The organism is Franzmannia pantelleriensis, assembly GCF_900102875.1.
GTDB classification, from domain to species: Bacteria; Pseudomonadota; Gammaproteobacteria; order Pseudomonadales; family Halomonadaceae; genus Franzmannia; species Franzmannia pantelleriensis.
Genome location: NZ_FNGH01000001.1, coordinates 325,802 through 382,110 on the forward strand (window position 1 = coordinate 325,802; position 56,309 = coordinate 382,110).

Sequence of the window (56,309 nt, forward strand, 5' to 3'; positions counted from 1 at the left end):
TATTGACCACATTGTGGTGCTCGCTGCGCAGGTAGCGCCACGGATAGAAAGGGTACTGAAAGCTGGTACAGATGAGGACGTCGCGATCGTCCTTGAAGATGTCGATGGTGCCGTTGCACTGGTGCACGTCGAAGTCGAGAATCGCAATGCGCCGTGCGCCGTATTGCTCGCGCGCATGGGCCGCGCCCACGGCGACGTTGTTGTAGAAGCAGAAGCCCATGGCATCGCTGGCTTCGGCGTGGTGTCCGGGGGGGCGAACCGCACAGAAGACATTATCGGCCTGATGCCGAAATACCTGATCGATGCCTCGCACGACGGCGCCCGCGGCGACCCGCGCGGCATCCAGGCTGTGCGGATTCATCAGGGTGTCGCCGTCGTCAATGGTCACCAGGCCGTCATCTGGCACGCACTTGTCGAGGGCATGCAGATGGCGCGCCGGGTGTACCCTCAGCAGCTGCTCGTCGGTGGCCGGTTTGGCTTCCGACTGCATGGTCTGCTGCAGTACGCCGGCCAAGGCCAGTCGGGCGCGAATCGCTTCGAGACGCAGCGGGCTTTCGGGATGCTGCGGTCCCATGTGGTGGTCCAGGCAGCGGGGGTGGGTGATGTAGGCGGTGATCATCGCAAGCTCCGCGGGAGATGCTGCGACCATAATCGGCTTGAGGCCTTGCACGACAGTGTCAATAAGTCGTACACAGGGGGATAAGAGAGCATAGGGCTTCGGGAGAGCGTTTTGGGTACACGATTTCTGCGGCACTTCTTCGAGCCGCGTAGCCTGGCGATCATTGGTGCATCGGAAAAGCCTCACTCGATGGGGGGCCTGGTGGTGCGCAATCTGCTCGAGGCAGGCTTTCCCGGTGAGCTGTGGGCGGTCAACCCCAAGGGCTATGCCAGCGTGCATGGGGTGCCCTGCGTCAAACGCGTCGGTGATCTGCCGGCATCCCCCGACCTGGCGGTGATCTGCTCGCCGGTGGATAGCGTGCCCAAGCTGATCGAACGGCTCGGTGAGATAGGCGTCAAGGCGGTAATGGTGCTCTCCGGCGGGGCCTACCTCGATGACCGCAGCGGTGACGGTGGCTCGATTCGCGAACGCATGATCAAGGCGGCGCGCCTGAGTGGCATTCGCGTGCTTGGGCCCGAATGCCTAGGATTGATCGTGCCCGGGCGCAAGCTCAACGCTACCTATGCCAGTCAGCCGGTCAAGTCGGGTCGAGTCGCCTACCTCGGGCAGTCGGGGATGCTCGGCAATGCCATGATCGACTGGGCGGCGGGTCGCGGCATCGGCTTCTCGCACCTGGTGACCCTGGGCGACAGCGTCGATGTGATGCTGCCCGACCTGATCGACTACATCAATCAGCATGCCCCGACCCAGGCGATTCTGCTGCACCTGGAGCGCATTCACGACGCCCAGCACTTCATGACCGCACTGCGCGAAGCATCGCGCAACCGCCTGGTGCTGGCGATCAAGAGCGGCCGGACGCCGGAGTCGGATATCTCTGGGCTGGCGCCAACGCCGGGAATCGCCAACCGCGACGTGATCTTCGATGCGGCCCTGGCCCGCGCCGGGGTGGTGCGTGTCGACGACTCCGACGAGCTGTTCGATGCGCTGGAGACGCTGTCGCGAATGAAGCCGCTGCGCGGCGATCGCCTGGCGATCGTCTCCAATGGCCTGGGGCCGGCGATGCTGGCCATCGACAAGCTGATCAGCGCCGGTGGCCGACTGGCCAGCTTCAGCGATGATACGCGCCGTGCCCTGACTCGCGGCGACTTCGACATGAGTTTACCAGGGCGCAATCCGGTGGATCTGGGTGGCAACGCCACGCCCGAGCGCATGGTCGATGCCCTCGAAGTGGTAGCGGCCGACCCCGATGTCGATGCGGTGCTGGTGGTGCATGCTCCGACCCGGATGGCGCCATCCAAGCTAACCGCCGAGGCTATTGTCGCCAACCGCAAGCGCTTCAAGCGTAACCTGCTGACCAGCTGGATGGGGCTCGAGGAGGCGCTATCGGCACGTCACGAGTGCAACCTGGCGGGCATTCCCACCTACATATCGCCGGAGAAGGCGGTCAAGGCGTTCATGCACATGGTCGACTACCAGCGCGTCCAGGCGCTGCTGCAGGAGACCCCGCCGAGTCTGCCGTTTGCGACTACCGCCGAGATTCGTCAGCGCTGCCACGCGCTGATCGAACGCGCCCGTGAGGACGGTCGCGAGAGCCTGATGCACTCCGAGACCGCTCAGGTGCTGGCGGCCTACGGAATACCCGCCGCCCCTAGTCGTTACCTGCATGATGCCGAGGAAGCCGCGGCGGCGAGTTTCGATGAGCCGATGGCGCTCAAGGTGATCCACGACCATAACGTGGTGCCATACCGCTACCGGCGTCATCCTCATAAGCTCTCTGCCGGTATGCTGCAGGACCTGACCACCCCCGAGCAGGTCGCCGAGGGCGTGGTGCAGCTCAGCGACAAGGTCGCCGAGAAGTTTCCCGGCGTGACCATACGCGAGTTCTGCTTGCAGCCGATGCAGCGTGGCAAGCACTCGATGCAGCTATGTGCCGGCATCACCCGCGATCCGATTTTTGGTCCAGTGATCGTGTTCGGTATCGGTGGGTACAAGGTCAACGTACTGGCCGACCGCCACGTGGCGCTGCCGCCGCTCAACATGACCCTGGCCGATGACCTGGTCGCACAGACACATGCCAGCAAGCTGATTCGCGAGCACTCTCGTGACCCGCAGCGCGATATCCAGCGGCTCTGCCAGCTGTTGGTCAAGCTCTCGCAGATGGCATCGGACCTGCCGGCGCTGAAGGGACTGGAGCTCAACCCGCTACTGCTCAACCGCGACGGGGTAGTGGCGGTGGACTTCGCCATGGACCTGGGCACACCGGCACGCCATGCGATCATGCCGTACCCCGAAGAGTTGCGTGAGTGGGTGACGCTGGACAATGCGATGGCGGTGGAAGTGCGGCCGATCCGCGCCGAAGATGCGCCGCTTATCACCGCTTTCCATACCCAGCTTTCCGAGGAGAGCATTCGCTTCCGCTATTTCCATCACAAGGCCGATCTGACCAAGCGCGACCTGTCGATGCTGGCGCATATCAACTACGACCGGCAGATGGCGTTCATTGCCGAGCATCATCGCGACGACGGCAGCAAGGAAATGCTGGGGGTGGTGAGGGTGTGGAACGACCCGGACAACATTCGCACCGAGTTTTCGGTCATCATCCGCGATGACATGCACGGCCACGGCCTCGGCAGCCTGCTGATGAACAAGATGATCCGCTACTGCAAGGGGGTGGGCACCCTGGAGATGGTCGGTACGGTGATGGTCGACAACCACCCCATGCGCGCACTGATGAAGCATCTCGGCTTCCGACTGCGCTATGACATGGAGGAGCAGGTGATGCATGCCAGCCTGCGCCTCAACGAGCCGGTCAGCGACTGGCAGAAGCTGCGCCTCGATAGTGCCATGGAGTAACGACGACGCCCCGTAAGGGGCGTCGCAAGGCTCAGGGGGCGAGCCGGTACTTGTGCCAGTCGCCGTCGCGCTGTTCGTAGCGGATGCGGTCGTGCAAGCGGCTGGGTTGGCCCTGCCAGAACTCGAGCATCTCCGGGATCAGTCGGTAGCCGCCCCAGTGGGCCGGGCGCGCGATCTCCTGCTCGGCATACAGCTGCTCATAGCGTGACTGGCGCTCCTCGAGCCAGTGACGATCGGGGATCTCCACGCTTTGAGTGGCGATCCAGGCGCCTAGCTGGCTGCCGCGAGGGCGGCTGGCAAAGTAACGATCGGACTCGTCGGCGCTGACTTGCTCCACGCGGCCTTCGACGCGCACCTGGCGCGACAGCGATGGCCACCAGAACACCAGTGCTGCCTGAGGTACATTGGCCAGCTCGCTGCCCTTGTGGCTGTGGTAGTTGGTGTAGAACACCATGCCTTGTTCGTCATAGCCCTTGAGCAGCACGACTCGGGCATGCGGCAGGCCCTGCGTATCGGCGGTGGCCAGGGTCATGGCATTGCCATCATCCCCCTCTGATTCGAGCGCCAGCCGGAACCATTCGTCGAACAGTGCAAAGGGTGCCTCCGGGGTGCCGGCCTCATCGAGGCGGCCGCCCTCGTAGTCACGCCTGATGTCGGCGATGTCTCGTGTCATGTCGATCTCCTGAAAGCGTGTCACCATCTTCGCCGCTCTCGGCGCTGGGCTCAACCGAGAATATTGACCGCGCGCAAGGCCATTGGTGCATGCTATGCCAAGTCCTCACGCGCTGCCGGTAACCTGGGTTATGTTGCCCTCGCGGGACGCTGGGCGCGGCATGGCGGGTGTTGGATCAGCCTTGTTGACGCAGCTGGCGGCTGCGAAAGCGGGCATAGCAGGTGCAGGCAGCAAACAGCATCATCGCCGTCAGCGCCTCGAGGATGCCGAACAGCCCCTGTCCAGGCAGCGTTGCCACCATCACGCCCTGCATGAAGTAGAGCAGGCTGACGAAGGCCAGCCAGGCGTGGCCGCGGGGGCGGCGGGCGATGATCGACGGCAGGAATAGCACCAGCGGCAGGCCGCGCACCAGAATGGGGATCCAGCCACCTTCTTCGACACTGTGGATGACCGTACCGCTGTAGATCAGCAGTATGAGTAGCAAAAGGTAGCTACCCAGCACGCCACGCCGCGAGCGCTCGGTTAGCACATCGATGCCGTGTTGGGCTTCCCAGCGTTCCAGCATCTGTCTCATCTATCGACTCCCTTCAGCGCGGTAAGGGCGAGCGCCAACCGCGCCACGCGTTGGCCCTGAGCCTGGCACAGGGTGCGCTCATCGTCGTCGAGCGCACGACCGCTGCGACTGCCCGCGACGTGACTGGCACCGTAGGGGGTGCCACCGCTTTGGGTAGTGAACAGGGTGGTTTCGCTGTAAGGCAGGCCGGCGTAGACCATGCCGTGGTGCAGCAGAGGCATCAGCATGGTGATCAGGGTGGTCTCCTGACCGCCGTGCAGGCTCGAGGTCGAGGTAAAGGCGGTGGCGGGTTTGTCGATCAGTGCCCCGTTCATCCATAGCTCACTGGTGCCATCCAGGAAGTACTTGAGAGGCGCGGCCATATTGCCGAAGCGGGTGGGGCTGCCCAGGGCGAGACCGGCACAGTCGCGCAGATCGTCGGCGCTGGCATAGATCGCGCCCTCGGCGGGTATCTCTGGGTCGACCGCTTCACAGGTCGTCGAGACCGGCGGTACGCAGCGCAACCGGGCAGCGATGCCCGGCACGCGCTCCACGCCGGCAGCGAGCTGTTCGGCCATCTGTCGGGTGGCGCCGTGCCGTGAATAGTAGAGGACCAATACGTAGGGCAGAGAGGAGGGCATCCTGACTCCAGGCAAATGGGTAGTGTTAAGCGGGATCGAATAACGCCAGCATGGCCTCGGGAGGGCGGCCGATGACGGCCTGCTGGCCGTCGTCGGCGATCGGTCGTTGCAGGAGGCGTGGTTCGGCTACGATGGCGTCAAGCACGCGTTGATGATCGGCGATGTCGATATCAAGGGCTTTCCAGGCTGACTCATTGGTGCGCACCAGGCTGGCGAAGGGCGTCGAGAGGCGTGCCACCAGCGCTTGTAGTTCGCTGCGGTCCAGCGGGACATCGAGGTAGCGACGCACTTTCAGATCAACGTCTTGTGCCTCCAACAGTGCCAAGCCTTGGCGGGACTTGGAGCAGCGCGGATTGTGATAGTAGGTGATGGTGGCCATCACGACTCCTTGGTGAAATCGAGCAAACCCCGACATTGTAGAGTGCCGATCTAGCCGGCCACAAGTTGGGAGGAGGCCTGTGCGACTCTTCTTATACCGTTATCGTTTCGCTAAACAAACCCAATCGATATCTTATTAAAGTCGCAGGTATACCCAAGCAATCTGGCCATTCGTCAGTCGCTGAGCAACCCGTTCATAGCGAATCCCCAGGCGTTCATAGCGGTCGAGACGCGCCAGCTCGTGGTGGTCCACCGTCAGCAGCAAGCCCTCCACCACTTCGTCTTCAGCCGGTTCGAGGTCGAGCCCAGTGCGGCGGAATCCCTGCAGTCGTGCCGGTTCCGGCGAGCCCGTGCGACCATAGACCCACCAGCGCACCAATGGATAACGCAGCGTGCCATAGACGAAGACCTGGTGCTCGCCCTGGACGATCGGTGGCAAATGCTCGGGTCGGTCATAGGTGAGCGGGCTGAGCATGGTCAGCCACAGGTAGCCCACCAACAGCAGAGGGCTCAGGGCAAGACCTGTCATCACCGCATAGCGTTTGCGCATGCGACTCCCTATACGTTCGACGAGATGCAATGACAAATAATACGGGGGATGACGTCAGCGTGCAGTGCACTTTGCTATGATCGATCCAGGTTCGATGTGAGGAGAGCGCCCGTGCAACAGGATGACCTCAGTTTCAGACAGCTCATGGGTGACGTACGACCGCTGGTGCGAGGCCGCGACAAGGCCGATGTTCGCCCCGCTCGCCGGGCGCCCAGCGATGCCCAGCTGGCGCGGCGTGAAAGTGCCGCCAATGCTACGGGCGATGATAACTTCCTGTCCGATGATTTCGTCGAACTGGTCGGCGCCCACGATCCGGTGGAGTATCGTCACGATGGCATCCAGATTGGTGTACTCGACCGCTTGCGTCAGGGGGGCTATCCCGCCGAGGCGCGCTTGCATCTACTCAAGCGCCCCCTGGCCGAGTGCCGCCGCGAGCTCTTCCAGTTCATCCGCGAGGCACACCACGCCGAACTGCGCAGCCTGATGGTGATTCACGGCCGCGGTCGCGAGATCGATAGCCCGCCCAACGTGCTGCGCTCCTACGTCGTGAAGTGGTTGCAGCAGTTCGACGAGGTACAGGCGTTCGCCTCGGCACCTGCCTCTCATGGCGGGCTAGGGGCGACCTACGTGATGCTGCGCAAATCCGAACGCGCACGTGCCAACAACCGGGAGCGTCAGCAGAAGCGTCGCGGCTGACATATGGCACGACGCAGGAGGCCCGGCGGTATGCCGGGCCTCCTGCTGGCGTGCGAGAGGGGGCAAGCGGAGTTAGCCGCCGTTGGCCTCGCGCAGACGCCGCTCGAACAGCGCCTCCTGGCTGTCCACGCCGGGCTGGTAGCTGACGCTGAAGGCCCCCAGCGCACGCAGCGCATCGTCGAGGTGCTGATCCTCGCGCAGGGCGAGGGCGTCGAAGCCACAGCGACTCATGTAGAAGAGCTGGTCGACCAGCACGTCGCCAATGGCGCGCACCTCGCCCTGATAGCCGTAGCGCTCTCTCAACAGCCGGGCCAGGGAGTAGCCGCGGCCGTCGGTGAAGGCGGGGAAGTCGATGGCTACCAGCGGCGCCTTGGCCAGCGTTGCGGCCAGCTCATCATCGATGACGGTGTCGCTAGGCAGCCAGGGCGCCAGCTGCGGATCCGCGTCGCTAGCCTGCCAGAGTGCCAGCGGCACGATCACCGGGCGTCGCTCGGGGAGCTTGTCATCGATACGCGACAGTGCCCACTCATCCTGTTCCGGCTGTCCCAGCTTGATCAGCGTCTGGGCATGTTCGAGTTGAGTATCAGGCATAGACGCGCTCCTTGAACGGCTTGAGGCCGATGCGGCGATAGGTGTCGAGGAAGCGCTCGTCGTCGTGGCGCTGCTCGACGTAGACCTTGAGCACCTTGTCAATCACTCCAGGAACGTCCTCTCGATAGAAGGAAGGCCCGAGGATCTTGCCCAGCGAGGCATCGTCGGTGGCATTGCCGCCCACCGAAATCTGGTAATACTCCTCACCCTTCTTGTCGACCCCGAGAATCCCGATATGCCCGACATGGTGGTGGCCGCAGGCGTTCATGCAGCCCGAGATATTGAGGTCGATGGGCCCCAGGTCATAGAGAAAGTCGAGATCCTCGAAGCGCTCCTGCAGCGCCTGAGCAATGGGAATCGATACCGCATTGGCCAGGCCGCAGTAGTCGCCGCCGGGGCAGCAGATAATGTCGTTGAGCGTCCCCACGGTGGGATTGGCCATGCCCAGCGACTCGAGCTCTTGCCACAGCGCTTCGAGCTGGTCTACCGGCACGTCGGACAGTACCAGGTTCTGCTCATGGGTGACCCGCAGCTCACCAAAACTGTAGCGCTCGGCGAGGTCGGCTACGGCGTCCATCTGGTCGGCGGTGACGTCGCCAGGTGCGTGCTCGCGGCGCTTCAGCGAAAGCGTCACGGCCTTGTAGCCGGGCACCTTGTGATCAGTGACGTTATTGGTCACGAAGCGGGCGAAGGCGCGGTTTTCGGCTCGTAGCGCTTCGAAGGCCGCGGTGGCCTGCTCGCTCACGTCCCCCCGCTCAGGCTCGACGAAATGCTCGCGGGCGGCGTCTACGGCTTCCTGAGTGAGGGTCTGCGGGCCATCCTTGAGGTGCGCCCACTCGGCGTCGACGCGACGCCGAAACTCCTCGATACCCAGCGCCTTGACCAGGATCTTGATGCGCGCCTTGAACTTGTTGTCGCGGCGACCGAACTGGTTGTAGACGCGTACGCAGGCTTCCAGATAGGTCAGCAGGTGCTGCCAGGGCAGGTCCTCGCGCACCACGTCACCGATCATCGGCGTGCGGCCCAGACCGCCGCCGGCGAGCACCTTGACCTTCAGGCTGCCGTCACTGTCGTGCCACAGCCGCAGGCCGATGTCGTGAACCTGAATGGCGGCGCGATCTTCCGCCGCGCCGCTGACGGCGATCTTGAACTTGCGTGGCAGGAAGGCGAACTCGGGGTGCAGCGTCGACCACTGGCGAATCAGCTCGCACCAGGGCCGCGGATCCTCGACCTCGTCCTTGGCGATACCCGCGAATTGATCGCTGGTGGTATTGCGGATGCAGTTGCCGCTGGTCTGGATGGCGTGCATCTGCACCTTGGCCAGGTCGGCGAGAATCTCGGGCACATCCTCGAGCGCTGGCCAGTTGAGCTGCAGGTTCTGGCGCGTGGTGAAATGGCCATAACCGCGGTCATAGCGTCTGGTGATCTCGCCCAGGGCACGTAGCTGAGTGCTCGACAACATGCCGTAAGGAATCGCAATGCGCAGCATCGGCGCATGCTTCTGGATATACAGACCGTTTTGCAGGCGCAGCGGGCGGAACTCTTCTTCCGGCAGGCGCCCGGCCAGATGGCGGGCCATCTGGTCGCGGAATTGGGCGACGCGCTCGTCGACGAGCGTCTGATCGTAAGTGTCGTACCGATACATTCAGGGATGTCCTGCTAGTCGGGGCGAATGGGTGTGGCCGATGGGAGGACGATACTCCCCTAGCGTTATTCTTTGAAAGAATAAATGATCATAGATTTTAATTAAAGAGTTATGAAGCGCGCAAGCGCCTCTTGCGCCGGCACTGGCCGGCAGAAGTAGTAACCTTGCAGGTGGTCGGCGCCATTGTCGAGGCAGCAGCGTGCCTGTTCATTCAACTCGATCCCCTCCACGGTAACGCTCAACCCCAGCGCATGGCCCATTTCGATCATTGCCGCGACCAGCGCCGCCTGGCGAGGCTCGGTATGGAGCTCGCTGACGAAGCAGCGGTCGATCTTGACGATATCGAAGGGCAGGTGCTGGAGATAGCTCATCGACGAAAAGCCGGTGCCGAAATCATCGATAGCAAGCCTGCAGCCCAGGCTGCGTAGCGCGTTGAACGTTTCCAGTACGACCTCATCACGCTCGAGCATCAGGTTCTCGGTAACTTCGAGGATGATGCGATGGGGCGCCAGCGCGTGGCGGGCGAGGCCTTCGGCGAGGCGCTCGACCAGACCACCGGCGTGGATCTCGCGCGCCGAGACGTTGAATGACAGCGTCAGGGTGTCGAGCCCCTGGCGAGTTGCCGCGGCGAGCCAGGCCAGGCCCTGCTCCATGACCCAGGCACCCAGCGGCAGAATAAGCCCCGAGGCCTCGGCCACCGGAATGAAGGTGTCGGGGGAGAGCACGCCATGCTCGGGGTGCTCGATGCGCACCAGCGTCTCGACACCGCTGAGCGTGACCCGACCACCGGGGATGGAGTCGGCGGTGACGATGGGTTGCAGCATCAGGCGCAGGCCATCTTCATTGAGCGCGCGATGCAGGTCACGCTCCAGCGCGATCATCTGGTGGGCCGGCAGATGCGTGGTGGAAGGCTGATAGAGGCGATACTCGCCGGGACTACGACCCTTGCCGCGGTGCAGCGCCAGCTCTACTACCTTGAGCAGTCCTTCAGCGGTCGCGGCGTGTTGGGGGAACAGTGCGCCCCCCAGGTTCATCGAGACGAACACCTGTTGATCGAAGACCTCGAATGGCTCCAGCATGCTGCGCTGCAAGTCACGGGCCTGGCGAGCCAGCCCGGTACTATCGATATCGGCAAAGGCGGCCACGAACTCGTCACTGCCGAGCCGCGCCAGCGGCAGACTCAGCTGTGGTATCAACTGCTGTTCGAGGCGCGTGGCGATATCACAGAGTAGCTGGCTGCCAGCATCCTGGCCGAAGCTCTCGTTGATCCAGCGAAAGTGGTTGATATCCATGTGCAGCAGTCCCAGCGGGCGCTGTGGGTGCGTCTCCAGCCAGTGACTGAGATGAGCATAGAAACCATGCCGATTGAGCAGGCCCGTCAAGGCATCGCGCTGCGACTGGGCGGCGATCTCCTGATGCGCGTGATCGAGCTGAACCGCCAGGCTGTTATAGGCGTGCAGCGCCGCCCCGACCTCTCCCGGTGCCCCGCTGACCACCGGCACGAAGGGCTGACCGCTGCGCATGGCACGCAAGGTGTCGAGAATGGCGTTGAGGGGCGCCACCACATGCAGTCGATTGAAGCGCATGGTCCAGGCGAGTACCGCGACGACCACCAGCGCGACGGCCAGCAGCGTGAAGAATATTGACCAACCAATCTGTTCGCTGAGCCGTTGACGCGTGAAGGTCAGCTCGAGGTGACCGAGGTGGCGGCGCAGTAGGGCGTTCTCGAAGATGATGGCAGCGCGACGCTGCTTCAGGCCAAACAGGTCATGACCATTGTGCCGCGACAGTATCAGCGTGTCGGTATCATCGTAGACGCTGACGCTGGACACGTCGGCGTCGGCCAACAGCGTGTCGACCAGTTCATCGACGGCATGGTTGTCGAAGTTCCACAGCGGGGCAGCCAGTAGGCTGGCACCGATACGCAGCAGCTCGGTCTCTTTGCGCTCGAGCTCGCCTTCGAAGCGCTTGTGCAGATGCCAGGCACTCGCCAGGCTTACCGCCAGTGCCACCAGCAACGCCAGCGGTACCAGGCGCAGCATGAAGAGCTGGTTGAGGCTCAGCCTTGAGCTCATTGCGGCGCCTCCATCAGCATCTCGAGGGCGCGGAGGGGCGAGAAGTCGTAGCCTGCGTTGGCGTAGCGAAAGCGAGAGAAGTCGATACGTGACCAGTCAGGCGACGCGAGTTGCTCGCCATAGAGCGCCACGTCACGGGCATCGAGGGCTGCCATCGGAAAGCGGATGCTGGCATCTGCCACCTCGATGGTTGCATCGGCCAGGTCGCGCAGCATGACCATGGCCCAGGCGCCGGCTAGAAAGTGCCCGCCGTCGGTGAGCAGCAGCTCACCGCGGGCGACTCGTTGGATGCCTTCCGGCGACCAGTTGAGTCCCACCACCAGCACATCGTCACCCGGGGCGAAGCCGGCATGCTGAAGTGCCTCGATGGCGCCGATGGCGATCGGGTCGTTGGCCGCCCAGATCAGCGCGGGCGTTTCGTTACGCCGCACCAGCCAGCGCAGATAACCTGCGGTCAGCGCACGCGCCTCTTCCTGATTCCAGTGAGCGGTGAGTAAGCGGTCGAGGCGCACCCGCGGGTCCTCGATCAGCACATCGAGCATGCCGCCATTACGGTTGATCGAGGCAGGGGTGAGGGTGTCGCCGAGCAGTGCCAGGGTCGGCAGTGGGCGCGGCCGCTCGGGAGCCGCTGCCAGCAGTGCACGGGCCATGCGTGCCCCGGCAGCGAAATTGTCGGGTTCGATCACACCGACCCAGTGTCGATAATGCTCGCCGGGGATACCGGTGTGCTGGCGCTGCTCGGCACTCGGACCATTGAGCAGGAACAGCACGTCGACGCCGCGCTGCTCGACCTGCTCGAGCAGCTCGACGGCATGCTGCTCTTCATTCACCAGGACCAGATAGTCGGGTGGGCGCTTTCTCTCGAGGACCCGGGCGGCCAGCGACTGCATCAAATGCCGGTCGCGCTCGGCAAACAGGATCTCGAGCTCGATGTCGAGATCGTCTGCGGCGGCCTGCATGGTGCTGCTGACCATGTCCCAGAAGCGCTCGCCCTGATAACCGGGATTGATGAAGGTGACGTTAAGGGATGCAGCGAACACCGCCGGTGACATCAGACACAGCAGGCAGGTGGCCAACACACGCATGCACGTTTCTCCTTGTCATAGTGGTAGCGATCAAATCGCCAGCTGCTGCCAGCGCCGCCGCTGCCAGAGCATCACGAAACAGAGCGAGTTGAGGCTGCGATAGCCCAGCTGCACCCACCAGATCCCTGCCAATCCCTGGTCGAACTCCACGCCAACCAGCCAGGCCAGCGGTAGAAACAGTAACCATTGCATCGACAGCGTGAGGGTCATGACCGTGCGGTTGGCCCCGGCACCCAGCAGTGCTTGAGCAAGCACCAGCGCGGCGGCATCGAGCACGATCATCAGTGCCGTCAAGCGAAGCGGCAGGCGGCCCATCTCGATCAGCGCCTCGCTGTGCAGGAACAGGCCGAGAACCCGCTCCGGCATCAATAGCATGGGCAGGGCCAATAGCGCCAGACAGGCCCAGGCGACCTTGACCACGTCCCAGCCCCAGCGATGGGCATCGCGGTAGGCGTCGCGCCCCATTGCCTGACCCACCAGACTCATCGCCGCCATGCCGAGCCCGACGCCCGGCAAGATCAAGAATAGCGAGAGATTCACCAGTATATGGCCAACGGCAACGCTCGAGGTATCCAGCTGGCCAAGAATCCAGAACAGAACGGCATAGCCGGCGGCGAACCACAGCTGCTGAAAGGAGTGCGGCGTTGCCAGGCGCAGGGTCGTGGTGAAGGTCAACCGCTGCGGCCAGCGCGACAGGAAACCACTCGCCGTGGCGTGACGCAGGCTCCATGTCAGCCAGATCAGGACGCCGACGAACAGCGACAGGCTGGTACCGGCACCGGCACCGGCAGGGCCCATGGTAGGCAGCCCCCAGTAGCCGAAGATCAGGCCAACGCTGGCGATGACGTTGATCAGGTGCATAACCAGGATGATGCGCAGGTAAATGACGGTCTGCTGGATGCCGTTCCAGTAGCCGCGAAAGCAGAAGATCATTGCTACCGGTACCAGCGAGATAACCCGCCAGCGGAAATACTCCACCGCGACGGCATTGACTTCCGGAGTCTGGTTGATCAGCGCCAGTAGCCGTGGCGCTTGCCACAGGCACAGCAAGGTCAGGGGAACGGCCACCAGCATGGCGATGACCAGGCCGGCATTGAGTGCCACGGCACGCCGCGACCAGACTCCTTCACCGTGGCGACGGGCGGTTTGCGCCTGCACCCCGGACGACAATCCGAACAGCACGGCGGTGACCAGAAACATCGTATAGCCGCCGATCCCGACCCCCGCCAGGGCGACCTCGCCGAGCCGGCCGACCAGGATGGCATCGATCAGATTGAGCAGGCTCTGGGAGAGCATCCCGGCGATGATCGGCAGCGCTAGCTTGAGGATGGTATGGCGTCGGGAGGGCTCGGGGAGCATGCCGGGTTCCAGCGAATGAATGGCAGGGCCCGCCGGCGACGGGCCCTGAGCGATCTGCGTTTCAGTCAGCGTCGTAGGAGAGTACCGGTGACAGCCAGCGCTCGAGCTCGGCGAGAGGCATCTCTTTGCGCTCGGCCAGCACCTCGACCTGGTCACGGGTGATCTTGCCGGTGGCGAAGTACTTCGACTGGGGATGTGCGAAGTACCAGCCCGATACCGCGGCGGCGGGCCACATGGCGAAGCTCTCGGTCAGGGTCAGCCCGGTATGGCGCTCGGCGTCGAGCAGGCGGAACAGCGTGGCCTTCTCGGTATGGTCGGGACAGGCCGGATAACCCGGCGCAGGGCGAATGCCCTGGTACTGCTCGGCGATCAACGCCTCGTTGTCGAGCTGCTCTTGCGGCACATAGCCCCAGAACTCCTTACGCACCCGCTCGTGCATGCGCTCGGCGAAGGCCTCGGCGAGGCGATCGGTGAGGGCCTGGACCATGATCGCGTTGTAGTCGTCGCCAGCGGCTTCGTAGGCCTTGCTGAGCTCGTCCACACCGTGGCCGGTGGTAACCGCGAAACCACCGATCCAGTCGGGCTTGCCGCTCTCTTTCGGGGCGATGAAATCGGCCAGGCTGTAGCAGATGCCGTCACGGTTCTTGGTCATCTGTTGGCGAATATGGTGTAGCCGCTCGATAACCTCACTGCGCGATTCGTCGGCGTAGACCTCGATGACATCGTCGTCGACGCTATTGGCCGGCCACAGGCCGATCACGCCACGCGCCTGGACGCGTTTTTCATCGACCAGCTTGGCCAGCATCGCCTGGGCGTCGGCAAACAGGTTGCGCGCGGCTTCTCCGACCACCTTGTCATCGAGAATCTTGGGGTACTTGCCGGCCAGCTGCCAGCTCATGAAGAACGGCGTCCAGTCGATGCGCTCGATCAGTTCTTCGAGATCGTAGTCATCGAAGACCTGAAGCCCGGTGACATGCGGTGCGGGTGGCGTGAAGCTGGTCCAGTCGGTGCGGAAGCGGCGCTTGCGTGCCTCGGCGTAGGAGAGGTCGGCGGCCTTGGGACGGCGCTTGGCATTTCGCTCGCGGACTTTCTCGTACTCCTCGCGAATATCCGCGACATAAGCCGGCTTGAGGCTGGGCGTCAGCAGGCGTCCGGCGACGCCCACCGCACGCGATGCGTCGGTGACGTAGATCACCGGGTGCTCGTACTGGGGTTCGATCTTGACCGCAGTGTGGGCCTTGGAGGTGGTAGCGCCACCGATCAGCAGCGGCAGCGAAAAGCCCTGGCGCTGCATCTCCTTGGCGACGTGAACCATCTCGTCCAGCGACGGCGTGATCAGCCCCGACAGGCCGATGATATCGGCGTTCACTTCCCGGGCGGTCTGCAGGATCTTCTCGGCAGGCACCATCACACCGAGGTCGATGACCTCATAGTTGTTGCACTGCAGGACCACGCCGACGATGTTCTTGCCGATGTCGTGGACATCGCCCTTGACCGTGGCCATGACGATCTTGCCCTTGGCCTGGGTGTCTTCGCTTTTTTCGGCCTCGATATAGGGAATCAAGTAGGCCACGGCCTGTTTCATGACACGTGCCGACTTGACGACCTGGGGCAGAAACATCTTGCCGTCGCCGAACAGGTCGCCGACCACGTTCATGCCGTCCATCAGAGGCCCTTCGATGACCTCGATGGGCCGTTCGGCCTCGGCACGGGCCTGCTCGGTGTCGTCTTCGATATGCGCGGTGATGCCCTTGACCAGGGCGTGCTCGATGCGCTTGTTGACCGGCCAGCTGCGCCACTCTAGGTCTTCCTTCTTGACCGCGCCAGAACCGTCGCCCTTGTACTTGTCGGCGATGTCGAGGAGACGCTCGGTGCCGTCGCTGCGGCGATTGAGCACCACATCTTCCACCGCCTCGCGCAACTCGGTAGGCAGGTCATCGTAGACTGCCAGCTGGCCGGCATTGACGATGCCCATGGTCAAGCCGGCGCGGATGGCATGGTAGAGGAACACCGAGTGGATTGCCTCGCGCACCGGGTTGTTGCCGCGGAACGAGAAGGAGACGTTGGAGACACCGCCGGAGACCAGCGCATGGGGGAGATGCTCACGAATCCACTGGGTGGCTTCGATGAAGTCCACCGCGTAGTTGTTGTGCTCCTCGATGCCGGTGGCGATGGCGAAGATGTTGGGGTCGAAGATGATGTCTTCCGGCGGAAAGCCGATCTCGTCGACCAGCAGCCGGTAGGCGCGCTCGCAGATCTCGGCCTTGCGGGCGAAGGTGTCGGCCTGGCCGTCTTCGTCGAACGCCATGACCACGATCGCCGCGCCGTAGCGACGACAGGCGGTGGCCTGCTCACGGAAGGCGTCTTCTCCCTCCTTCATCGAGATCGAGTTGACCACCGCCTTGCCCTGCACGCACTGGAGGCCGGCTTCGATGATCTCCCACTTGGAGGAGTCGATCATGATCGGCACGCGGGCGATATCCGGTTCGCCGGCGATCAGGTTGAGGAAGCGCACCATCGCTTCCTGAGACTCCAGCATGCCCTCGTCCATGTTGATATCGATGACCTGGGCGCCGTTCTCGACCTGCTCCAGGGCCACCTCGAGGGCAGTGGTGTAGTCCTCGTCGACGATCAACCGCTTGAAGCGTGCCGAGCCGGTGACATTGGTGCGCTCGCCGACGTTGACGAACAGCGAGTCGGCTTCGATATTGAACGGCTCGAGCCCCGACAGGCGGCAGGCCCGGGGACGCTCGGGCACCTGGCGCGGAGCAGTGTCACGCACCGCCTCGGTAATCGCCTGGATATGCTCGGGGGTCGAGCCGCAGCAACCGCCGATGATATTGACCAATCCACTGGTGGCGAACTCGGCGACGATGGCAGCCATCTCCTCCGGGGTCTGGTCGTATTCGCCGAACTCGTTGGGCAGGCCAGCGTTGGGGTGCGCCGAGACGAAGGTGTCGGCCTTGGTCGAGAGTTCCTCGAGGTAGGGACGCAGCTCTTCGGCTCCCAGGGCGCAGTTGAGGCCCACCGATAGCGGCTGGGCGTGACGGATCGAGTTCCAGAACGCCTCGGTGGTCTGGCCGGAGAGAGTGCGCCCCGAGGCGTCGGTAATGGTGCCGGAGATCATCACCGGCAGCCGCTTACCAAGATCGTCGAAGAGCTGCTCGAGGGCGAAAATTGCCGCCTTGGCATTAAGGGTATCGAAGATGGTCTCGATCAGGATCAGGTCCGAGCCGCCCTCGATCAGCGCCTCGGCGGCTTCGTAGTAGTTCTCGCGCAGCTCGTCGAAGGTCACGTTGCGCTTGGCCGGGTCATTGACGTCGGGTGACAACGAGGCGGTGCGCGAGGTCGGGCCGAGCACCCCTGCCACATAGCGTGGCACGCCGGTCTCGGCGGCGACGGCATCGCATACTTCCCGGGCCAGGCGCGCCGACTCGCGGTTCAGTTCGACCACCAGCGACTGCATGCCGTAGTCGGCTTGGGAGAGCTGGGTGCTGTTGAAGGTATTGGTCTCGATGATGTCGGCGCCGGCTTCGAGATAATCGCGATGAATGCGCGTCACCACGTCCGGGCAGGTCAGCGCCAGCAGGTCGTTGTTGCCCTTGAGGTCGCTGGGCCAGTCCTTGAAGCGCTCGCCGCGAAACTCTGCCTCGCTGAGCTCGGCATTCTGCAGCATGGTACCCATGCCGCCATCCAGGATCAGGATGCGGCGTGCAAGGTGCTCGTGGAGCGCGGCGGTAACAGCAGTGGGAACGGCGGCCATGGTGGGAATGATTCTCCAGCGTCAGGGTCTGCGGCGAGGGACAATTCTTGGTGGCCCACGCAGTCACGATATAACCGCGCATGGTACCAGAAAGCGTCTGTCGCGGGGCAGGGGCGACAAAACCGAGTATTTCACTCGGGATTGTGTCGACGATGACTTTTCCTTACCATGAAGGTATCCATCTGCCCATCGGTACCAGGACTGACGATATCATGAGCCAGAGCATCGAGATTACCGATAGCGCCCAGGAGTACCTCGCCGAACTGCTCGAGAAGCAGAACGTCGAGGGCATCGCGGTGCGCATCTTCATTACCCAGCCCGGCACCCCTTACGCCGAGACCTGCCTGGCCTACTGCCGCCCAGGCGAAGAGGAGCCCAGCGATGAGTTGCTCGAGCTGGACAAGATTCGCGTCTACCTCGACAAGCACAGCTTGGCGTTCCTCGACGAGGCGGTGGTCGACTTCAACGCCGATCGCATGGGCGGCCAGCTGACCATCAAGGCGCCCAACGCCAAGATGCCCAAGGTCAATGCCGACAGCCCGCTGGAAGATCGCGTCAACTACGTGCTCTACAGCGAGATCAACCCCGGCCTGGCGGCCCACGGCGGTGAAATCAAGCTGATCCAGCTAACCGACGAAAATGTGGCGGTGCTGGCGTTCGGCGGCGGCTGTCAGGGCTGCGCTGCGGTTGACCTGACGCTCAAGGATGGCGTGGAAAAGACACTCATCGAGCGCATTCCCGAGCTTTCCGGGATTCGCGACGTCACCGACCACACCGATACCAGCCAGGCCTACTATCGCTGAATGGTTTGCCCTCTTATAGCAGCACGCCATGAAAGAGCCGCTCTTGGAGCGGCTCTTTTGCGTGCGGGCAAGGCTGTTACTCAGTACGTGAAGGGCGGTAGCGTCGCCTGGGCCAGACGCGCTTCCAGCTCAGCTATGCGCTGACGGCTCTCTTCCAGCGCCTGTTCGCGGGATGCCAACCGACTGGCCAGCGCGTCGCTGCGCTGGCGCTCATCATCCAGCCCGTCCTGGGCCTGCTGACGCTGCCAGTTCGCCTCGCGCTGGCGGCGCTCCTGTTCTGCCAGATCGGCACGCAGCGACTGTAGCTGCTGGTCGCGCGCTTCGAGGCGGGCTTCCAACTGGGTCAGGCGCTCGGCGTGCTGCTTGTCGGACGCCTGGCGCTCCTGCCGCGAGGCATCGAGCAGGCCCATCAAGCGCGCTTCGGCGGCCTCGTGACGCTGCTCTTCCTGCTGTAATGCCTCGCGATGCCGCTCGGCCTGAGCCTCGAGGGCCTGGCGATGCGCTTCGGCTTGTTGATCACGCTGCTGCTGCAGCTGTTGCAGCTGTCCCTCGAGCCGCTGGCACTGCTGCTCGAATGCTGCCAGGCGTGACTGGAGACTGTCGCGCTCGGCCTCTGCCTTGGCCAGTCGCTGGCTGCGTTCATCGAGGCTGGCCTGTACCTGGCCCAGGTGGTCGGCGAGGGCGGCCTCACGCTGGCCGGCATGCTCGGCCAGCCGCTGGCTCTCGGCGCTGGTTTCCTGGGCCGCCTCGACCCGGCGGTCGGCTTCCTGACGATAGTGGGCCAGCCCCTCACTGGCGGCTTCCTCGGCCTTGTGCCACAGCTCTCCCATTAGTGACTGCAGCGCTTCGGGGATGGCCTGAGGGTGGGGCGTGGCGCGATTCTGCTCACGCTGCTGACGCCATTCGCGTAGATGATCGCTGATGGTGGTGAAGCTGCCGGTGCCCAGCACCTCGCGCACCTTCTGCACGCTAGGGGTTTCGCCTCGCTGCAGCAGGGCATCCACTGCCCGCTGTACGTCCTCGAACTGTACGCCGCTTCTTGCCATGCCGTGCTCCTTTCCTTCGCGCGCCGCCGACGCTTATCACGGCGCAGCCTAGCGCCGTAGGCGGCAAAAAGGAAGTATTTTATGTATTACGTTTTATGTAATTTACGATACGAAATAGCACATTAATTCATGATTACGAGGCTTATCTTGATTATAAGACGCGGGAACCATGATACTGAGTGCCAAGCACCAAACAGGGAGTGACGTCGGAGTGGAACAGGATCAGCTCGTGCCGCTCAACGGCTTGGTGGAACCACTGCCACAGCCGGCGCCGCCGAGGCATGGCGACGGCGTGCAGATCGGCGCCACCAGCGATATTCAGGCGGTCACGCTATGGCTGGCCGAGTATCAGGCCAGTCCGCAGACCCAGCGCGCCTATCGCAAGGAGGCCGAGCGGCTGCTGCTGTGGCTGGGCGAGCGGGCGTTGCGGCTGGACGAACTGCGTCGCGAACATCTCGCCGATTTCGAGGCCTTTCTTGGCGATCCACAGCCGGCCGAGCGCTGGATAGGGCCGCCACGGCCGCGCTCCAGCGCGGGCTGGCGGCCGTTTCGCGGCCCGCTGTCGCCTGCCAGCCGACGTCAGAGCCTGGTCATTCTGCAGGGCTTGTTTGCCTGGCTGGCGGACGCTGGCTGGGTACGCCACAACCCGTTTCGACTAATGCGCGACAAGCGCCGGCGCCTGGACAACCGCACGGGACGGATTGAGCGCTATCTCGAGCGACCGCTGTGGGACTGGCTATGGGCCTGGATCAACCAGCCCCCGGGGGAGGGCGCCAGCGAACGGAATACGCTGCGCTGGCAGCGGCGCCGCTTCCTGTTCGGCTTCGCCTATCTCCTGGCACCGCGGGTCGCCGAGCTGGCGGCCGCACGCATGGAGGATGTGTACCGCGTCGAAGGGCGCTGGTGGTGGCGGGTCATCGGCAAGGGGGGGAAGCTGGCCGAGATTCCGCTGCCGCCGGCAGCACTGACGCTGCTCGGCGAGTGGCGTCAGGCGCTAGGCCTCGTCGTCGAACCTGGTCCAGAGGACGTGGGTCCGCTGCTGCGCGGACTGGATGGCAAGCGCGGCCTGGGGGATAACCAGCTCTATCGACTGATCAAGTCGACGTTTGCCGAGGCGGCCGACGCGCTCGAGAGGGCCGCGGGTCGCGGCGAAGTGGCCGCCCCGCTGGCGGCGATGGCGCCGAAGCTGCGCCAGGCCTCGCCGCACTGGCTGCGCCACACGGCCTTGACCCATCAGGCCCAGCGCGGCGTCGAACTGCGCTACCTGGCCATGAGTGCGCGACACGCGCGGCTGGATACCACCGCCCGCTATCTACACGCCGAAGCCGAGGAGTGGCAACAGCAGGTATCGCGTCACTCCCTGGATGATAGCGTTTCAGCGAGCGGGGCGGACACGGGGGGCGACGGGCCGGTATAATCACAGCATTCGAGTAGAAGGAGTCATCATGTCAGCGCAGGAACCTACGCCGCAGGCGGCCCAACAGGCGCTCATCGACGAGTTTGCGATGTTCGACAACTGGATGGACCGCTATCAGTACATCATCGATATGGGCAAGCAGTTGCCGAGCTTTCCCGAGGAGTGGAAGACGCCCGAGTACAAGATCGAGGGCTGTCAGTCCAACGTCTGGATGCATCATGCTCGCGACGGCGAGCGCCTCCACTTCGATGCCACCTCGGATGCCGCCATCGTCTCGGGGCTGATCGCAGTGCTGATGCGTATCTACAACGATCGCTCACCGCAGGAAGTGATGGCCGCCGAACCTAGCTTCCTCGAGGCACTGGGGCTCGACAAGCACCTGTCGCCGACCCGCAGCAACGGGCTACACGCGATGCTGACGCGGATCTACGAGGTCGCCCAGCGCGAGGTGGCGTAGCCTGTAGCGCTAGGCCGTCAGCGGCTGCGAGTGCCGGCGCTCTTCTCGAGCCAGTATTGCCGCTGCATCCAGGTCGGCAATAGGCACTGCCGCGTCCGCCGGGATCTCTCCGTTGAGCTGCAGGGCCTGATAGCGCGCGCAGCAGACGCGCAGGAAAGATGCAAAATTGTCCAGGTCATGGCCTGCTTCGACGGACTCCCTCGCCAGGCGCGTCAGTAGTTGACCCAGGGACAGTCCATCGCGCCGGCCGATCTCCTCGAGCACGCCCCAGAAGAAGCTTTCCAGGCGCACGCTGGTACACATGCCATCGAGGCGCATGGAGCGGGTTTGTGCTTCCCACAGGCCGGGATCGGCACCCACGAAGAGCCTGCACATCGTCGTTTCTCCTTGCTACTCAGCGTGAATGAATGCCATCCATCCTTTGTAGCATAGTCCGACACCGCCGCCTCGACGAGGCAGCGGTGTAGCACGCGGAAGGGGGACGCTCACTGGTGCGTGATGCGGGTCCCGAGCAGGGTCAGGAACTGGCCGATCCAGGCTGGATGTGCCGGCCAGGCCGGGGCGCTGACCAGGTTGCCTTCGGTGATGGCGTCGTCCACGGCAATATCGGCATAGCGACCGCCAGCCAGTTCCACTTCGGGGCGGCAGGCCGGATAAGCCGAGCAGCGCCGCCCCTCGAGTACGCCTGCTGCCGCCAGCAGTTGGGCGCCGTGGCAGACGGCGGCGACCGGTTTATCGGCGGCGAAAAAGTGGCGCACGATGTCGATCACTCGGTCGTCGAGACGCAGGTACTCCGGGGCGCGACCGCCGGGAATCACCAGCGCATCGTAGCGGGCGGGATCGACATCGGCGAAGCTGGCGTTGAGCGCGAAGCGATGACCGGGCTTCTCGGTGTAGGTCTGGTCGCCTTCGAAGTCATGAATGGCCGTCGCGATGCTGTCGCCGGCCTGCTTGTCGGGACACACGGCATCGACGCGGTGCCCGACGGCCTTGAGGGCCTGGAAGGGCACCATGGTTTCGTAATCTTCGGCAAAGTCGCCGCACAGCATGAGTATGGTTTTGGCAGACATGGCGTGCTCCTCATTGTTAGTAGGTGCAGCGTCAGTCTGGCATGCGGATCGTTTGAGCAGGTGGTAGCCCGCTACTACTGCCCTGAGGATTTGTGCTCGGGGGCGACGAACTCGGGACACTCTGGATCGTCCTGGCAGAGCGCTTCGCTGGGACCGCCGGGAACCGGATCGATGCCCCCTGCGTGACCTGGATGACACTTGACGATGCGCTTGACGCCGAGCCAGCCGCCCTTGGCCGGGCCATGCACCTTGACGGCCTCGAGGGTGTAGTGCGAGCAGCTCGGCCAGAAACGGCAGCGTGGGCCGAGGAGGGGACTGATCACCCATTGATAGAGCTTGATCAACACCACCAGCCCCCACCCCAGCCCTCCACCCAGGCCGACCAGGACGCGCCTCGACAAACGTCTCAACAAGCGCATGATCAGGGGGTAGCGTAGAGGGTGTCGGGGTCGATCAGCGGGGCGCTGCTGACATGTGCCCGATCATGATCGATGGCGACATAGAAACAGCTGCGACGACCGGTATGGCAGGCAGGACCGGTCTGGTCGACGTGCAGCAAAAGGGTATCGCCGTCGCAGTCCAGCGCCGCCCCCACAAGCTGCTGCTGCTGGCCGGACGACTCGCCCTTGCGCCACAGCTTGCCGCGTGAGCGCGACCAGTAACAGACCCGCCGAGTGACGAGACTCTCGCGCAGTGCGGTTTCGTTCACCCAGGCCATCATAAGCACTTCGCCGCTATCGTGCTGCTGAGCGATGGCAGGCACCAAACCATCATCATTCCACTTGACCGCAGCCAGCAGCGCCTCCAGCTCGACACTGTGGCCGATGTCGGCGCGTTCGAGTTGCTTGAAAAGCTCGCTCACGAGGCACACTCCTCACAGGTTCCCAGCAGTTCGATGGTCTGCCGCTCGACGCGAAACCCCAGACTGCGGGCGCGACTCGCCAGCTGCGTGTTGACGTCGTCGAGATGCAGCTCCTCGACCCGGCCGCAGAGACGGCAGATCAGCAATTGAAAACAGTGGGCGTGCTCGGGGCAGGGGCAGGCGACGTAGGCGTTGAGCGACTCGATACGGTGCACCAGTCCCTGTTCGATGAGGAAATCCAGCGCCCGGTAGACGGTTGGCGGACGCGCCGAGGCGTGCTCCACGGCGAGCTCGTCGAGCAGATCATAGGCTTTTAAACCGCCGTCGGCGCTGGCGATCATCTCGAGCACGCGCCGTCGGATCGGCGTAAAACGCACGCCGCGTTGTTGGCACTGCTGTTCTGCCTGGAGAATCAGTGAACTGGCGTCGGACATGATAGGCCTGATTATTCAATGAGCCACTTATTCTACGCGGCAAGGACGTCGACAGCCACTCAGGCCGGACAGGGGATTTGCTCGACTGCCTGCAGCTCGCTCTGACGGGCAAAATGGCGCTGCGCCAATGCCACCCGCTCAGCAACGCTTACCCCCGGTGGCTGGCGCTCGATCAGGTCGAGACGCGGACGCAACCCTTCACCGTTGGCCATCTGAATGGCCAGCCCAGGGCGCGCATTGAGCTCCAGCAGCATAGGCCCCTGGTCGCGGTCGAGCACCATGTCGGTGCCGAGGTAGCCGAGCCCGGTCATCTCGTAGCATCCGGCGGCGAGCTCGAGCAGTGTCTGCCAACCGGGGATTTTCAGACTGGCGAGCTCATGGCCGGTATCGGGATGATCGGCTCGGCTGCGGTCGAACTGTACGCCACGCAGCGCGCAGCCGCTGGCAATGTCGATCCCTACGCCGACCGCCCCCTGGTGCAGGTTGGCCTTGCCGTCGGACGCCGCCGTGGAGAGCCGCATCATCGCCATCACCGGGTAGCCCTGGAAGATGATGACCCGGATATCCGGTACGCCTTCGTAGGTGTATTCGGACAGCGAGTCATCGAAGTTGATCAGCGCTTCGACAACGGCCACATCCGGCGAACCGCCCAGAGAGTAGAGCCCCGAAAGAATGTTGGAGACATGCCGCTCGAGGTCTTCACGCCGAAGGTGTGCACCGCTGGGCTTGATATAGCTGTCGCCTTCGACCCGCTCGATGACCAGGATACCCTTGCCGCCGCTGCCCTTGGCTGGCTTGATCACGAAACCGGGGTGCGCGGTGACCATGGCGGCTACCCCCTTGACCTCGAACTGGCTCTTGACGGTACCGATCAAGGCCGGTGTGGTGATGCCGTACTCCTTGGCCAACAACTTGGTCTTGAGCTTGTCGTCCACCAGCGGATAGAGCCGGCGATCGTTATAGCGACCGATATAGCGAATATTGCGCCGGTTCATGCCGATGATGCCCTTGGCCTTGAGCCGTCCCGGTGTGGTCCACATTCGCTCAATCCTCCGTGACCGGCTTGAAACGGCGCAGCTCCAGCAGCCGATAGCCGGTGTAGTTACCCAGCAGCAGGATCAGCGACATCAGGATCATCTGCACGCCCAGGAAGTTGAAGGTGATGTGGCGCACCCAGGGATTGTTCATCGCCAGGTAAGCGAGTACTGCGGTGAGCAAGCTGCCACCGCCTTGAATCAGCACCTCCTTGGGGCCTTCCTCCTCCCACAGGATCGACATCCGCTCGATGGTCCAGGAAAGGATGATCATCGGGAAAAAGGTGATCGTCAGCCCGGCGTTGAGGCCGAAACGGTAAGAGAGCACCGAGAAGATCGAGATGATGGCGATGACCGTTATGATCACCGCCGACACTCGCGCCACCAGCAGCAGATTGAGGTGCGACAGGTAGCTGCGGATCACCAGTCCTACCGCCACGATCAGCAGGAAGCCGATCAAGCCGGTCATCAATGTGGTCTGGATGAACGCCAGGGCGATCAGTACCGGCATGAAGGTGCCCGAGGTCTTGATCCCGATCAGCACCCTGAGCAACACCACCACCAGCGCGCCGATCGGGATCAGCAGGATGGTCTGGAATAGCGCCTGCTCCTCGAGGGGCAAGCTGTGGATCGAGAAATTGATCAGGGTGTCGTTGGCCAGCTGATTGCGCACCGCGGCCGCGGCCGGCTGGTTATGCTGGATCATCGAGAAGCTGATCCGCGAATTTGTGCCACCCTGTACCTCGAGCACGGCCTGACCGCTGTCTTCCCACATCAGCAGATTGTCGGGGCGTCCCTGCTCGCCGGTCACCGGATTGAACAGCGACCAGCGATCGTCATCGAAGACCTGAACCCAGCTCGACAGACTCTGGCGGCGCCGCCCATCCTCGAGCATCAGGCCGCTGACCACGCGGGCATGCACGCCGGCTTCGTTGAGCAGCCGTACTAGCAGCGGGGCGCGGTCGAACTGGTTGAGCAGCAGGCGGGCGTTTTCCCCCTGGCGATCGTCATTGAAGTCGCGAATCAGTTCACGGGCGAAGGTGAAGGGCGTCGCGGAGCGCTGCCATGCCCGCTCGATGACCTGGCTGGCGGCGGTATCGAAAGGGCGCTCCCAGACGACCTCCTGAAGCTCGGGACGTCGCGATTGAGGGGGGCGGGCATCTGGTGCTACCAGCAGCTGTACCGAGTAGTAGAGCTGCTGACTGCCCGCCGCCTCGCGGATCGACCACTCAGCGCGGCGGCCTCGCTCGTCCTCGAGGAAGGAAAGGCCATAGCCCGGGGAGGCGGTATTCTCGGTCAACACCCGGTAGCCCTTCTGGTGGGAAGGCAGCGCCATGTCGACCATGGCCGGCCCGCCTCGAGCGGTAAAGTTGACCTGGGCTTCGATCTCCCAGACCTGACGCTGTTCACCTGGGGTCCAGGGCACCTCGAACTGCACGTGGCGATGCACGCTGAGGGCAATGCCGGCGATCATCAATACGCCGACGAGTAGATAAAAGGGCAGGCGTGACATGCAAAATTCCTTGTAAAACGAAGGGGCTTACGGCCCGATCAACGACGACACCGGATCAGGACTCATCGCCGTTGACTTCGTTTTCATCGTCGTCCGTGGCTTCATCTTCACTGGCCTCATCCGATGGCCGGCCGCCCGGGAATTCGGGGCGTGGATGAAGGTAGGTCTCGGCGACATCGATCATGGCGATATCCATGATGAAGCGACGCCCCAATAATACAGGATAGTTGAGATGGCTACGGTCATTGAGCGTGAACTCGACCTGCTCGCGAATCGGGCCCAGCGTCATCAACATTCTCACCACTGGACGGGACTCCTCACCAGCTGCCTGTAGAATACGCACGCGTCTCACTACTGGTGCCTCGATCCACTCGTCGCGCACCCGGTCGACGACCACGGCGTCATCGCTCAATGCCATCTTGAAGCGCACCCAGGTTTCGCCGTCACGCTCGAAGCGGGTGATATCCGTCGCCGACAGCGACGAGGTGTTGGCGCCGGAATCGACCCGCGCCTTGAGATAGGTGCCCACGTCCGGCAGACCGATCCATTCGCTGCGTCCCAGCACTTCCTTGTTGTCCAGCGGGCTGTCCGCATTTTCGTCACATTGTCCCGGAATGATGACGGGATCATCGGATAGCAGCTCGATATCGCTTTGCAGATGACGTACCAGGCTGCCGACTTCGCGAACATCGGCGGTGAGTCGGCGAGTATCATCGGCGTGCCGCATCAGCCATTGCTCGTGGGTATCGCAACGCTCCGCCAGCTGCTGTTCCAGCTGCGCGAGCCGCGACTCGAACTGAGGCTGTGTCAGCGGTGGTTCAGGGGGAGGCTCGGGTTCCCCTTGCAGGAGAGCACATCCGCCAAGGAGTGCCGGCAAAGCGAGGGCCGTAACAGGCAACGCGCGTCGAATCCGCATCACAATCGACATGGGATAGGGAGAATCCTTGTAACTGGTCGCCCGATGATAAGGAGTGTGGCGGAGGGCTGTCCAATGGGTTTGCAGGCTTTATCTCGTCGCACAGACACAATTTAACATAATATATATTATGCGAACCCAAGGATGAATGCCTCTAACCGGCGAACCCCATGGGCAACTCGGCGGTCACAGCGATACAAATCTCATGCAATGGACCGTCAGATGTATAAAAAAATTGCACTGTGGCGACGCCACTTCCTCCTGCTATGGGTGACGCTGGCACTGACCGGTTGTGCCGGCGTCGACGTGGCAGACTACGCCGACACCGAGCCACGTCTCGACATCGCCGACTACTTCGAGGGCCAAACGCGCGCCTGGGGCATGGTTCAGGACTTTCGTGGCGAGGTTCAACGGCGCTTCACCGTGGACATTGACGGCCGCTACGATGGCCGAACGCTGGTGCTCGACGAGCACTTCGTGTTCGACGACGGCGAAACCGATCGTCGCGTCTGGACCTTCGAACGAATCGATGACAACCGCTGGCGCGGTAGCGCCAACGACGTCGAAGGCTCAGTGGATGCCGAACAGCGCGGCCACGCCTTCAACATGCGCTACCCGCTGGAGATCGAGGTCAGCGGTCGCGACATCACGTTCCAGATGGATGACTGGATGTACCTGCAGCCCGACGGCCGTTTGATCAACCGCACTGCGATGCGCAAGTTCGGTATCACCCTCGGCGAGATCACCATCGTCTTCGACCAACAGCCCTGAGCGGGCCCCATACACCGACGCCTCGCCAGGCGCTGAGCCTGACGAGGCGTCGATACGCCCTGGCGCTGACTCAGTCCTCGGCCGGCGCGTAGGAGCCATCCTCGCGGTGCACTTCGGTACCGGTGATCGGGGGGGTAAACACACAGGCCAGGTGCATGGTCTTGCTGGCACGCAGCAGGTGTTCGTCGTGCTGATCGAGAATGTAGATGTCGCCCGGCTTGATCGGCCAGATCTTGCCATCGGCCAGGGTCTCGACTTCCCCTTCCCCTTCCATGCAGAACACCGCTTCATAGTGGTGCTTGTAATGGATATGGGTCTCGGTGCCTTCGTAAATACGCGTGATATGGAAGGAGAAGCCTCCGTTATCGCTGGCCAGCAGCAGGCGTGTGCTGTCCCAGTTGCCATTCTCGGCCTTGACCAGACGCTCTGACTGGCGCGCTTCTTCGAGGTTGCGAACGATCATGTGTGTGATCTCCTGAATGCTATGAATCGCGGGTGCCGTGACGACAGGCGCGTAACGTGACAACGGCCCGCCGCAGCGGGCCGTGGATGTTCAGGGTACCAGGCATCCCTGCCCCCTGCTCTGTGTGCTACCAAGCGCGTCCATGGAAGCATGCTTGATAGCATAGCGCGTTAGCCAAAGACTTTCTTGGCACTGGCGTCCAGGATGTCCAGCCCCTTGAGCAGGTCTTCATCGCTGATGGTCAGCGGGCACAGGCACTTGACCACTTGACCATCGTGGCCACTGGTTTCGATGATCAGCCCCTGCTCGAAGGCTTCGGCGGTGATTTTGTCGGCGTGCTCGCCGCTGCCCACGTCGAGGCCACGCATCAGCCCACGCCCACGCTCGGAGGCCGCAATGCCCTTGGCGGTCAGCCATTCGGCCAGCTGCTGGAAACGCTCCTCGACGATGCGACCCTTGCGCTGTACGTCACGCTCGAAGGTGTTGTCGCTCCAGAAATGGCGCATGGCGGCCGTGGCGGTGGTGAAGGCCAGGTTGAAACCGCGGAAGGTGCCGTTGTACTGGCCCGGCTTCCACTTGTCGAGCTCCGGGCGCATCAGCACGTGGGCGAACGGCAGCCCCAGGCCGGAGAGCGACTTGGAGTTGGTCACGATATCGGGCTTGATCCCGGCATGCTCGAAGCTGAAGAACTTGCCGGTGCGGCCACAGCCGGCCTGAATGTCGTCGACGATCAGCAGAATATGGTGAGCGTGACAGATCTTCTCGAGACGCTGCAGCCATTCGATACCGGCCGGATTGATACCGCCCTCCCCCTGCACCGTCTCGACGATCACTGCAGCGGGAATGTCGAGGCCGCTGGAGTTGTCACCGAGCAGCTTCTCGAGGTAGTCAAGGGTATCGGCGTGCTCGCCCAGATAGCCGTCGAACGGCATGAACGAGGCCCCCTGGGTCGGGATGCCGCCGGTGGCCTCACGGAACTTGCGGTTGCCGGTGGTCGCTAGTGCGCCCATGGTCACGCCGTGGAAGCCGTTGGTGAAGGTCACGATGTTATGACGACCGGTGGCCACGCGGGCCAGGCGGATCGCGGCTTCGACGGCGTTGGTGCCGGTCGGGCCCGGCAGATGCACCTTGTATTCCAGGCCGCGCGGTTTGAGGATCAACTCTTCGAGGGTCTCGAGGTATTCGCGCTTGGCTTTGGTCCACATGTCGAGACCATGAATGATGCCATCGCCGGCCATGTAGTCGAGCAGTGCCTGCTTGAGCTTGGGGTGATTGTGGCCATAGTTGAGCGTTCCGGCACCGGCCAGGAAGTCGATGTACTGGCGGCCGTCCTCAGTGGTTAGGCGCGCGCCCTTGGCTTCGGTGAAGACCACCGGGAATGAGCGTGAATAGGTACGAACTTCCGATTCCATGCGTTCGAGAATCTGGGTCTGCATTATCGACCTCCTGATGAGTCAAGGGTCCGGCGTGAGGCTACACGCAGGCAAAGGGGTATCATGCGGCCGCCATTCAGCAGCCGCACGAGAGGGGTTCGGTTCAGATACGATCTGGCTGGAAGGGGCCGATGCGCACGAGGTTTTCCGGGTCGTGCTCACCGCCGAGCTGATCGGTGGAGAAGTACTCGCGACTGTTCAGCGGTGCCTGCCAGCGGTCGGCAAGGCGCTTGAACAGTCCCCAGGAGGCGTCGTTATCCGGGGTGATGGTGGTCTCGAGATGGTGCACCTCGGCCAGCTCCGGGCGGCCCATGACCGCTTCGACCAGACGCCTTGCAAGGCCGGTACCACGAGCCTTTTCACCGACAGCGACTTGCCACAGAAAGTAGGTGTCGGGGGCGTTGCTCTTTACGTAGCCGGAGACGAACCCGACGATCTCCCCTTCCTCGTTGGTTGCCACGGCGCAGCTGTCACGAAACTGGGTGGCCAGCAGCAGGTAGGCGTAGGCGGAGTTGACGTCGAGCGGTGGGCAGGCCTTGACCAGTTCGTAGATGCCCCACCCATCGTCTGGATTGGGCTTGCGAATGAACAGTGGAGAAGACGATTTACCCACCACGGCATCGGCAACGGTGGGCCGGGCGAGGTCAGCAGAGGTCGTAAACGGCTGTGCGGATACGTTCATCATTATACTTCGCAGTTGGCGAATTTGCCCCACATGATAACAAGCACTTATGGATAAATCAAAGAGGCTCTTATCGTGTGACGCAAAATCCATAATCCTGGATTATGTCCATGCTGCCAGCCAGCATGCGCTGGCCCAGCGCGAACCCCGTCTACTCAGTTTAGCCTAGTCTGCGCGAGCCTGAGTGGATCGGGATCACACAACGCAAGAGGCCGCCCCGAAGGCGGCCTCTTGGCTGGCGAATACGGGATTCAGCGGCGCGTCACGCTGCGCATGGTCACGAACTCCTCGGCGCCGGTGGGGTGGATGCCTACCGTGGCGTCGAAGTCCGACTTGCTCAGACCGGCACGCACTGCGATGGCGATGCCCTGGATCACCTCACCGGCCTCTTCACCGACCATGTGTGCCCCTACCACCCTGTCGCTGGCGTCGTCGACGATCAGCTTCATCAGACAGCGCTCGTCGCTGCCTGACAAGGTATGCTTCATGGGCCGGAAGTCGGCGCTGTAGACACGTATCTCAGCGTACTGCTCACGCGCCTCCTCCTCGGACAGCCCCACGGTACCGATATTGGGGTGACAGAACACGGCGGTGGCGATGTTGTGGTAGTCGAGGGGACGCGGCGGCGCATCGCTGAAGTGGTGCTGCACCATGTGCATGGCCTCGGCCAGCGCCACCGGGGTCAGCTCCGGTCCGCCGGTCACGTCCCCCAGTGCCAGGATCGACGGCACCGAGGTTTCATAGCGGTCATTGACCTTGAGCGTGCCGTCGTCATTAAGGGCGATATCCAACCGGTCGAGCCCAAGGCCCTGCAGGTGCGGCTTGCGGCCGGTCGCGGCGAGTACTGCATCGACCTCGAGTGTCTCGCCGCTGGTCAGGGTGACACGGTATGCATCATGCGTCGGCTCGATGCACTCGATATTGGTCTCGAAGTGCAGCTTGACGCCCTTCTTGGCCATTTCGTCGCGGGTGAACTCGCGCACTTCACGGTCGAAGCCGCGCAGGAACAGCTCGCCGCGATACACTAGGTGCGTTTCGCTGCCCAGGCCGTTGAAGATGCTGGCAAATTCCACCGCGATGTAGCCGCCGCCGAGAACCAGGAAACGCTCGGGGAAGGTGTCGAGATCGAAGACTCGGTTGGAATCGATGACGTGCTCATTGCCGGGAAAGTCCGGTACCCAGGGCCAGCCACCGACCGCGACCAGAATCTTCTCGGCGCTGACGGTGTCGCCGCCGACCTCGACGTGATGGTCGTCGAGGACCTTGGCGCGGGCATTGATCAGGGTCACATTGGCCCCCTCGAGCAGCCGCCCATAGATGCCGTTGAGGCGCTTGATCTCGCTGATCTTGTTGTCGCGCAGCGTGGCCCAATCGAAGCGCGGCGCCTCGGGCAGCGTCCAGCCAAAACCGGCGCTGTCGTCGAAGGCGTCGTGAAAGTGGGCGGCGTAGGAGTAGAGCTTCTTGGGCACGCAGCCGACATTGACGCAGGTGCCACCCAAATAGCGGTCTTCGGCTACCGCGACACGGGCACCGGTGGCCGCCGCAGTGCGCGCGGCACGCACGCCACCGGATCCGGCACCGATGACGAAAAGATCGTAGTCGTACTGAGACACAGATATCTCCTGAAAGACGCTAAAGCATTGAAACGATGCACGGATGATACCAGTCATCGCGCAGCGCCGGGAGTGGCGATGACGTTGATCGGCTGTCAGACTCACGGTAAAAGAAGCGCCACCCATGTCACCGCCACAGGTTTGCCGTCGTCAACTACCTCTCCCTGAAGAGAGAGGCTTGTGAACACAAGCCCGGTTGACCAGGGAAAGCGGTAGCCAACCCGCTACGTTTGCAACAGGTCGCCAAGACCCACGCCACCGTGCTTCCTCAGCGGTGGGCTCTGGAAGGTCAGAATCATGCTGGCGAAAGGTAAAGCGCCGAAGGCTCTGATCGCTACGGCAACGTAGGAGCCGGTTGCAGACATTCCCGAGGGGAGACGGGCCGATAGGCCCGCGACACCAGGCCCGTAAGGGCAACGACACGGAGGAAATCGTCATGGCGGTTTTCACGCTCGACAAACACAAACGGCCCCTGATGCCGTGCAGCGAGAAGCGCGCCCGGCTCAACAAGTACGGTTTTCCGCGTGGCTACCTGATGCGACAGAAACAGATCCGTGGCTTCCAGACCGGCGATAGGGTCAAGGCCATCGTGCCGAGCGGCAAGAAAGCCGGCGTGCATGTGGGCCGAGTTGCCATCCGCAAGACCGGGAGCTTCAACATCCAGACCGAACAGGGTGGCGTTCAGGGCATTGCCTGGCGTCACTGCGCCCTGCTGCAACGTGGCGATGGCTACGACTATCACCAGACACCCACCCGTAACGACAAAGGAGGAGCGGGACGGGCGGTAGCGTGAGCCATGTCGCCCTGCGGGCGACGCGCTATCCCTCCCGGCACTAGAAGTACCGGGTATCCCGCGCATAATCTGATGAAGAAACGCATGCAATCGCTGCTCGAGCGCAACCGCGAATGGGCCGAGAAAATGCGCGAGCAGGATCCGGAGTTTTTCTCACGCCTGTCTGAACAGCAGAACCCTGACTATTTATGGATCGGCTGCTCCGACAGCCGCGTACCGGCCAATCAGATCGTCGCCCTGCCCCCCGGCGAAGTGTTCGTACACCGCAATGTTGCCAACCTGTTGCATAACAACGACATGAACGCCCTGTCGGTGGTGCAGTACGCCGTCGATGTCCTCAAGGTCGAGCACATCATGGTGGTCGGCCACTACGGCTGTGGCGGGGTTCGCGCCGCCGTGCAGGGGGGCGAAAACGGTATCGTCGATTTCTGGCTGCACTCGGTGCGTGATCTCTACAGCCGTCATCGTCAGAGCCTCGCCGAGTTGAGCCTCGACGAACAGGTCGACCGCATGTGCGAGCTCAACGTCAAAGCCCAGGTGGATAACCTCTCGCGCAACAAGATCATCCAGCGCGCCTGGCAGCGCGGCCAACCGCTCGCCTTGCATGGCTGGGTCTATGGGCTGGGCGACGGCCGGGTGTCCGATCTCGACTGCACGGTCGAGGGGCTCGACCAGGTACCTCAGCTGTACCGGGTGGACCGCCTCGACCCCATCGATCCGTGAGCAGCTAGACATTGACTGCTCCTCGCCCTGAAGGACGAGGATTCCCAATTCACCGAGAACCGGACGCGGAGACTGGCTCCATGCCGCTTACATTCTCTCCAAGGGCTAACACCGCCAGCCCGGCGGCTTTGATGTTGATCGCGGCATTGATGTCGCGGTCGTGTTCGGCGGCGCACTCAGGACACGTCCAGGCCCGAATCTGCAACGGCATCTCGGGCATCACGTGGCCACAGCCTGAACAGCGTTTGCTGGAGGGATACCACTGGTCGACCGCCGACAGTTGCCGGCCCGACCAAGCCGCCTTGTACTCCAGCTGGCGGACGAACTCACCCCAGCCGGCATCGCTGATCGACTTGGCCAACAAGCGGTTGCGCAACATGTTCTTCACCTTGAGGGACTCGACGCAGATCACTTGGTTCTCGTTGACGATCTGGCGGGACAGCTTGTGCAAGCGGTCCATCCGGCAATCGGACATCTTGGCGTGAAGGCGGGCGACCTTCTGTCTGGCTTTGGCACGGTTCTTCGAGCCGAGTGTTTTCTTGCTCAGCCGACGCTGCGCCTTAGCCAGACGGGCCGCGTACGTCGCCGTATGGCGGGGGTTGCCGATTCGATGCCCATCGCTGGTGACGAACAGGTCTTTCAGACCGAGATCAATGCCCACCATCTTCGGCGTGACAGGCAGCATCTCGGGCTCGAACTCGCAAAGGCAGCTGACGAAGTAGCGCCCTGCGGCGTCCTTGGACACGGTAACGGTAGTCGGTTCGCTTGGCAGCTCGCGGCTCCAGCGGATCCCCAGCGGTTCTTTGCACTTGGCCAGGAACAACTGACCATCGCGGTACTTGAAGGCCGAGCGAGTGAACTCCGCCGACTGGCGATGCCGCTTGCTTTTGAAACTGGGGTAGCGGGCGCGACCTTCGAAAAAGTGCTTGAAGGCCGTCTGCTGGTGGCGAAGGCACTGCTGAAGCGGGACCGAGCTGACCTCGTTGAGAAACGCGGTGTCATCGGCCTTCTTCATCCGCGACAGCTCAGCATTGGCCGCCATATAGCCGACCTTTTCCTTGCGGTCGCGGAACGCATCGGTGCGATAGCGAAGCACCGCGTTGTAGACGAAACGCACGCAGCCGAACGTCCGAGCCAGAAGCTGTACCTGCTCAGGCGTCGGGTAGAAGCGATATTTGTAGGCGCGTTTCGTCATACCAACACTGTATAAATAAACACCCATAGATAGCAACTACCTAAGCAGGAGGCAGCGAGAACAGGGTCGTCCTGGCGGACGACGCGCTATCCCTCCCGGCACTAGAAGTACCGGGTATCTCGCGCAAATCTGATGAGCGAACGCGACACGCTTCATCTCGCCCATCTCGAGGCGCTACAGCATGCCTACAGCGCCCTTCTCGAGGCCGCTGGCATCGATGCGCTGTGGATCTACAGCGGTGCGCCCATGTCGCATCACGGCGACGATCAGTATCCCGCCTTCAGGGCCTATGGCCACTTCGTCCACTGGGTGCCGATGGCCGAGCTGAGCCATAGCTGGCTGCTGATCCGTCCCGCTCAGCCGCCACTGCTGCAAATCCATGCCCCCGACGATTTCTGGCACCTGCCTGCGCAGCGCCCGGACGCCGCCTGGAGTCGCGCCTTCGAGATACGCCTGAGCGATGACGCCGCACCCCCCGATTGTTCGGCCACGCACCGGGCGGTGATTGGTGATCTGGATGCTCAGCAAGCCGGCGCCATGGGAGCGACACTCAACCCGCCCGCACTGCTCGACGCCCTCGACCGTGGCCGCCTGCATAAGTCCGCCCATGAGGTGGCCTGCCTGCGTGACGCCAATCGCCAGGCGCTGGCGGGCCATGCCGCCGCGCGTCAGGCCTTCGAGGCCGGCGCCGGCGAACTGGATATCCATCTCGCCTACCTGGTCGCCAGTCGTCAGCGCGAATCGGCGTTGCCTTACGACAGCATCGTCGGCCTCAATCATCACGCCGGCGTGCTGCACTACCAGCACTACGACCTCGAGGCGCCTCAGCAGCGGCATGCCCTGCTGGTCGACGCTGGCCATCGCGAGCGCGGCTACTGCGCCGACATTACCCGTACCTGGGCAGGCCCTGCCGCTCCGGACGTTTTCGCCTCACTGCTCGAGGCGATGCAGACGCTGCAGCGAGAGTTGATCAGCGCCTGTGCGCCAGGCGTGGCATTCGTCGAGCTGCATCAACGCATGCATTATGCGCTCGCGGCCATGCTGATCGAGCACGGCGTGATTCGATGCTCTATCGAAGCGGCCGTGACGGGGGGGATAACGCGCGCCTTCTGTCCGCATGGCCTGGGTCACTCGCTGGGCATCCAGGTCCACGACGTGGGTGGCAAGCAGAACGATGCCGGCCGCCCGCTGCCGTCGCCTGCGACCGACCCCGCGCTGCGTCTGACGCGCCCGCTGTCACCGGGGATGGTGGTGACCATTGAACCCGGCTGCTATGTCATCCCGATGCTGCTCGAACCGCTGCGCAGCGGCGGTCTTGCGGCGCAGATCGACTGGTCGCTGGTCGAGCAACTGGCGCCCTGTGGCGGCATTCGCCTCGAAGACAATATCGTCATTACCGACACCGGCCATCACAACCTGACCGCGCTGGCCCAGCAAGAGACCTGATACAGGTTGCGTGGCGCCGACAGCGAGATAAGCTGGAAGTACGCCCATCCATCGAGGCTGGCATGTCACGTACTATCGTTCCCGCGGATTACCGCCCCCCGCGCGGCTTGAGCAACCGCCACGTCCAGACCCTGCTGCCGCGGCTACTGCCGCGGCGACGGCTGGCGCGAGATACTGAAATCCTCAACCTGCCGGATGGCGATTTCGTCGAGCTGGCCTGGCTGCGCCAGGCCCCGCGCCGCGACGATGCCCCGCTATTCATTCTCTTTCACGGGCTCGAGGGATCCTTCGATTCTCCCTACGCCGGTGCGCTGATGGGAGCCGCCCAGCAAGCCGGTTGGCGGGCGGTGATGATGCACTTTCGCGGCTGCGGCCAAGCCCCCAATCGCCTGCCACGCGCTTATCACAGCGGCGACACCGCCGACGCCTACTGGGTGATCGGCCAGCTCGCCCAGCGCTACCCTCACGCTATCAAGGTCGCCGCCGGGGTATCGCTGGGGGCCAACATGCTGGTCAAGCTGGTGGCGGAACAGGGGGGAGATGGACTCGACCTGGCCGGTGCCATCGCCATCTGCGCCCCACTCGATCTGGCCGCCAGTGCCGATGCCCTGAATACCGGTTTTGCACGAATCTATCAGCGCCACCTGCTGCGCTCGCTGAAACGCAAGGTGATGGCCAAGATGGCTCAGGGGCCGATGCCGATCGCGCTGTCACCGCATCAGTTCAAGGAGCTGGATAGCTTCTGGGCCTATGACAACGAGGTCACCGCGCCGCTGCACGGCTTCAGCTCCGCCAGCGACTACTACCGGCGTGCTTCCGCTGGGCGCCTGCTAAGCGAGATCGAGCTGCCCACGCTGATCCTGCACGCTGCCGATGACCCCTTCATGCCCGGCGACCTGTTTGACCACCTGCCGACGCCGTCGGATTCGGTGCGTGTCGAGATCGCTCGGCATGGTGGCCACGTCGGCTTTCTTGAATATCGCCGTGGCGGCCTGCGTTCCTGGTTGGCGAGGCGCGTCGGTGAGCAGCTGAACGACTGGGCGGCACTGGGTAGTGCCGCCAGTGGACAGCCAATTCCCTCGGCTAGCCGATCGGACAACTGACCCCGGTTCCCTTCAGCCCGCAGTAGCCGTGGGGGTTCTTGGCCAGGTACTGCTGGTGGTACTCCTCGGCGAGATAGAATGCCTCGAGTGGTGCAATCTCGGTGGTGATAGGCCCTCGTCCGGCGGCTTGCAGCGCCTGCTGGTAAACATCGCGACTATGCGTGGCAGCCTCCAGCTGCGCCTGCGAGGTGGTATAGATCGCCGAGCGATACTGGCTGCCTCGGTCATTGCCCTGGCGCATGCCCTGGGTGGGATCATGGGCCTCCCAGAATACCTGCAGCAGCGCGGTGAGCGGCAACCGGGTCGGATCGAAGACCACCCGCACCGCTTCGGTATGGCCGGTCAGTCCGGTGCAGGTCTCCTCATAGGTCGGGTTGGGCGTATAGCCGCCGGCATAGCCCACCGCAGTGACGTACACGCCGGGCAACTCCCAGAACAGCCGTTCGGCCCCCCAGAAACAACCGAGTCCCAGCACCACTTCCTCGTAGCCCTCAGGAAAGGGTGGCAGCATATTGGCGCCATTGACCAGATGCCGACCGCTGACGCGCAGCGGCGTGTCACGCCCCGGGAGCGCGCGCTCTGGGTCGACCATGGATGTCTTGTCGTGCAGTGGCATGTTGCTCTCCTCGCTCATTATCAGGCACCTCAGCGCGCCTCGTCGGCACGCCCCAGGCTGAAGCTGTAGACCAGGTCAACGGCCTGGGCTGCTCCTGAGACAGCCTGCAGGTACAGGTTACGCCACAGCGTATAGCGCAACGTCAGCTCGGCGATCGGCGAGAAGATCCCCACCCCGTAGCTGACACGCAGGTCATCGGTCAGCTGCCCGCTGACCACCACCTGGCTTTCGTCGCCGGTGCCGGCGGTCTCCAGCGCTAGATCATCGACGCCGAACGCCTGGCCGATCTGGCCCACCGCACCACCGGTCTGCGACAGCGACAGGCCGATCAGCGCCGATGCCAGGGCGCCATCAGCATCACTGTCCCCAGGGGGCCGGCCGCGCAACAGGTAGGAAAGCGCCCGTCCCTCATCCATCGACGGCTCCGAGAACACCTGCAGGTCGGGCGCTTCAGCGGCACCGGTCACCCGCAGGCCAGCGATGACATCATCCTCGGTGACGTTGGGATTGCGAATCGCCTCGAAGTCGAGCAGCGGCTGGTCTGCAGGGCCACTGAACAGCAGCTGCCCGCGCCGGATCAGCAGGTCCTGGCCAAAGGCACGGAAGCGACCATCGACGAGGTTGACCTCACCGAACAGCTGCACCGGCCCGGTCTGCTGGCGCACCTGCAGGTTGCCGCGCAGGCCACTCTCCAGGCCATAGGCCTCGAGCTGCATGTCGGGTCCCAGGGATAGATCCACCTGCACATCCAACTGGATGCCAGCCTCGGCCAGCGCCTCGGAGGTCGCTTCGTCGGCCCCCTCCTCGGCGCGCTCGGCGGCACGCGCCGCCTCACGTTCAGCACGGCGCTCGTCGCGTTCGCTGATGATGATTTCATCGCTGCTGGGCGTCACCGCCGAGGCCGGCATCTGGCCGATCTCGAGGCGTGCCCAGGGCACCTCGACCAGCCCCCGCACCTCGAGGCGCTCGGGATCAGCGTCGATAGTCAGGTTAGGAGAAATCCGCAACCGGCCGATATCGGGCAGTTCGGCAAGTAGCGGATCGCTGCGGCCATCGAGCGTGATCGATGCCTGCCAGTCGTCGGCGCTCGGCCAACTGGCGCTGCCGTCGATGGTCAACTGCCCCTGCTCGGCGGCGATCAACCCACGAATATCGGCGCGATCGCCGGCCAGCAGGATCTCGAGATTGCCATCCCGCACTTCCACCGGCACGTCACCGCCCCGTGCCTCCAGACCGCTCAGGCGAATATCACCGTCCAGACTCGGCTCGGCCAGGCTGCCCCCGAGGGTGACATCACCGGTGATTCCCCCTTCCAGAGTCTGCATATCCGCCACCAGTGCCTGGTAGGGGGCGAGCCGGATGTCGTCGAGTATCAGACGCCCCTGGAGCGGGCCCTGATTGACCGGGTCGTCGATATCGATAATCAGGCGGATGTCGCCGGCATCGGCCAGCGACACCCCCAGCTCGGCCTCGGCGCGCGCCTGGGTGGCATCGACATCCAGGCGTAACTGCGAGGCCGGCAGCTCCCAGGGCTGACCGAAGGCATCCAGCCCGCTCAGTGCCAGGTCGCTGCCGAGTCCTAGATCCAGCGACCAACGCGCACCGCCCGCCGCCCACTCGGCGAGTAGCTCGGCCTGGGTCTCGCCCTCCACCGACCAGCCCTCGGGCATGAACTCCTCGAGCAGCGACATCGGCAGATCGCGAATCGCCAGCGCTGCGCTACCCTGCTCGCCGCTGGCACGCAGCGTGTCGGTGACGCACAGCCGGCCGCCACGATCGTAGACCAGGCAGAACGGTTGTACCTGCACGCTGCCCGCGGTGAGGTTGGCGGCAAGCTCGATCGGCTGGTCGAGGCGGACATTGCCGTGCTCGCTGTCGACCTCCAGCGGCGAGAGACTCGCCTGATAGCGGTCGCGGGCCTGATTCAGGGCGCCCTCCAGTGCCAGGGCGGCGCGTGATAGCGGCATGCCGGGGCCGGCTATGGCCTCGAGTTCGAGGCGATGGGCCGAAAGACGACCATCAAGGTCGAGGCTGACGCTGGAAAAGCGCTGACCGCCGGCGTTGAGGCGCTCGATCTCGAGCGCCGCGTCGAGGGTCGGATCGTCGAGGCCGCTGACGCGAGCGCGCAGTGACAGCTGCTCGAGCCGGTTGTCGGCGGCGGACAGCGAGTCCCCGACCAGGTCGAGCCGCAGCTGCGGCGCTTCCAGCGTGCCGGCCACGTCGAAGTCGCCCTGCAGGCTGCCGCCCAGCTCTGGCGACAGCGTGGCGAGATCAGGCGCACGCAGGGTGCCACTGAGGTCGAGGCGCTCGGCGACTCGCCCGCGGGCGGTGAGGCGATTGTCGCCCTGGCGCAGGTCCAGGGCGGCGATGTCCCAGCGCATCTCGCTATTGCCGCTGAGCTCGGCGTCCAGGGCCAGCGGCAGCTCCTGCAGTTCACCGCGAATGCTCAGCGCCGGCACCTGCAGTGCCCAGCCTTCAGGCGATTGCACGAAGCCAAGCTCGGCGTTGCCGCTGAGACGGCCTTGCACCGCATCGGTAAAGACGCCAGGGTCGAGATTATTGAGCTGCAGCCGGGTGTCGACATCTATTCCGTCCAACCAGCGCACTTCGCCGTGACTGATCAGCGAGCCGCCCTGCTGCACCGTCACCGACAGCGGCGTCCAGACGAAGTGTTCGAGGTCGCCATTGCCGTTCAACGCCAGCCGCGTGGCCGGTAACTCGGGGCCCTCGGCGTTGACCGAAAGTGCCGCCTGGTAGCCCAGCAGGCTGCCCTCGAGGCGTAGTACCAGATCGTTGAGGGCGTAGGGGGCTTCAGTCTCGTCGCCCTGCTGCTCTTGCACGGCGGGAAGCGGCCACTCGAGACGCTCGGCTCGGGCGCTGATGCGCATAGGCAGCGTCGGGTCGAGCACATCGAGGCGAGCCGTGATGTCGGTGTTGATCTGCCCGGTAGTGGTCAGTTGCGCATCGAGTGCAGAAAGACGTCCGCCCAGTGTCAGGCTCAGCCGCTCACCGGCCAGCTCGGGCATGATCTCAGGAAGGTACAGTTCGCCATCGAACTGAGCCTCGAGTGGATAGTCATCGCGGAGTGCCACGCTTGCTGACAGCGACAGGTCGGCGTCGGCCGTGGCCAGATCGAGACTCGTCAGATCGACCTGCTGGTCCGCCGCGCTGACCGCCAACGCCAGGCGCTCGACACGATACTCGACGGGGCCAAGCAGCTCTGCGTCGAGGATCTCCAGCGATGGCACCTTGACGTTGAGGGGCAGCGAGATCTCGGGCAGCTGGATACGCTCGCGCTCCTCGAGCGGTAGACTGGCCACCCCCTCGAGCTCGGCTGCCGCTTGAGCGGGTAGCGGCGACTGGGCGGCGATGGCGGCATCGATGGCCTCGGCCTCAACGCGCGGCGTGGCGCCATCCTCCTCAGGCGGCAGCGCCAACCGCGCACCGGGTGTCAACGGCAGCATGATACGCAGACCGAGCAGTTGGGTGGCATGCAGCTCCAGGTCGCTGTTGCTGGCACTGGCTCCGCTGGTGAAACGGTCCCAGCGCAGGCGAGTACCGTCACCGAGCTGGATATCGACATCCTCGAGAGACAGCGCGCGCAGTTCGATCGGGAACGGCAGGGAGATCGGGTCGAGGGCCTCGGGCGGATCAGCGGCCGGCGCTTCGTCCTCAGCAGCGGGTTCCCCAGCCGCCAGACGCACGCTCAGCCCGCGCACCGCCAGGCGGTCGATGCATAGGCGTCCGCTCAACAGGCAGTCGTCGGCCCAGGCCAGCTCGAACTGCGCCAGGCCGACGCTGGCAGGCCCGGCCTCGAGACGCAGGCCCTCGATGCTGAGGCGGTCGAGTGGCGCTCCCTCCGCGGCCTCGTAGGTGTACCAGCCGCGCTGCTGCCCCTGTTCCAATAGCAGTCCTGTCCCCCAGGGGGATAGCGCAAGTCCCAGGGCAAAGATGATCAGGCCCATCAGCCAGAGTGGCAGCCACAGCACGGCGCGTATCAGCGCCCAAATCAATCGAATAATGGTCAGAACTCCGGTCCGATCGCGAAGTGGATTCGCCAGTCGCTGTCGTCATCATCCAGGGGGTGGGCCACATCGAAGCGGATGGGCCCTACCGGGGAGATCCAGCGCACCCCGAGGCCAACCCCGGTGTTGAGCTGGTCGGGCCCCCAGTCATCGAAGGCGTCACCGGTATCGACGAAGGTGGCTCCCCACCAGTCGCCGGTGACGCGGCGCTGGTATTCGAGGCTGGCGGTGAGCAGCTGCTGCCCCCCCAGGAGGGCGCCGTCTTCGTCACGCGGCGCAAGGGTGTCGAAGGCATAGCCGCGCACAGAGCGATCACCGCCGGTAAAGAAGCGCAGTGAAGGCGGCAACTGTTCGAATTCAGAGGTCTCGATGCTGCCCAGGCCTAGCCGACCGATGAAACGGTTGTCTTGCCCTACCATGCGGATCCACTGTGAATCAGCCGTGGTGCGGAAGAACTCGATATCCGAGCCCCAGGCGGGGTTCGAGTATTCGAAGGCGACCCGCTGACGGTCGCCCCAACTCGGGAAACGCGGGTTGCGTGTGCGCGTCCGCGACCAGCTGATCCCCGGGTAGAGCAGAAAGGTCTGACCGTCGTCGACGCCCTGGGTAAAGTCTTCGAAGGTGCTGCGCAGATAGGCGCTCTGGACCCAGCCGTTATCGAATTCCCAGCGTCGGGCCAGCTCCACCGAGGCCTCGAGACTGCGGGTATCATCGCTGTCGCGGTGGCGGAAACCGTACTGTAGCCGATAACTGTCGCGCAGCGGATCCTCCAGCGGGATGGCATACTCGCCGGTGAAACGCTGTTCAGGCCCCGAGAGGAACAGGTCATGGTTGAGACTATGTCCGAGGCGGTTGATCCACGGCTGATTCCAGCCCAGCCGCATCCGGGGACCTACATCGGTGGCATAGCCTATCCCGACCTCGAACTGATGTCGGTCGGCCGGCACCAGATTGACGTCGATGGGCACGTCCAGAGGCTGCGGCGTCAGGGCACGCACTGCGGCAAGGCTCTGGGCGCTGATAATCGGGCCCTCTACGGGGGTGTCGGCGGGCGGTGCCGGTGGTGCGCCCTCCCCTTCAAGATCGGCCTGTTGCCACCAGCCGGGACCGGCCGGGGCATCCAGTGCCAAGCTTGCGTCGCCGCCGACCCGGGGACGCACGCTGATCGAACTGAACCAGTTGCTCTGCCCTAGGCGCTGATTGTAGCGGGCTAGATCGCCGGCCAGATAAGGGTCGCCAGGCTCGAACGGCAGCATGCGACGCAGGCGATCCTCATCGATATGACTGCCGTAAAAGCGAGGCTCGCCGAAGCGGTAGCGTGGCCCGCTGTCCAGCGTCAGATAGAGCCGCGCGCTCTGCTCCCAGGGGCGAACTTCCAGGCGCCGGTCGAGAAAGCGCGAATCGAAGTAGCCGCGCTCCAGGGATAGCCCCGAGAGGCGGTTACGCAGACGGTCATAGGGGGCGTGTTCGAGGGGGTCGCCCTCGCTGAGGGGAAAGTCATCCACGGCATCGACGAACGGCTGGTCGCGCCTCGCCTCGCCGCGCACCTCAAAGTTCAGGGTCTGGATCAAGACCTGGGGGCCCGGCTCGACCATCACCGTGACGCGCTCTACCGGATCACCGGAAAATCCCAGCTGGAGCTGGGGCTCATAGTAACCATAAACCCGTAGCGCCTCTCGACTGCGGCGACGCACCACCGACTCGAGACGCGACTGGCTGTACTGGGCGGCATCCAGGCCATCCAGATAGAGCACGATGTTGTCAGCGGGGCGACCGGTAATGCCTTCGACGTCGGCATCCAGCGCCCAGGCCGGCGCGAGGCTTGTCAAGCAGGCTGCTATTGCCGCCAGGCGCAACACAGCGCGACATTCCATATCAGTTTCCCAGCTGGCTCTGAAGGACTTCCAGTTGCGCACTCGTGGCGAGCTGTGACTGGCGTAGTTCGGTCAGTTCTGCTCGCGTCGAGGTTAGGCTCTCGCGCAGCTCAGTCAACGCCTGCCGATCGTCTTCGCGCTCCGCCTCGAATTGGTCGAGCGACACCTCCAGCGCGGCCAGATCGTCAGACAACTGCTCAAGACGCTGCGGATCTAGCTCGGGCTGTTGGTCGAGTCGCGCTGCCAACGCCTGCTGCTCTTCCTCCAAGCGTGCCAACTGTGGTTCGAGATTGTGCCACTCATCGTCCAGTGACGCGAGAATAGGCGCCTGTTCGTCGACCCGGGTCTCGATGCGTTCGAGGCGACTGTCGAGCGCGGCTCGGGCTTGCTCGCCCCCCTCCTCCAGCGCATCCAGTGACTGACGAACCACACCCACTAGCGACTCAAGCGATGCCATATCCTCACTCAATGATTCGAACTGCGACGCCAACTGCGCGACGGCCTCGTCTTCGGCACTGGCAACACGTATCGACTCGATCAACTGCTCCTGCTCCTCGAGACGATCACGCAGCGCCTGCTGACCATCACCCAGCGCCCCCAGACGCTCGGTGATCGGCTCGAGCTCATCGTCCTGTTCGTCATCGAAGCCGTCGAAGCGTGCATGGACGTTGGACAGCTGGCCCTCGAGTCGATCCAGTTCGCGCTGCAGCGCCAGGCGTTCCTGCCAGGCAGCGAACGCCAGCCCGGCGAGCCCCGCGATCAAGACCACCACCATCAACCATAGCGGCCACAGTCGCGTGCTTCGCGGGTGACGAAGGTGATCGGCCGTGAGGCTGGCATTGACATCGGGGACGATAGGCGACGAGAGGCGCTGATCCTCCGGGCGCTCGGCCATAGCGTGACTCCTTGCCGTGAGAGCGTCATACGACGGACGGGAAAATATCCCGTGGAGGGCGGCGTCGGCCTAGCCAAGCGGCGCCCCGTCATTGGCGAGCATACCCTAGGCTGCTATGATCTGGCGACACCGCTTACGCATATATGGTTGCAGCGTAAGGCTTTTTGCAGGAGCAAAGCGCGATGGCTTTCGAATTACCCGCCCTGCCGTATGACAAGGGTGCGCTGGCGCCATATCTCTCTGCTGAGGCCCTGGACTATCACCATGGCAAGCACCATCAGGCTCATGTGGACACCCTCAACGCCCTGGTGGAAGGCACCGAGTACGATCGCCAATCCCTCGAGGACATCATCCAGTCCACGTCCGGCAAGCTGTTCCATCAGGCCGCGCAGGCCTGGAACCACACCTTCTTCTGGCACTGCCTGTCGCCTCAGGGCGGCGGTGAGCCGCACGGTGACGTGGGCCAGGCCATCGTCACCGAATATGGCACTTTCGCAGCCTTCAAGGAGGCCTTTAACGGCATCGCACTGGATCACTTAGGTGTCGGCTGGATCTGGCTGGTCAAGCGTGGTGATGGCGGCGTGGAGATTGTCGCGAGTCACGATGCCGACACCCCCATCGCCCATGGGCAGACGCCGCTGCTGGTCGTCGACCTCTGGGAGCATGCCTACTACATCGACTACCGTCACGCCCGTGGCAAATACCTGGAAGCCATCTGGCAGTTGATCAACTGGGATTTCGTCAACCAGAACGTTAGCTGAGCCGCATGCCTTACCGATGGCAAAACGCCCCGCACTGCGGGGCGTTTTGCTCTACGCCGAGCTCGCTAGATCCTTGCCTTCAAGGATCCGCGCGGCGTCCGATACCACGATATACCAACCCGCGGGCGGCCACATAGGCTGGATCGTAGATATTGCGTCCGTCAAGTACCAGGCGCTTGCCCAACGCCTCGCCAAGACGCCGCCAGTCGGGGTTCCAGTAGCACTTCCATTCGGTGACCAGCATCAGCACGTCGGCGCCGTTACAGGCCTGATAGGGATCGGTTTCGCACAGCGTCAACAATGGATGCTCGCCGACCTCCTTGCGCAACGCCGGCAATGCGGCCGGGTCATGGAGTTGCACGTGCACTCCCTGCGCCCACAGCGCACGCAGCAGTGTCAGCACCGGTGCATGGTCGATGCGCGCAGTGCCTGGTTTGAACGCAGCGCCCCACACGGCAACGGTGAGCCCTTCCAGTTGACCGTGGAAGTGCCCCCACAGCTTACGGAACAGGGTCTCCTTCTTGTGCTCGTTGATATCCAGAACCTGCTCGAGCAGCGCCGACTCCCGGCCACTTGCCGACTGCACGTCAGCCAGTCGCATGAGATCGCGGGAGAAGTTGGGGCCGCCAAACCCGCAGCCTGGATAGAGGTACTGGTAGCCGATGCGCGAGTCGGCGCCCATCCCCTGGCGCACATGTTCGACATCGACGCCGAGCGAATCGGCCAGCCCCGCCACCTCGTTCATGTAGCTGATACGGGTCGCCAGCATGCCGTTGATCGATAGTTTGGTGAGCTCGGCGGCACGCCGCGGCATGCGCTGGAAGCTGTCGCTGCGGCGATTGAAGGCGCGCAGCAGTTCACGCACCTGAGCCGCCGCTTGATCGTCCTCACAGCCCAGCAGCCAGCGACTAGGGCGCGTGAAGGCTTGCCAGGCGCGCCCCTCTTCGAGCATGTCGGGCAGTGCCACCGCCACCTGCCCGGCATGCCCGAGCAGCGCCTCGAGCTGCTCGGTGTCACCGACCGGGAAGGTCGAGTTGTTGATCACTACCAGCGGCGTTGACTGCAGGCTGGCCAGTTGGTCGACGCGTTGCGTGGCCAGTTCGCGCTGGTCGGGGGCAAGCGCCAACCACAGCACATCGAGCGGCTCATCGCCGAGCAGCGCTGCCAGCTCGAGGCCGTCATCGGCAATTCTCAAGGCACCGCCACGCTGAGCCTCGTGGAGCTGATGCAGCAGTTCGGGCTCGCGAATCAACCAGTCGGCCTGCTCGAGTTCGCGCCATGGGTGCTGCACCAATGTCAGCCATGTCACCCGATGCCCGACGCTGGCGAGCGCTGCGGCGGCGGTGGCCGCCGCCAGCTCACTTCCCTGTACCAGGACACGCATGGCGGGTTACTCCTTGGCAGCGTATTTATCGAGCAGCTCGGCGAAGCCCTCGGCGTATGTGGGATGGCGCTTGGCAAACGCCAGGGTCGCCTCGAGATAGCCGAGCTGGTGACCACAGTCGTAGGTGGCACCGCGCATGCGATAGGCCGCCACGCCCTCCCGCTCACGCAGGGTATCGATGGCGTCAGTGAGCTGGATCTCATTGCCGGCGCCGGGCGGTGTCTCGGCAAGCAGCGGGAAAATCGCACCGGGCAACAGATAGCGACCGATCACCGCCAGGGTCGAGGGCGCTTCGTCCACCTTGGGTTTCTCGACCACGCGCGCCATCGGCATTGACTCCCCCGCCGCCGGCGACTCGCCGTCGATGGCCACGATGCCGTACTTGTAAACCTGCTCGCGGGGGACGTTCTCGACCATGATCTGCGACTGGCCGCTGGCCGCGAACGCCTCGATCATGCCGGCCAGGTCATTGCCGGACAGGCCATGATCGTCGACCAGTACATCGGGTAACAGCACCGCAAAGGGCTCGTCGTCACCGATCACCGGCCGCGCGCAGAGCACCGCATGGCCAAGGCCCAGCGGCTCGGGCTGACGTACGCTGATGATCTTGACGTCATCGGGAATGATGTTGCGCAGCTCCTCGAGCAGCTCGGTCTTGCCCTTGGCCTCGAGGGTGGCTTCGAGCTCGAAATGCTTGTCGAAGTGGTTCTCGATTGCCGCCTTGCTGGAGTGGGTCACCAGCACGATCTCCTTGATGCCGGCCGCCACGGCTTCTTCCACCACGTACTGGATCACCGGCTTGTCGACGATGGTGATCATCTCCTTGGGAATGGCTTTAGAGGCGGGCAGGCAGCGTGTGCCGAGGCCAGCCACCGGAAGTACGGCCTTGCGGATCATCGGGATCCCTCCTGATCATGAATGCCAGTCGATTATGCCATAGCCATCCAGACAGCGGGTGACGCGGGACGGCGACAATCAGCCTTATCGACCTGAGATGGACGGACAAGCCGGCAATGGTAAGGGTAGAATGAGGCAACCCCGATGCATAGCAAGAGGCACCCGATGACAGCCACTCAGGATCCGGCTCAGCGCCACGACCCGTCACACCAGGACAACGTCGACCACGCCGAGGTCGCCAAGTTCGAGGCGTTGGCCAGCCGCTGGTGGGACAGGGACGGCGAGTTCAAGCCGCTCCACGACATCAACCCGCTACGCCTCGACTTCATCGATGCTCGCGCCGGCCTGGCCGGCAAGACGGTGATCGACGTCGGCTGCGGCGGCGGCATCCTCGCCGAGGCCATGGCCCACCGCGGTGCCCGGGTGACCGGGATCGACATGGGCGAGGCGCCGCTGGCGGTGGCACGCCTGCACCAACAGGAGAGCGGTGTATCGGTGGACTACCTGTTGGCCAGTGCCGAGCAGATGGCGGCCAACCATCCTGGCGAATTCGACGTGGTGACCTGCCTTGAGATGCTCGAGCACGTGCCCGACCCGGCCTCGGTGGTGCGGGCCTGTGCGACCCTGGTCAAACCCGGCGGACAGGTGTTCTTCTCGACCATCAATCGCAACCCCAAGGCTTATGCCTTCGCTATTCTTGGCGCCGAGTATCTGCTCCGACTGCTGCCCCGCGGCACCCACGACTATCGCAAGCTGATCCGTCCCGCGGAGCTGTCCAGCTGGTGCCGCGCCACCGGGCTCAAGGTGTGTGAGCAGAGTGGCTTGGTGTATAACCCGGTGACCCGCCGCTACCGGCTCGCGCCGCGCGACGTGTCGGTCAACTACATGATGCACACCCGCCGCGAGCTGCCATGACAACGTCTACACGTGCGGCCACCCCGCCCCGGGCGCTACTGTTCGACCTCGATGGCACCCTGGTCGATACCGCCCCCGACCTGGCACGCGCCACCAACGAACTGCGTGCCCACCACGGCCTTGCCCCTCTGCCCTATCCGCAGATTCGCCGTCAGGTCTCCAACGGCGGTAGCGCGCTGGTTACCCTGGCGCTGGGGTTGGCTAGCGAGCATGTCGATCACGCTGCCGCTCGCGCCTTTCTACTCGACGCCTACGGTCGCGATGTCGCCAGTCAGAGTCGCCTGTTCGATGGCCTAGAACGCCTGCTTTCCGAATGGGCACTGCCCCCGCGGGCCTGGGGGATCGTCACCAATAAGCCCCGCGCCTACGCGGCGCCGCTCATCGATGCTTTGCAGCTGGCACCAGGGGCGCTGCTGTGCGCCGATGATCTGCCGCTCAAGAAGCCGTCGCCGGAGCCGCTATGGGAAGCCGCGCGTCGCCTTGCGGTGACACCGGCACAGTGCTGGTATATCGGCGACCACCTACGTGATATGGAAGCCGCGCGCAGCGCCGGCATGACCGCCGTGGCAGTAGGCTATGGCTATATTGCGGAAGAGGATGACATCGGGCGTTGGCCGGCTGACATCTGGTTCGAGACCCCCGGCGAACTAGTGGGGGCCTTGATAGACGAGCCGTGAAGCGATACCGGGCAGCCGGCGGGGGCCGGCTGCCGGACCGTCGTCAGCTGCGGGGAGGCTGAGCGTCGATCTGCTGACCGGTAACGCCGCGGCTATCGGGCCCCATCAGCCATAGGTAGGTCGGCATGATATCGCTCGGGCGACGCAGGCCATTGGGATCCTCGCCGGGATACGCCGTCTTGCGCATCTGGGTGCGGGTAGCGCCCGGATTGAGGCTGTTGATGCGGATGCCGGGATGATTGACGAACTCCTCGGCCAGCACCTGCATGAACCCTTCGGTGGCAAACTTGGAGACCGCGTAGGCGCCCCAGTAGGCGCGCCCCTTGCGCCCCACGCTCGACGAAGTGAACACCAGGGACGCATCGTCGCTGCTGAGCAGCAACGGCAGCAGCGCCTGGGTCATCCAGACCGGGCCATTGGCATTGACCTGCATGACCTGCTCCCAGAGCGCCGGGTCATACTGCTCGAACGGCGTCAGGCGGCCCAGCAATCCGGCATTGTGCAAGACACCGTCCAGGCGGCCGAACTCCTTGTCGAGGGTCTCCGCCATGTCGTGAAAATCCTTGAGCGTGGCGCCCTCGAAATTGAGCGGAAAGATCGCCGGCTGGGGGCTGCCGGCGGCCTCGATCTCATCATAGACCGCCTCGAGCTTGGCCACGGTGCGGCCCAGCAGGATCACCGTGGCACCGTGTGCGGCATATGCCTTGGCGGCCTCGCGGCCGATACCATCGCCGGCACCGGTGACCAGAATGACCCGCCCGTTGAGCAGGTCGGGGCGCGCTTGGTAGTCAATCTTGCAGGGCATCGGGGCTCCTCTGGCAACGGCCGCTACAGGCCGGACTGATTGAGAAATTCGCTGGCGAGTGTCGCGGCGTTGCTGTCCGGGTAGCTCTCCATCAACGCATCGAGCAGCTCGCGGCTGGCATCGGGCTGCCCCTGACGGGCGCGCAGCAGGGCCAGCTTGTACAGCGCATCCGGCACCTTGTTGCTAGCGGCGTAATCGTCGATCACGGTCTGGAACGCTGCAGCCGCCTGATCGAGATCGGATTCTGCGGAATGCAGCTCACCCAGCCAGTAATAGCCGTTGGCGGTCAGGTCGTGATCCGGATAGTCGCTGACGAAGCCTTCGAAGGCGACGATCGCCGACGGGAAATCCCGCGCCTGCACCTGTTGGAAGGCCTCTTGATAGGCTGCCTGGGCACCGCCGTTGCCGCTGCCGGCAGCGGCAACCTGCTGAGCGGCGCCGGGATCGACGCTGGGACTACCGCCCACCGTGCCTACCGCCGCCAGACGCTCCTCGAGATCGATATAGCGCTCCTGATTGAGCTGGCGCATCTGTTCGAGCTGGTGGCGCAACTCCTCCAGCTGGCCACGAAGCTGCTGGATCTGTCGCTGATTCTCCTCCAGCTGATTGAGCAGCATCAGGCTGCCACCGCCGGGCTCACGTACTTCGGTCTGTTCATAGAAGCTGCGCGACTGCTGCTGTGCCGAAAGGTCCTCCACGATCGGGGCGGCCCAAACGGACAGCGGGAGCACCAGGGCTCCCGCGCCGCACAGCCTGAAAAGGCTGTGTTTCATGCTTCACTCCAGTGGCGGGTGTCGCTCAGTAAGAGAACACCACGCGACGGTTCTGGGCGTAGGAGTCTTCATTATTACCGCGCACGGCGGGACGTTCTTCGCCATAGCTGACCACTTCGAGCTGCGACGGCGATACGCCCTGCACGTTCATGAAACGCTGCACGGAGTTGGCACGCCGCTCACCAAGGCCCATGTTGTACTCACGGGTACCGCGCTCGTCGGTATGCCCCTCGAGCACCACGCGGGCATTGGGATTGGCGCGCAGGTACTGGGCATGGGCATTGAGTACCGATTCGAACTCGCTGCGAATGGTATCGCGGTCAAAATCGAAGTAGATGGTGCGCACGCTGGGGATGCCCTGCTGGCTGGCCTGAGTGGTGCCGTTGCCACCGTTCATGCCGGTACCGCTGACCTGGCCGCTACCCACGCCCTGGCCGGCTGCGCCGCTGCCGCTGGTGCCACCCATGGTCCCGTCCTGGGTACCACCGCTGCTGGAACAGCCGGCCACGAAGGCGAGGGAAACGGCCAATACCAGACCCTTGGCGTAAGATGAGAATTGCATGTTCAACTCCTTGCAAGAATTGAATGACACTAATGGTCGATCAGTTCAGAAATGGTGACCACGCGGGTTCGCGAACGTCACCCCGTGCTGCGGGCAGGCGGAACGCGGCTCGTCCGTCGGCCGACACTGCCCCCAGCACACCGTTGTTACCCTGTTGGGTAGCGAAGATTACCATGCTCCCATTCGGCGCAACACTAGGAGATTCATCCCAGCGGGTATCGGTCAGTGTGGTCAGGCGATTGGAGCCAAGATCCTGACGTGCCACCTGATAGCCGTTGTTGCCACGATGAATCAGAAACAGCGAGTCCCCATCCGGCGAGTAGCGGCCGCGGGCGTTGTAGTTGCCGGTGAAGGTCAGCCGTTCGACCTGCTTGCTGGCGACGTCTAGCTGGAACAGCTGAGGGCCACCGCTCCGGTCCGAGGTGAACACGATGCTGCGACCGTCCGGTGACCAGCTTGGCTCGGTATCGATGGAACTGCTGTTGGTCATGCGCTCGAAGCTACGCTCGGCGATATTCATGATGTAGATTTCCGGCTGGCCATCCTTGGATAGTGACATCGCCAGCCGTCGACCGTCGGGTGACCAGGCCGGGGCGCCGTTGATTCCCGGGAACGAGGTGGCACGCACTCGCTGGCTGGTGGCCAGATCCTGAATATAGATCGCCGGACGCTCGGTCTCGAATGAGACATAAGCCAGCTTGGTGCCGTCCGGTGACCAAGCCGGGGACAGAATCGGTTCGTCGGAGCTGAGAATCTCCTGGCTGTTGCGACCATCGGCATCGGCGATATAGAGCGCGAAGCGCATGTCGTCACCCACGCCCTCCGAGGTGACATAGGCGATCCGCGTGGAAAAGGCACCGCGCAGCCCGGTGATGGCCTCGAATATCTGATCGCTCATGTAATGGGCAGCGCTACGCAGTTCGTTGCGATCGCTGGTCACCACCTCACCTATCATGCGCCGCTGGCCATAGATGTCCATCAGCTCGAACTGCATCCGGTAGTTACTGCCCTCCTCGCGGGCCTGCCCCACCACCAGGTAGTCGGCATCGACGGCACGCCAGTCGCGGTAGTTGACCTCACCGCTGCTGCTGGGGCGCGCGATCAGCGAGTTGCGCGACAGCGGATCGAACTGTCCGCTACGCTCCAGATTGTCGCTGATCACCTGGGCGACATCATCGGGCAGCGAGCCGCCGCCCTCGACGGCGAATGGCACGATGGCAATCGGAACGGCGCGGTCACTGCCGCGGGTGATCTCGATGGTCAGGTTGGCCTGGGCCTGAGCGGCGAACAGCACCAGCACGGCGGCAAGCCAGAGGTTCAGCAAGGGTTTCATCAGCGTACATCCCCGGGTCGGAATCTCAGATTGAACTGACGGAATTGACTCTGCGCGGCCGGTGGCAGCTGGCGCATTTCACGGAAGGGCGACGCGCGCTCGACGGCCTGTATCACCGAGCGATCGAACGCTCCATCCCCACTACTACTTACAATGGTAGCCCCAATCAGTTCGCCGGTGGGCAGCAGATCGAGACGCAGGGTGGCTTCGAGGCCCGACGCCGAGCCGGCCGGAATGATCCAGGCCTGCTCCACTGCGTTGCGCACCAGGTTCTGGAAGCTATTGGCGGCCTGCTCGGCTTGCCGCGCGTTAGCGATCGATTCCTGCTCGCCGGCGATCAGGCTATCGATATCGCTGGCGGCCTCGGCAGCGGCGCGTGCGGCCTCCTGGCGCTGGCGCTCGGCTTCCTGCTCAGCCTGGCGGCGTGCTTCCTCTTCCTGTCGCTGGCGCTCGGCTTCCTGTTCGGCCTGACGGCGCGCCTCCTCTTCCTGACGCTGGCGCTCGGCTTCGGCTTCCCGTTCGGCTTGCCGCTGACGCTCGGCCTCGGCTTCCCGTTCGGCTTGCCGCTGACGCTCGGCCTCGGCTTCCCGTTCGGCTTGCCGTTGACGCTCGGCCTCGGCTTCCTGCTCGGCCTGGCGGCGCGCCTCCTCTGCCTGGCGCTGGCGCTCGGCGGCCTCTGCCTCGCGCTGCTGTTCGGCTTCACGGCGTTGCTGTTCCAGGCGTTGACGCTCGGCCTCGACGGCGGCTTCCTGTTCTTCACGCAGCCGCGCCTGCTGCTCGGCCTCTTCAGCGCGCCGCTGAGCTTCCGCCTCGGCCTCGAGACGCTGCTGCTCCCGCGCCTGTTGCTGGGCTTCGCGCTCGGCTTGCTGCTCGGCCTGGCGCTGAGCGGCCTCCTCTTCAGCCTGCTGACGCTCGGCCTCGGCGGCGGCTTCTGCCTCCGCCGCCGCGGCCTCCTCGTCGGCCTGGCGCTGAGCAGCCCTGGCGCGAGCCTCTTCAGCGCGAAGCGCCTGGTCGGTGGTGGTTTCAGTACTCACCAGGGTGGCCTGCACCACCGACGACGAGGTCGCCTCCGGCTCGCGGCTGGGCAAGGTGATCACGCTCATCACCACCACCAGCACGTGCAAGCCGACGGCGAGCAGGGTGGGCAGGCCATAGCCTACACGGCTATCGTGTCTGGCCATGACGTTCCTCAATTCTCACTCGATGGCGGCTCTGAGATCAGCCCGACGTTGGTCACCCCGGCGACCTGAAGCGTACTCATCAGCGTGACCACCTGCCCGTAGGGCACATTACGATCACCTCGCACCATTACCGGAGTCCCCGGGCGGCGGTCGAGAATGATGATGATCTGGTCGGCGATATCATCGAGCGATACCGGGGTCTCATCATCCCCCAGTGAAATGTAGTAGTCGCCCTCACGGTCGACCGACACGATGATCGGCTCGCTGTCATCAACATCGTCGATGGGTTCAGACGTGACCTGCGGCAGGTCGACGCGTACCCCTTGCGTCAGCATCGGCGCGGTGATCATGAAGATCACCAGCAGCACCAGCATGACGTCGATGAACGGTACGACGTTGATCTCTGCCATGGGCTTGCGATTGCCGCCGCGGTTGAATGGACCATGCATAGCGGTTCTCCCTCAGCCGGCGTCGCTGTCGCCACGTCCCTGCAGGTTACGATGCAGGATGGAGTGGAACTCTTCAGCGAAATCTTCGTACTTGCCGAGCAACTTGCTGGATTCCGATGACAGCCGGTTGTAGAAGATTACCGCGGGAATCGCTGCGAACAGCCCCATGGCGGTGGCGATCAATGCCTCGGCGATCCAGGGCGCAACCGTTGCCAGGGTCGCCTGCTGGGCCATCGACAGACTCTGGAAGGAGCCCATGATGCCCCACACGGTGCCGAACAGACCGATATAGGGACTCGCCGAGGCCACGGTGGCCAGGAATACCAAGTGCAGGTTGAGGCGCTCTTCTTCTCGCGACCAGGCCACCCGCATCGAGCGTTGTACACCGTCGAGAATCGCCTGGGGACTGCGCGTCTTGGGCAGCAGCCGATTGAACTCGCGAAAGCCGGCGCGGAACACGTGCTCGGCACCGTGGGTCTCCTGCTCGGAGGGTGTCTCGCGATACAGCTCATTGAGATCGACGCCGGACCAGAAGCGCTCCTCGAACGCCAGGTGCGTTCGCTTGGCGCGACGCATCACGAAGGTGCGCTGGAAGATCACGATCCAGGAGACGATCGAACCCACCGTCAGCAGCAGCATGACCAGCTGCACCACGGTGCTGGCGCTCATGATCAGGTGGGGAATGGACATGGAGTCGTTCACGGGTATCCTCGTCAGTCTTGCAAGTGTTGACCGCTCAGAGCGGCACGCAGCGGCGCTGGCCATCGCGTCGGTTTGAGGCGAGTCGCATCGATACAGGCGATGTCGACCCAGGCATCGCATAAGGGTTCCCCGCGGCACGTGACTTGCTGATGAAAGGTCATCCGGCAAGCGTCGTGACGCTCGATCTCAGCGCTGACCTGCAGCGCATCGTCGAGACGGGCGGGCTTGGCATAGCGGCACTCGAGACGATGTACCACCAGCTGAATGTTGGCGTCCAGCAACCCCTGCTGGGTAAGTCCGAACTGGCGCAACCACTCGCTGCGGGCCCGCTCCATGTATTTGAGGTAGTTGACGTAATAAACGATGCCTCCGGCATCGGTGTCTTCGATGTAGACGCGCACCGGCCAGCAGAAGCTGCTCACGCCCCGCCCTCCCCGCTGCTGCTGTCGGGCGGCGTCGGCGCAGCAATACCGAAGTGCTGGTAAGCCTGGCGCGTGACCACCCGCCCGCGGGCAGTGCGCATCATGAAGCCCTGTTGAATCAGATACGGCTCGATCACATCCTCGATGGTATCGCGCTCTTCGCCGATGGCCGCCGCCAGTGAGTCGACACCCACAGGCCCACCATCGAACTTCTCGATCATGGCCAGCAGCAGGCGACGGTCCATGTGATCGAGGCCGTGACGATCGACGTGGAGCATGTTCAAGGCGCTATCGGCAATCGCCGCATCTAGCGTGCCATCGCCGCGGACTTCGGCGAAGTCACGTACCCGTCGCAGCAGGCGATTGGCGATGCGTGGGGTGCCGCGGGCGCGTCGCGCAATCTCGGCGGCGCCCGGGCGATCAGCGCTGACGCCGAGCAGCCGCGCCGAACGCGTGACGATCTCAGTCAGCTCGCTGACGGCGTAGAATTCCAGCCGCTGGACGATCCCGAAGCGGTCGCGCAGCGGTGATGTCAACAGCCCCGCCCGGGTGGTGGCGCCGACCAGCGTGAACGGCGGCAGGTCGAGCTTGATCGAGCGCGCCGCGGGCCCCTCACCGATCACGATATCCAGCTGGAAGTCTTCCATGGCCGGATACAGCACCTCCTCGACCACCGGCGACAGGCGGTGAATCTCGTCGATGAACAGCACGTCACCGGGTTGCAGGTTGGTGAGCATGGCAGCCAGGTCGCCGGCGCGCTCGAGCACCGGCCCCGAGGTCGAC

At 63.8% G+C, this 56,309-nt stretch carries 54 protein-coding genes (2 of these 54 running past the window's edge); 13 read left to right on the top strand and 41 right to left on the bottom strand.

Going from position 1 to position 56,309, the window contains the following annotated elements:
* Positions 1 to 619, bottom strand: the 5' portion of a protein-coding gene (locus tag BLT16_RS01295; RefSeq protein ID WP_089656702.1) for a histone deacetylase family protein. The gene continues 320 nt to the left of window position 1, outside the view; the window shows 619 of its 939 coding nt (coding positions 1-619); it begins with the start codon at positions 617 to 619; the stop codon falls past the left edge of the window.
* A gap of 111 nt (positions 620 to 730) precedes the next feature.
* Here BLT16_RS01295 and BLT16_RS01300 point away from each other — a divergent pair, with 111 nt between their 5' ends.
* Positions 731 to 3,472 (top strand): bifunctional acetate--CoA ligase family protein/GNAT family N-acetyltransferase, encoded by a 2,742-nt coding sequence (locus BLT16_RS01300; RefSeq protein WP_089656703.1) that lies wholly within the window; start codon positions 731 to 733, stop codon positions 3,470 to 3,472.
* A 31-nt stretch (positions 3,473 to 3,503) separates the two neighbouring features.
* Here BLT16_RS01300 and pdxH read toward each other — a convergent pair whose 3' ends face one another.
* The 5 genes from pdxH to BLT16_RS01325 all read right to left on the bottom strand — a co-directional run bounded on the left by pdxH (position 3,504) and on the right by BLT16_RS01325 (position 6,267).
* Positions 3,504 to 4,145 (bottom strand): pyridoxamine 5'-phosphate oxidase, encoded by a 642-nt coding sequence (gene pdxH / locus BLT16_RS01305; protein WP_089656868.1) that lies wholly within the window; start codon positions 4,143 to 4,145, stop codon positions 3,504 to 3,506.
* A 175-nt stretch (positions 4,146 to 4,320) separates the two neighbouring features.
* Positions 4,321 to 4,719 carry a DUF2069 domain-containing protein gene (locus BLT16_RS01310; protein ID WP_089656704.1) on the bottom strand — a complete coding sequence of 133 codons (399 nt, stop codon included), beginning with the start codon at positions 4,717 to 4,719 and terminating at the stop codon, positions 4,321 to 4,323.
* Positions 4,716 to 5,339, bottom strand: a complete 624-nt coding sequence (gene wrbA / locus BLT16_RS01315; RefSeq protein WP_089656705.1) for an NAD(P)H:quinone oxidoreductase — start codon at positions 5,337 to 5,339, stop codon at positions 4,716 to 4,718. Before wrbA ends, BLT16_RS01310 begins: the two co-directional genes overlap by 4 nt.
* Before the next feature lie 25 nt (positions 5,340 to 5,364).
* Positions 5,365 to 5,718: an arsenate reductase (glutaredoxin) gene (gene arsC / locus BLT16_RS01320; RefSeq protein ID WP_089656706.1), complete on the bottom strand. Its 354-nt coding sequence runs from the start codon at positions 5,716 to 5,718 to the stop codon at positions 5,365 to 5,367.
* Between the two features lie 135 nt (positions 5,719 to 5,853).
* A complete protein-coding gene (locus BLT16_RS01325) occupies positions 5,854 to 6,267 on the bottom strand; it encodes a gamma-glutamylcyclotransferase family protein (RefSeq protein WP_089656707.1) in 414 nt (137 codons plus the stop codon).
* Positions 6,268 to 6,378: 111 nt separating this feature from the next.
* Between BLT16_RS01325 and smrA the strand changes: the two genes are divergently transcribed.
* A complete protein-coding gene (gene smrA / locus BLT16_RS01330; protein WP_422717905.1) occupies positions 6,379 to 6,963 on the top strand; it encodes a DNA endonuclease SmrA in 585 nt (194 codons plus the stop codon).
* A 72-nt stretch (positions 6,964 to 7,035) separates the two neighbouring features.
* Here smrA and BLT16_RS01335 read toward each other — a convergent pair whose 3' ends face one another.
* The 6 genes from BLT16_RS01335 to metH all read right to left on the bottom strand — a co-directional run bounded on the left by BLT16_RS01335 (position 7,036) and on the right by metH (position 17,481).
* Positions 7,036 to 7,554, bottom strand: a complete 519-nt coding sequence (locus BLT16_RS01335; RefSeq protein ID WP_089656709.1) for a DUF934 domain-containing protein — start codon at positions 7,552 to 7,554, stop codon at positions 7,036 to 7,038.
* The gene (locus BLT16_RS01340) at positions 7,547 to 9,199 is read right to left on the bottom strand and encodes a nitrite/sulfite reductase (protein WP_089656710.1); all 1,653 of its coding nucleotides are present in this window, start codon (positions 9,197 to 9,199) and stop codon (positions 7,547 to 7,549) included. Before BLT16_RS01340 ends, BLT16_RS01335 begins: the two co-directional genes overlap by 8 nt.
* A 101-nt stretch (positions 9,200 to 9,300) precedes the next feature.
* Entirely contained in the window at positions 9,301 to 11,274 is a 1,974-nt protein-coding gene (locus tag BLT16_RS01345) for a putative bifunctional diguanylate cyclase/phosphodiesterase (protein WP_089656711.1), read from the bottom strand.
* Positions 11,271 to 12,359 (bottom strand): ABC transporter substrate-binding protein, encoded by a 1,089-nt coding sequence (locus BLT16_RS01350; protein ID WP_089656712.1) that lies wholly within the window; start codon positions 12,357 to 12,359, stop codon positions 11,271 to 11,273. The genes BLT16_RS01345 and BLT16_RS01350 overlap by 4 nt, the downstream gene beginning before the upstream one ends.
* A 30-nt stretch (positions 12,360 to 12,389) precedes the next feature.
* Entirely contained in the window at positions 12,390 to 13,718 is a 1,329-nt protein-coding gene (locus tag BLT16_RS01355; protein ID WP_089656713.1) for an MATE family efflux transporter, read from the bottom strand.
* Positions 13,719 to 13,779: 61 nt separating this feature from the next.
* Complete coding sequence (gene metH, locus BLT16_RS01360; protein ID WP_089656714.1) at positions 13,780 to 17,481, bottom strand: methionine synthase; 3,702 nt, start codon at positions 17,479 to 17,481, stop codon at positions 13,780 to 13,782.
* 212 nt (positions 17,482 to 17,693) lie between these two features.
* Between metH and nfuA the strand changes: the two genes are divergently transcribed.
* Positions 17,694 to 18,284 carry a Fe-S biogenesis protein NfuA gene (gene nfuA, locus BLT16_RS01365; protein ID WP_089656869.1) on the top strand — a complete coding sequence of 197 codons (591 nt, stop codon included), beginning with the start codon at positions 17,694 to 17,696 and terminating at the stop codon, positions 18,282 to 18,284.
* Between the two features lie 80 nt (positions 18,285 to 18,364).
* On the opposite strand, the gene BLT16_RS01370 is transcribed toward nfuA, so the two are convergent.
* Positions 18,365 to 19,330, bottom strand: a complete 966-nt coding sequence (locus tag BLT16_RS01370; protein ID WP_089656715.1) for a DNA-binding protein — start codon at positions 19,328 to 19,330, stop codon at positions 18,365 to 18,367.
* A 211-nt stretch (positions 19,331 to 19,541) separates the two neighbouring features.
* Here BLT16_RS01370 and BLT16_RS01375 point away from each other — a divergent pair, with 211 nt between their 5' ends.
* Both BLT16_RS01375 and BLT16_RS01380 read left to right on the top strand, forming a co-directional pair.
* Positions 19,542 to 20,747: a tyrosine-type recombinase/integrase gene (locus BLT16_RS01375; RefSeq protein WP_245701388.1), complete on the top strand. Its 1,206-nt coding sequence runs from the start codon at positions 19,542 to 19,544 to the stop codon at positions 20,745 to 20,747.
* Positions 20,748 to 20,775: 28 nt separating this feature from the next.
* Positions 20,776 to 21,204, top strand: coding sequence for a SufE family protein (locus tag BLT16_RS01380; protein WP_089656717.1), 429 nt, complete (start codon positions 20,776 to 20,778; stop codon positions 21,202 to 21,204).
* Positions 21,205 to 21,213: 9 nt separating this feature from the next.
* Here BLT16_RS01380 and BLT16_RS01385 read toward each other — a convergent pair whose 3' ends face one another.
* From BLT16_RS01385 to BLT16_RS01420, 8 genes are all read right to left on the bottom strand, one after another.
* Complete coding sequence (locus tag BLT16_RS01385) at positions 21,214 to 21,579, bottom strand: ribbon-helix-helix domain-containing protein (protein WP_089656718.1); 366 nt, start codon at positions 21,577 to 21,579, stop codon at positions 21,214 to 21,216.
* 110 nt (positions 21,580 to 21,689) lie between these two features.
* Positions 21,690 to 22,274 (bottom strand): DJ-1/PfpI family protein, encoded by a 585-nt coding sequence (locus BLT16_RS01390; protein WP_089656719.1) that lies wholly within the window; start codon positions 22,272 to 22,274, stop codon positions 21,690 to 21,692.
* Positions 22,275 to 22,348: 74 nt separating this feature from the next.
* Positions 22,349 to 22,684, bottom strand: coding sequence for a membrane protein insertion efficiency factor YidD (gene yidD / locus BLT16_RS01395; RefSeq protein WP_422717908.1), 336 nt, complete (start codon positions 22,682 to 22,684; stop codon positions 22,349 to 22,351).
* 11 nt (positions 22,685 to 22,695) lie between these two features.
* Complete coding sequence (gene hisI, locus BLT16_RS01400; protein WP_089656721.1) at positions 22,696 to 23,136, bottom strand: phosphoribosyl-AMP cyclohydrolase; 441 nt, start codon at positions 23,134 to 23,136, stop codon at positions 22,696 to 22,698.
* Positions 23,133 to 23,570 carry a transcriptional repressor gene (locus BLT16_RS01405; RefSeq protein ID WP_089656722.1) on the bottom strand — a complete coding sequence of 146 codons (438 nt, stop codon included), beginning with the start codon at positions 23,568 to 23,570 and terminating at the stop codon, positions 23,133 to 23,135. The genes hisI and BLT16_RS01405 overlap by 4 nt, the downstream gene beginning before the upstream one ends.
* A gap of 59 nt (positions 23,571 to 23,629) precedes the next feature.
* Entirely contained in the window at positions 23,630 to 24,610 is a 981-nt protein-coding gene (locus BLT16_RS01410) for an alpha-L-glutamate ligase-like protein (RefSeq protein WP_089656723.1), read from the bottom strand.
* Positions 24,611 to 24,614: 4 nt separating this feature from the next.
* Positions 24,615 to 26,117, bottom strand: coding sequence for a UUP1 family membrane protein (locus tag BLT16_RS01415; RefSeq protein WP_089656724.1), 1,503 nt, complete (start codon positions 26,115 to 26,117; stop codon positions 24,615 to 24,617).
* Between the two features lie 55 nt (positions 26,118 to 26,172).
* The gene (locus tag BLT16_RS01420; protein WP_245701390.1) at positions 26,173 to 27,045 is read right to left on the bottom strand and encodes an ATP-dependent zinc protease family protein; all 873 of its coding nucleotides are present in this window, start codon (positions 27,043 to 27,045) and stop codon (positions 26,173 to 26,175) included.
* 210 nt (positions 27,046 to 27,255) lie between these two features.
* On the opposite strand from BLT16_RS01420, the gene BLT16_RS01425 reads away from it, so the two are divergent.
* Entirely contained in the window at positions 27,256 to 27,804 is a 549-nt protein-coding gene (locus BLT16_RS01425; protein WP_089656725.1) for a DUF3833 domain-containing protein, read from the top strand.
* A gap of 70 nt (positions 27,805 to 27,874) precedes the next feature.
* Here the strand turns inward: BLT16_RS01425 and BLT16_RS01430 are convergent, their stop codons facing one another.
* The 4 genes from BLT16_RS01430 to gorA form a co-directional block, all read right to left on the bottom strand.
* Positions 27,875 to 28,267 (bottom strand): ectoine synthase, encoded by a 393-nt coding sequence (locus BLT16_RS01430; RefSeq protein ID WP_076747947.1) that lies wholly within the window; start codon positions 28,265 to 28,267, stop codon positions 27,875 to 27,877.
* Positions 28,268 to 28,437: 170 nt separating this feature from the next.
* Complete coding sequence (gene ectB / locus BLT16_RS01435; RefSeq protein WP_089656726.1) at positions 28,438 to 29,703, bottom strand: diaminobutyrate--2-oxoglutarate transaminase; 1,266 nt, start codon at positions 29,701 to 29,703, stop codon at positions 28,438 to 28,440.
* Between the two features lie 100 nt (positions 29,704 to 29,803).
* Entirely contained in the window at positions 29,804 to 30,382 is a 579-nt protein-coding gene (gene ectA, locus BLT16_RS01440; protein ID WP_089656871.1) for a diaminobutyrate acetyltransferase, read from the bottom strand.
* 251 nt (positions 30,383 to 30,633) lie between these two features.
* A complete protein-coding gene (gene gorA / locus BLT16_RS01445) occupies positions 30,634 to 31,995 on the bottom strand; it encodes a glutathione-disulfide reductase (RefSeq protein WP_245701391.1) in 1,362 nt (453 codons plus the stop codon).
* Positions 31,996 to 32,431: 436 nt separating this feature from the next.
* On the opposite strand from gorA, the gene BLT16_RS01450 reads away from it, so the two are divergent.
* Together BLT16_RS01450 and can are read left to right on the top strand one after the other, a co-directional pair.
* Entirely contained in the window at positions 32,432 to 32,788 is a 357-nt protein-coding gene (locus tag BLT16_RS01450; RefSeq protein WP_245701392.1) for an RRXRR domain-containing protein, read from the top strand.
* A gap of 84 nt (positions 32,789 to 32,872) precedes the next feature.
* Positions 32,873 to 33,511, top strand: a complete 639-nt coding sequence (gene can / locus BLT16_RS01455; protein ID WP_245701393.1) for a carbonate dehydratase — start codon at positions 32,873 to 32,875, stop codon at positions 33,509 to 33,511.
* A 49-nt stretch (positions 33,512 to 33,560) separates the two neighbouring features.
* On the opposite strand, the gene BLT16_RS01460 is transcribed toward can, so the two are convergent.
* The gene (locus BLT16_RS01460) at positions 33,561 to 34,706 is read right to left on the bottom strand and encodes an RNA-guided endonuclease InsQ/TnpB family protein (RefSeq protein WP_089656729.1); all 1,146 of its coding nucleotides are present in this window, start codon (positions 34,704 to 34,706) and stop codon (positions 33,561 to 33,563) included.
* A 132-nt stretch (positions 34,707 to 34,838) separates the two neighbouring features.
* Here BLT16_RS01460 and pepQ point away from each other — a divergent pair, with 132 nt between their 5' ends.
* Together pepQ and BLT16_RS01470 are read left to right on the top strand one after the other, a co-directional pair.
* Positions 34,839 to 36,152, top strand: a complete 1,314-nt coding sequence (pepQ, locus tag BLT16_RS01465; RefSeq protein WP_089656730.1) for a Xaa-Pro dipeptidase — start codon at positions 34,839 to 34,841, stop codon at positions 36,150 to 36,152.
* Positions 36,153 to 36,214: 62 nt separating this feature from the next.
* Entirely contained in the window at positions 36,215 to 37,255 is a 1,041-nt protein-coding gene (locus BLT16_RS01470) for a hydrolase (protein ID WP_089656731.1), read from the top strand.
* Here BLT16_RS01470 and msrA read toward each other — a convergent pair.
* Genes msrA through BLT16_RS01490 form a run of 4 tightly spaced genes read right to left on the bottom strand, consistent with a single transcriptional unit; the run spans position 37,236 to position 44,665 of the window.
* Positions 37,236 to 37,871, bottom strand: coding sequence for a peptide-methionine (S)-S-oxide reductase MsrA (gene msrA, locus BLT16_RS01475; protein ID WP_089656872.1), 636 nt, complete (start codon positions 37,869 to 37,871; stop codon positions 37,236 to 37,238). The genes BLT16_RS01470 and msrA overlap by 20 nt on opposite strands.
* A 29-nt stretch (positions 37,872 to 37,900) precedes the next feature.
* The gene (tamB, locus tag BLT16_RS01480) at positions 37,901 to 41,860 is read right to left on the bottom strand and encodes an autotransporter assembly complex protein TamB (protein ID WP_340148232.1); all 3,960 of its coding nucleotides are present in this window, start codon (positions 41,858 to 41,860) and stop codon (positions 37,901 to 37,903) included.
* Positions 41,861 to 41,895: 35 nt separating this feature from the next.
* A complete protein-coding gene (gene tamA, locus BLT16_RS01485; protein ID WP_089656732.1) occupies positions 41,896 to 43,770 on the bottom strand; it encodes an autotransporter assembly complex protein TamA in 1,875 nt (624 codons plus the stop codon).
* A 1-nt stretch (position 43,771) separates the two neighbouring features.
* Entirely contained in the window at positions 43,772 to 44,665 is an 894-nt protein-coding gene (locus tag BLT16_RS01490) for a coiled-coil domain-containing protein (RefSeq protein WP_089656733.1), read from the bottom strand.
* Positions 44,666 to 44,847: 182 nt separating this feature from the next.
* Here BLT16_RS01490 and BLT16_RS01495 point away from each other — a divergent pair, with 182 nt between their 5' ends.
* Positions 44,848 to 45,426 carry a superoxide dismutase gene (locus tag BLT16_RS01495; protein ID WP_089656734.1) on the top strand — a complete coding sequence of 193 codons (579 nt, stop codon included), beginning with the start codon at positions 44,848 to 44,850 and terminating at the stop codon, positions 45,424 to 45,426.
* Positions 45,427 to 45,505: 79 nt separating this feature from the next.
* Here the strand turns inward: BLT16_RS01495 and BLT16_RS01500 are convergent, their stop codons facing one another.
* Positions 45,506 to 46,810 (bottom strand): nucleotide sugar dehydrogenase, encoded by a 1,305-nt coding sequence (locus tag BLT16_RS01500; protein WP_089656735.1) that lies wholly within the window; start codon positions 46,808 to 46,810, stop codon positions 45,506 to 45,508.
* Positions 46,811 to 46,816: 6 nt separating this feature from the next.
* Positions 46,817 to 47,707: a UTP--glucose-1-phosphate uridylyltransferase GalU gene (galU, locus tag BLT16_RS01505; RefSeq protein WP_089656736.1), complete on the bottom strand. Its 891-nt coding sequence runs from the start codon at positions 47,705 to 47,707 to the stop codon at positions 46,817 to 46,819.
* 165 nt (positions 47,708 to 47,872) lie between these two features.
* On the opposite strand from galU, the gene ubiG reads away from it, so the two are divergent.
* Both ubiG and BLT16_RS01515 read left to right on the top strand, forming a co-directional pair.
* Complete coding sequence (gene ubiG, locus BLT16_RS01510; RefSeq protein ID WP_089656737.1) at positions 47,873 to 48,622, top strand: bifunctional 2-polyprenyl-6-hydroxyphenol methylase/3-demethylubiquinol 3-O-methyltransferase UbiG; 750 nt, start codon at positions 47,873 to 47,875, stop codon at positions 48,620 to 48,622.
* Positions 48,619 to 49,299, top strand: coding sequence for an HAD family hydrolase (locus tag BLT16_RS01515; RefSeq protein ID WP_089656738.1), 681 nt, complete (start codon positions 48,619 to 48,621; stop codon positions 49,297 to 49,299). Before ubiG ends, BLT16_RS01515 begins: the two co-directional genes overlap by 4 nt.
* Before the next feature lie 43 nt (positions 49,300 to 49,342).
* Here BLT16_RS01515 and BLT16_RS01520 read toward each other — a convergent pair whose 3' ends face one another.
* The 9 genes in view from BLT16_RS01520 to ruvB are tightly spaced (at most 40 nt apart) and all read right to left on the bottom strand, a layout consistent with a single transcriptional unit that may run on beyond the window.
* Entirely contained in the window at positions 49,343 to 50,104 is a 762-nt protein-coding gene (locus BLT16_RS01520) for a YciK family oxidoreductase (RefSeq protein WP_089656739.1), read from the bottom strand.
* Between the two features lie 23 nt (positions 50,105 to 50,127).
* Positions 50,128 to 50,877, bottom strand: a complete 750-nt coding sequence (gene ybgF, locus BLT16_RS01525; protein ID WP_089656740.1) for a tol-pal system protein YbgF — start codon at positions 50,875 to 50,877, stop codon at positions 50,128 to 50,130.
* Between the two features lie 25 nt (positions 50,878 to 50,902).
* Entirely contained in the window at positions 50,903 to 51,439 is a 537-nt protein-coding gene (gene pal / locus BLT16_RS01530) for a peptidoglycan-associated lipoprotein Pal (protein ID WP_089656741.1), read from the bottom strand.
* Positions 51,440 to 51,479: 40 nt separating this feature from the next.
* A complete protein-coding gene (tolB, locus tag BLT16_RS01535; protein ID WP_089656742.1) occupies positions 51,480 to 52,772 on the bottom strand; it encodes a Tol-Pal system beta propeller repeat protein TolB in 1,293 nt (430 codons plus the stop codon).
* Positions 52,772 to 53,953: a cell envelope integrity protein TolA gene (gene tolA / locus BLT16_RS01540; protein WP_089656743.1), complete on the bottom strand. Its 1,182-nt coding sequence runs from the start codon at positions 53,951 to 53,953 to the stop codon at positions 52,772 to 52,774. The genes tolB and tolA overlap by 1 nt, the downstream gene beginning before the upstream one ends.
* An 8-nt stretch (positions 53,954 to 53,961) precedes the next feature.
* Positions 53,962 to 54,402 carry a protein TolR gene (gene tolR, locus BLT16_RS01545; protein ID WP_089656744.1) on the bottom strand — a complete coding sequence of 147 codons (441 nt, stop codon included), beginning with the start codon at positions 54,400 to 54,402 and terminating at the stop codon, positions 53,962 to 53,964.
* Positions 54,403 to 54,414: 12 nt separating this feature from the next.
* Entirely contained in the window at positions 54,415 to 55,092 is a 678-nt protein-coding gene (gene tolQ / locus BLT16_RS01550; RefSeq protein WP_176817136.1) for a protein TolQ, read from the bottom strand.
* 23 nt (positions 55,093 to 55,115) lie between these two features.
* Positions 55,116 to 55,526 carry a tol-pal system-associated acyl-CoA thioesterase gene (gene ybgC / locus BLT16_RS01555; protein ID WP_089656746.1) on the bottom strand — a complete coding sequence of 137 codons (411 nt, stop codon included), beginning with the start codon at positions 55,524 to 55,526 and terminating at the stop codon, positions 55,116 to 55,118.
* Positions 55,523 to 56,309 carry the 3' portion of a Holliday junction branch migration DNA helicase RuvB gene (gene ruvB / locus BLT16_RS01560; protein WP_089656747.1) on the bottom strand. It continues 251 nt past the right edge of the window, so the window shows 787 of its 1,038 coding nt (coding positions 252-1,038); the start codon falls outside the window, past its right edge; the stop codon is at positions 55,523 to 55,525. Before ruvB ends, ybgC begins: the two co-directional genes overlap by 4 nt.

Bases quoted from the DNA above. Each gene is read 5' to 3' on its own strand.
- pdxH (WP_089656868.1), bottom strand. From the start codon at position 4,145: ATGACACGAGACATCGCCGACATCAGGCGTGACTACGAGGGCGGCCGC.
- BLT16_RS01310 (WP_089656704.1), bottom strand. From the start codon at position 4,719: ATGAGACAGATGCTGGAACGCTGGGAAGCCCAACACGGCATCGATGTG.
- wrbA (WP_089656705.1), bottom strand. From the start codon at position 5,339: ATGCCCTCCTCTCTGCCCTACGTATTGGTCCTCTACTATTCACGGCAC.
- arsC (WP_089656706.1), bottom strand. From the start codon at position 5,718: ATGGCCACCATCACCTACTATCACAATCCGCGCTGCTCCAAGTCCCGC.
- BLT16_RS01325 (WP_089656707.1), bottom strand. From the start codon at position 6,267: ATGCGCAAACGCTATGCGGTGATGACAGGTCTTGCCCTGAGCCCTCTG.
- BLT16_RS01335 (WP_089656709.1), bottom strand. From the start codon at position 7,554: ATGCCTGATACTCAACTCGAACATGCCCAGACGCTGATCAAGCTGGGA.
- BLT16_RS01340 (WP_089656710.1), bottom strand. From the start codon at position 9,199: ATGTATCGGTACGACACTTACGATCAGACGCTCGTCGACGAGCGCGTC.
- BLT16_RS01345 (WP_089656711.1), bottom strand. From the start codon at position 11,274: ATGAGCTCAAGGCTGAGCCTCAACCAGCTCTTCATGCTGCGCCTGGTA.
- BLT16_RS01350 (WP_089656712.1), bottom strand. From the start codon at position 12,359: ATGCGTGTGTTGGCCACCTGCCTGCTGTGTCTGATGTCACCGGCGGTG.
- BLT16_RS01355 (WP_089656713.1), bottom strand. From the start codon at position 13,718: ATGCTCCCCGAGCCCTCCCGACGCCATACCATCCTCAAGCTAGCGCTG.
- metH (WP_089656714.1), bottom strand. From the start codon at position 17,481: ATGGCCGCCGTTCCCACTGCTGTTACCGCCGCGCTCCACGAGCACCTT.
- nfuA (WP_089656869.1), top strand. From the start codon at position 17,694: ATGAGCCAGAGCATCGAGATTACCGATAGCGCCCAGGAGTACCTCGCC.
- BLT16_RS01370 (WP_089656715.1), bottom strand. From the start codon at position 19,330: ATGGCAAGAAGCGGCGTACAGTTCGAGGACGTACAGCGGGCAGTGGAT.
- BLT16_RS01380 (WP_089656717.1), top strand. From the start codon at position 20,776: ATGTCAGCGCAGGAACCTACGCCGCAGGCGGCCCAACAGGCGCTCATC.
- BLT16_RS01385 (WP_089656718.1), bottom strand. From the start codon at position 21,579: ATGTGCAGGCTCTTCGTGGGTGCCGATCCCGGCCTGTGGGAAGCACAA.
- BLT16_RS01390 (WP_089656719.1), bottom strand. From the start codon at position 22,274: ATGTCTGCCAAAACCATACTCATGCTGTGCGGCGACTTTGCCGAAGAT.
- BLT16_RS01405 (WP_089656722.1), bottom strand. From the start codon at position 23,570: ATGTCCGACGCCAGTTCACTGATTCTCCAGGCAGAACAGCAGTGCCAA.
- BLT16_RS01410 (WP_089656723.1), bottom strand. From the start codon at position 24,610: ATGTGGACCACACCGGGACGGCTCAAGGCCAAGGGCATCATCGGCATG.
- BLT16_RS01415 (WP_089656724.1), bottom strand. From the start codon at position 26,117: ATGTCACGCCTGCCCTTTTATCTACTCGTCGGCGTATTGATGATCGCC.
- BLT16_RS01420 (WP_245701390.1), bottom strand. From the start codon at position 27,045: ATGTCGATTGTGATGCGGATTCGACGCGCGTTGCCTGTTACGGCCCTC.
- BLT16_RS01425 (WP_089656725.1), top strand. From the start codon at position 27,256: ATGTATAAAAAAATTGCACTGTGGCGACGCCACTTCCTCCTGCTATGG.
- BLT16_RS01430 (WP_076747947.1), bottom strand. From the start codon at position 28,267: ATGATCGTTCGCAACCTCGAAGAAGCGCGCCAGTCAGAGCGTCTGGTC.
- ectB (WP_089656726.1), bottom strand. From the start codon at position 29,703: ATGCAGACCCAGATTCTCGAACGCATGGAATCGGAAGTTCGTACCTAT.
- ectA (WP_089656871.1), bottom strand. From the start codon at position 30,382: ATGAACGTATCCGCACAGCCGTTTACGACCTCTGCTGACCTCGCCCGG.
- BLT16_RS01450 (WP_245701392.1), top strand. From the start codon at position 32,432: ATGGCGGTTTTCACGCTCGACAAACACAAACGGCCCCTGATGCCGTGC.
- can (WP_245701393.1), top strand. From the start codon at position 32,873: ATGCAATCGCTGCTCGAGCGCAACCGCGAATGGGCCGAGAAAATGCGC.
- BLT16_RS01460 (WP_089656729.1), bottom strand. From the start codon at position 34,706: ATGACGAAACGCGCCTACAAATATCGCTTCTACCCGACGCCTGAGCAG.
- pepQ (WP_089656730.1), top strand. From the start codon at position 34,839: ATGAGCGAACGCGACACGCTTCATCTCGCCCATCTCGAGGCGCTACAG.
- BLT16_RS01470 (WP_089656731.1), top strand. From the start codon at position 36,215: ATGTCACGTACTATCGTTCCCGCGGATTACCGCCCCCCGCGCGGCTTG.
- msrA (WP_089656872.1), bottom strand. From the start codon at position 37,871: ATGCCACTGCACGACAAGACATCCATGGTCGACCCAGAGCGCGCGCTC.
- tamA (WP_089656732.1), bottom strand. From the start codon at position 43,770: ATGGAATGTCGCGCTGTGTTGCGCCTGGCGGCAATAGCAGCCTGCTTG.
- BLT16_RS01490 (WP_089656733.1), bottom strand. From the start codon at position 44,665: ATGGCCGAGCGCCCGGAGGATCAGCGCCTCTCGTCGCCTATCGTCCCC.
- BLT16_RS01495 (WP_089656734.1), top strand. From the start codon at position 44,848: ATGGCTTTCGAATTACCCGCCCTGCCGTATGACAAGGGTGCGCTGGCG.
- BLT16_RS01500 (WP_089656735.1), bottom strand. From the start codon at position 46,810: ATGCGTGTCCTGGTACAGGGAAGTGAGCTGGCGGCGGCCACCGCCGCC.
- galU (WP_089656736.1), bottom strand. From the start codon at position 47,707: ATGATCCGCAAGGCCGTACTTCCGGTGGCTGGCCTCGGCACACGCTGC.
- ubiG (WP_089656737.1), top strand. From the start codon at position 47,873: ATGACAGCCACTCAGGATCCGGCTCAGCGCCACGACCCGTCACACCAG.
- BLT16_RS01515 (WP_089656738.1), top strand. From the start codon at position 48,619: ATGACAACGTCTACACGTGCGGCCACCCCGCCCCGGGCGCTACTGTTC.
- BLT16_RS01520 (WP_089656739.1), bottom strand. From the start codon at position 50,104: ATGCCCTGCAAGATTGACTACCAAGCGCGCCCCGACCTGCTCAACGGG.
- ybgF (WP_089656740.1), bottom strand. From the start codon at position 50,877: ATGAAACACAGCCTTTTCAGGCTGTGCGGCGCGGGAGCCCTGGTGCTC.
- pal (WP_089656741.1), bottom strand. From the start codon at position 51,439: ATGCAATTCTCATCTTACGCCAAGGGTCTGGTATTGGCCGTTTCCCTC.
- tolB (WP_089656742.1), bottom strand. From the start codon at position 52,772: ATGAAACCCTTGCTGAACCTCTGGCTTGCCGCCGTGCTGGTGCTGTTC.
- tolA (WP_089656743.1), bottom strand. From the start codon at position 53,953: ATGGCCAGACACGATAGCCGTGTAGGCTATGGCCTGCCCACCCTGCTC.
- tolR (WP_089656744.1), bottom strand. From the start codon at position 54,402: ATGCATGGTCCATTCAACCGCGGCGGCAATCGCAAGCCCATGGCAGAG.
- tolQ (WP_176817136.1), bottom strand. From the start codon at position 55,092: ATGTCCATTCCCCACCTGATCATGAGCGCCAGCACCGTGGTGCAGCTG.